This window comes from Nocardioides sp. NPDC127514, assembly GCF_040302125.1.
Classification (GTDB): Bacteria; Actinomycetota; Actinomycetes; order Propionibacteriales; family Nocardioidaceae; genus Nocardioides.
This window is the reverse complement of the sequence record NZ_JBEORF010000036.1, coordinates 1-55,238: the sequence shown is the minus strand read 5'-3', so window position 1 is coordinate 55,238 and position 55,238 is coordinate 1. Positions and strand designations below refer to the sequence as shown.

Sequence of the window (55,238 nt, the reverse complement as noted above, 5' to 3'; positions counted from 1 at the left end):
CACGGGTCGCGATATAGGCGGGGAAGTGCTGCGCCGTGACGTCTGCGTGGTGCGGCGCTTCGCTGAGATGCGTCAGGATGAACCCGGCCGCCAGCTGCCCGCCGATCTGCTCGGTCAGCGAGTGGCTGTACTCGATCGGGCCGCTTCCGTAGGCGCGCATCCGGTCGTCCGGCGAGAGGTCGAGCGAGCTGAACGGGAGCCGATGACGCACCACGAGCTCCTGTCGGTCGAGCGCCACCTCGTCGAAGATGTAGACGTCCGGGTTCATGAAGCCGACCATGAGCGTCCCGCCGGGACGCAGGACTCGAAACGTTTCCTCCCAGACCGGCGTCAGGTCGGGACAGAACACGTTCGACACCGGGTTGACGATGACGTCGAAGCTGGCGTCGTCGAAGGCGCCGAGGTCGCGCATGTCACCGAGCACGGTACGAAGGCCCAGCCCGTCACGAGCGGCCACCTCATCGTCACGGGCTAGCTGCTTGGGCGAGTTGTCGAAGACGGTCACCGTGGCGCCCGCTGCGGCGAGGACCGGACCCTGCTGGCCACCGCCGGAGGCAAGGCAGAGCACCCGAGCACCGGGCAGCTCGGACGGGAACCAATCACGTGGAATCGGCTCGTGGCCGATCAGAACCACCGACCAGTCGCCTTGACGTGCCTTCGCGATGACCTCGGGACCCACCGGCCGCGACCATTCGTTGTCGTTGTCGACCAGCTCGTCCCACGCGACGCGGTTGTGCGCGGTCGGATCGAAGTCTTCTGTCACAGCAGCGAACCCTAGCCGCTCGGGCCCTGTTTCAACGGTTGGATAATTCGCCGATAATGCACATTATGTCAAGTCACTCATTTCTGAGCCCTCTCCCGCGACCGCCCCCGTGTACCGGAACTCGATGACGTGGCGTCGCCGGACCGGTTGCCGCCATTGCCGCGGATGACGCTGGCGTCATGACATCCATCAACGAACTTCGCAAACAAGTGTCGCGGGTCATCGCGCCCGACGACCCAGACTACGAAACGGCTCGAGCCGTGTGGAACGGAATGATCGACCGTCGTCCGGCCGCTGTCGTGCCGGCCGCGGACGTCAACGACGTCATCGCCGCGGTGAACTTCGCTCGCGACACCGGCCTGCCGCTGGCCGTACGTGGAGGCGGGCACAGCGCACCCGGTTACGGGACCATCGATGACGGCGTGGTGATCGACCTGTCCCCCATGCGTTCCGTCGAGGTCGACGCCCGAACGGCTCGCGTGGGTGGCGGCGCCACCCTGGGCGACCTCAACGAAGCCACCCACGCGCACGGCCTCGCCACGCCGGGCGGGATCGTCTCGACGACCGGCGTCGGCGGCCTCACGCTCGGCGGCGGCATCGGCTACCTCACCCGTGGCTTCGGTCTCTCGATCGACAACCTCCGATCGGCCGACGTCGTCACCGCGGACGGGCAGCTCCGACACGCGAGCGAGTCCGAGAACGCCGACCTGTTCTGGGCGCTGCGCGGAGGCAGCGGCAACTTCGGGGTGGTCACGAGCTTCGAGTTCGACCTGCATCCGGTGGACCAGGTCGTCGTCGGACTCTTCTTCTACGAGCTGGAGCACGCCGGGGACCTGCTGCGGTTCTTCCGCGGCTGGATCACCGACGCCGACGAGCGCTACGGCGCCTTCCCGGCATTCCAGGTGGCTCCTCCCCTGCCGTTCCTTCCGGAGGACCGGCACGGCGACACGTTCTGCGCGGCCGTCGTCCACTGGAGCGGGCCGGTCGAGGAGGGCGAGGCGGCGATGCAGCCGTTCCGCGACCTCGCGCCGCGCGTCGGCGAGATGGTGTCGCCCATGCCGTATCCGTGGCTCAACAGCGCGTTCGACGACCTGTTCCCCCGTGGCGTACGCAGCTACTGGAAGGGCAACTACGTCACCGAGCTGACCGACGAAGCGATCGAGGCGCACCTGGCCCACGGCCCGAAGGCCCCGAACGCGAGCTCGACGATGCACCTGTACCCGATCAACGGCGCCGCCTCACGTGTCGGCGCGACGGACACCGCGTTCTCCTACCGTCACGCGACGTTCTCGACGGTCATCGTCTCCGCCTGGCCGGACGCCTCCGACGACGCCGCCAACATCGCGTGGGTCCGCGACTACGCTGCCGCGCTCACGCCGCACTCCGAGGCGGGCGGGTACGTGAACTTCATGTCCGGCGACGACCAAGGCCGCGTCACCGACACCTACGGCGACAACTACGCGCGACTCAGGAAGGTCAAGCAGGCCTACGACCCGGAGAACCTGTTCAGCCACAACCAGAACATCACGCCCTGACGACGCCGGTTCGCCGGCGCCAGGTCGTGGCGCGGGACCACGCGAGGCGGTACCGCGCCACGGAGTCGCTACGCGCTCACTTCTTGATGAAGTCGAGGATGTCCTGGATCAGCTCCTGCTGGTACGCGCCGAAGATCCCGTGCGGAGCGCCCGGGTAGACCTTGAGCGTGCCGTCCTTGACCAGCTCGATCGACTTCAGCGCCGCGTTGCCGATCGGCACGATCTGGTCGTCGTCGCCGTGCGCGATGAAGATCGGTACATCGAGGGCCTTCAGGTCCTCGGTGAAGTCGGTCGCCGAGAAGGCCGCGACACACTCGTACGCCGCCTGGATCCCGGCGAGCATCCCCTGGCGCCAGAAGTCGTCGATCGCGCCCTGCGACGTCTCGACGCCGTCACGGTTGAAGCCGAAGAACGACGGCGCCAGCTCACGGTAGAAGTTCGAGCGGTCGGCGAGCACGCCGGCCCGGATCCCGTCGAAGACCTCGATCGGAAGCCCGTCGGGGTACGCCTCGGTCTGGAGCATGATCGGCGGGACCGCACCGATCGTGACGACCTTGGCGACGCGTCCGTTCCCGTGCTGAGCCGCGCAGCGGACGACCTCTCCCCCGCCGGTCGAGTGGCCGACGAAGACCGCGTCGCGCAGGTCGAGGTGTTCGACGAGCTCGGCGAGGTCGCGCGCGTAGGTGTCCATGTCGTTGCCCTGCCAGGGCTGGGCGGACTTCCCGTGGCCGCGGCGGTCGTGGGCGATCACCCGGTAGCCGGCGTCGGCGAGCGTCTTGCGCTCGAGCGACCAGGCGTCCGAGCTGAGGGGCCAGCCGTGGCTGAACACGATCGGCTGACCGGTCCCCCAGTCTGAGTAGTGGATGTCGGTGCCGTCGGACGTGGTGAAGAAGGGCATGGTGCTCCTGTTGGATCGGTTCAGCGAGGACTTCACCATCGTCGCCGTCCTCACCGCCCCGGGTCGCCTGCCGGATCGGCCGCGAATCCCTCGGAATCGGACGCGCGTCAGGCCAGGGCGAGCCGGTCGACGTAGGCGTTCGCCGACTCGCGCAGCTCTCGCCGCGGCGTCGCCGTGGCCCCGGCCTGGATCAGCGCCTGCGAGAAGAGCAGGATCTCGTGCGCGATCGTGCCCGCACCGGTGCCGGTCCCGATGCGGGCCGCGATCCGCTCCTCCATCGCGTCGAGGGTCCGCCTGCAGATGCCGACCACCTCGGGATCGCGGTCGGCGAGCTCTGCCAGCGACCGCACCATGAGGCAGCCGAGCCGCCGCGGATCCGCGGTGCAGTCGTCCGCGATGCGCAGCAGGTAGCGGCGTACGGCTTCACGGGCTCCGTCCTCCCCCGCCAGGGCGTCGGTCGTCAGGGTGATCCGGCCGCCGCAATACGCCTCGAGGGCTGCGAGGAAGAGGCCGCGCTTGCTGCCGAACGCCGCGTAGATGCTGCCGTTGCCCGCGCCGGTGTGCTCGGCGAGGTCATGCATGGAGGTTCGCTCGTAGCCATGCTCACGGAACACGTCGAGCGCTGCGTCACGTACCGCCGTGACTGAGATCTCCCGAGGTCTGGCCATCCCCCGAATCTACCGGTCTTCATGACCACAGTTATGGAATACTCAATCCACAACTACGAGAGGATGTCGATGGCTGGTACGAGGCGACGGATCGGTTTCCTCCTGTTCGACGGCGTGAAGGCGCTGGACTATGTCGGTCCCGCCGAGGTTTTCGTGGAGGCCAACCAGGCGACAGAGGCCTACGAGGTCGTCCTGCTCTCGCCTTCGGGCGCCGCGGTGACCTCGTCGATCGGCGGCGGTATCGCCGTGAGTGCTGCCGCAGCCGACGCCCCGCCGCTCGACACGCTCATCGTCCCGGGCAGCGAGCGTGCGCCGTCGGTCTTCGTGACCGACGAGCTGCTCACCGCTGCGCAGACCCTGGCCGTCCGGGCCAGACGAGTCGTGTCGATCTGCAGCGGGGCGTTCGTCCTGGCCGAGCTCGGCCTGCTGGACGGGCGCAGCGCGACCACCCACTGGAAGTTCACCGACGACCTGGCACGCCGGTTCCCCCTCGTCGACGTACAGCCGGACCGCATCTTCGTACGTGACCGCCACGTCGCGACGTCCGCCGGCGTCGCCGCCGGCATCGACCTTGCGCTGGCCCTGGTCGAGGACGACCTCGGCGTGGCAACCGCCCGGCGGGCCGCGCAGGGGCTCCTCGTCTACCTACGGCGCTCGGGCGGACAGGCCCAGTTCTCGGCTCCGCTGCGCGCTGTCGCGGTGCCCGAGAGCCCGGTGCGCGTCATCACCGAGCTCATCGCCCAGGACCCGTCGTACCGGCACAGCGTCATCTCCCTGGCGCGTCACGTCAACATCAGCCCGCGCCACCTCACGCGCCTCTTCCAGGACGAGGTCGGCATGAGCCCTGCCGAGTACGCCGCGAGCGTACGTTTCGATCTGGCGCGGAGCTGGCTGGAGGCCGGCCGCTCGGTGGCGCAGGCGGCGTCCGATGCCGGGTTCTCGAGCGCCGAGGCCCTCCGCCGCACCTTCGTCGCCCGCCTGGGCGTCTCGCCCTCGGCCTACCGCCGCGGCATCCGCACCCAGATCGATGTCGCCACGTCAGGGCCGACGACTCTCACCTTCGCGCAGGGCAAGGATCGTGCGGGCGTCGGCGGCCGTGGCGACCGCCAGGGCTGATGCCGCGATCTTCGGCCCGATGGTGCCCTCGCTGCGGGCGAGGCTCACGCAGTACGCCGCGATCGCCACGTTGAGCCCGGCGCGAGCAGCCATCCACGGCAGTCTGCGGCGACCCGCCAGCAACCCGGGCACGAGCGCCAGGTCCGCGACACCGATCGCTCGCAGCGCCGTGGGGTGGTCGCCGAGCTTCAGCGCCCGGCCCACCCGCTCCGGCGCGAGGAGGATCGCTGCCCCGATCGGCAGCGTGGCGAGTCCTACGAAGGCGGCCGAGCGCCGTGCACTCTCGTGGTCCATGCGAACCATCTTGTCCGACGACTGGTGATCTCCCGCGCAGGATGTAGAGACGACACGAACGTCTCCGTTCATGGAGTGAATGCGACCAGCCGAGGTCGCCACATCCGAGGAGAAGCAGATGTCGAACACCATGCAGCGCAGCGAGATCGACGAGGTCCTCAGCCGTCCGTTGAGCCAGGAGCTCCTGGCGCGTGACCTGACCCGACTGGCGTACGTCGCCAAGGACGGCACCCCGAGGAACGTCCCGATCGGGTTCACCTGGAACGGCTCAGAGGTCGTCATGTGCACCACGCCCAACTCCCCCAAGCTCATCTCGCTGCGCCACAACCCGGTGGTCGCGCTGACCATCGACACCGAGGCGCACCCGCCCAAGATCCTGCTCATCCGTGGCACGGTCGAGCTCGACCTCGTCGACGGAATCCCCTGGGAGTACCTCCAGATGAACGGCTCCTACGAGATGTCGGCCGAGCAGCGGGTCGCCTGGGAGGCCGAGGTCCGCTCGCTGTACGACAGCATGGTCCGGATCGTCGTCACCCCGACCTGGGCGAAGCTGATCGACTTCGAGACCACACTTCCGACCCAGGTCGAGGAGCTTGTCCAGCAGCGCGCTGAGCGGGAGGCCGCCGGGCGCCCGTTCTGATAGTTTCTGGACATGCTGTCCAGTAACCCCCGATTCGTGTCTCGGGTCATCACGTCCGCCGAGGCGCTCGTTCCCGACCTGGTCGAGCTCCGTCGGAGCATCCATGCCCAGCCAGAACTCGGACTCGACCTGCCGGGCACCCAGCGCCGAGTACTCGAGGCGTTGTCCGGTCTGGATCTGGAGATCACCCAGGGACGATCACTTTCGTCCGTCACCGCCGTGTTGCGCGGCGGGCTGCCCGGCCCGACCGTGCTGCTGCGCGCCGACATGGATGCACTGCCGATCACGGAGGCGGTCGAGGTTCCCTACCGATCTACGAACGGCGCGATGCACGCGTGCGGTCACGATCTGCACGTCGCCGGCCTGGTCGGCGCGGCCCGGCTGCTCGCCGAGAACCGCACTGACCTCACCGGAAACGTCATCCTGATGTTCCAGCCGGGCGAAGAGGGGCACGGCGGTGCGAAGCTGATGATCGATGAAGGCGTGCTCGACGCCACCGGCGACCGGCCAGTGGCTGCGTACGCGATCCATGTCGGCAACGCGCCGCGCGGGATCTTCCTCACCCGGCCGGGCACGGTGACGGCGAGCTCGACGCATCTGACGATCGACCTCGTAGGTCGCGGCGGGCACGGGTCGCGCCCCCACGAGGCTCTCGACCCGGTCCCCGTCGCGGCCGAGATCGTGCTGGCCCTACAGACCTACACCGCGCGCCGCTTCGACTCCTTCGACCCGGTCGTCATCTCGGTGACCAACCTGACCGCGGGCTCCGGAGCGGACAACGTGATCCCCGAGTCGGTCCAGCTCACGGGCACCGTACGCACCGTCGACCCGAACACACTGTCCAGGATCGAGCGAGAGCTCCCTCAGCTCATCGAGGGCATCGGGGCCGCGCACGGACTGGAGGCGACGGTCGTGCTCGAAACCGGCTATCCGAGCGTCATCAACGACGAGGCGGTCACCCGACGTGCGATGGAGACGCTGCGTAACGCCTTCGGGCCGCGTGTCGTCGAGGTGCCGCGACCGACGATGGGGGCCGAGGACTTCTCGTTCGTCAGCCAGCGAGTCCCGACCACGATGGTGCTGCTGGGCGCCGCCCCGAGCGCGGATGCGGCCCCGAACCACTCCCCTGACGCCGCCTTCGACGACAGCATCCTCGGCGACCAGGCGGCGGCACTCGCGCTGCTCACGATCGACACTCTGGCCGCCGGACAACCGTGACGATCCTTCCTGCGGCTGGGTCGATGTGATCACGCCCTTTTGGGTCCATTCGCTTGTCTTTGCTGTCGGCTTAGCCATGATGAGTCGATTGGACTATGGATGCATGCCGAATCGACGTGCCACACTCCACATCATCCGGGCGGCTGCGCCCACGACACGTCATCTACGGGGGACATGAGCATGCGCATCCACAGCATCTTCACCGCGATCGCCGCCGCCGCGTCTGCGACGGTCCTGGCCGCCGCACCGGCCCTCGCGGGCGGCAGCCCGCACTTCATCAAGCACCTGACCAAGGTCACCGACGCGGATCTGTCCTCCGTCACCGTCGCCTTCAAGGAGGCCGGCCTCGAGAGCGGTGCAGTCGAGACGATCACCGTCACCGCTCACCTCGACGCGACCTATCAGTGCGTCAACCGAGGTGGCCACAACCCGGACGACCCGAAGAAGACCGCGATCAGCGGTGACTACTCGAAGTCCGGAGAGTTCAAGGCCGCCAGGAACGGCAACGTGACCGGCTCCCTGACGGTGACCGCACCCGCGCCCAGCACCGTTCTCGACTGCCCCAACGGACAGAAGGCAGTGCACACGGTGTCGACGTGGTCGAACATCTCGGTCACCGACGAGGACACCCTGGCGACCATCACCGTCCCGGGCACGTTCTCCTTCGGTCAACCGGTCGACTGACGATCCGGTTAGCGGCTCGCCTCAGCCCTTGTCGGGACCGTTCGCGCGCACCCGCTCGACGTTGACCAGCGACTGCTGGAGCTCCTCGAGCCACTCGCTCGAGTGCTGCTGGACGAGCTTCACGCACCAGCCGAGCGCGTCGCTGCGACTCCGGGCGACGCCGCCGGAGACGAGCAGGTCGAGGACCGCGCGCTCGGGCTGACGCAGCCGGGTCATCACCGGCGCGGAGACGGTGGTGAACATGTGCCGCTCTCCCCCGACCTCCACGCCCCAGGAGACCTTCCGGTCGAATCGCCGCTCGGCCTGCCGCGCGACGGCCATCCGGTCCTCACGGGTGCGCTCGCGGAACTCGCTCGCCCGCCCTTCGTAGGCGGCAGCCTTCTCCTCGTCCGAAGCGCCCTCGGCCGTCTTCGGCTCCTTGATCCTTCCGACGACGGTGATCTCCTCGCGGTCGACCACGACATCGACGATCTCGTCGTACACACCATCGGGCAGTCGTCCGGTGAACCACCCGCGCAACTCAGTTGTAAGCATGTAATCATGCTTACTCGCTTGCGTCGGGAAATCAAGGGACCTTCAGGACGGGGCGACATTCCGGTTCACCCGGGCCGTCGCGAGCCTCGACCTCACCAGACGATCCCGATCGTCTCGATCACGGCGATCGCGCCCGCGACCGCTGCCGTGACCCCGACCCGGCGGCGACCGATGAGCAGGAAGACGGCCAGTGCGGCCACCAGCGCCGCACTCCCGACCCGTAACCACGGGCTGTCGCCGGTCAGCGGATGGCGGACCACCACGAGCGCGGCGACCACCAGAGCCAGATGCGTACGCCGCCAGGCGAGCTCGGTCCGCTCGGGCTGCAGCCCCGGGTCGCCCACGCCGGCCCCGTTGACGTCGGCCCCGCTCACACCAGCAGGGCCATCGAGACGAGCGCGACCGAGCCGAGTACGCCGAAGACCAGCGGAAGCGGTGCTCGGCGGGTCGGCAGGGCATCCCGCCGGCGGATCGCCCGCTCGCTGCGTACCCAGCTCCACCAGGACCACGCCGCGCACGCGGCCGCGAGGATCGCGAGGCTGAGCGGAGCGAGCACGGCCAGGGCCGTGCCGCCGCCCACCTCGAGAGTGTCGACCGCGACCGCGACGGCGAGGAACGCCAGCGAGGTGCGGATCCAGGCCAGGAACGTACGTTCGTTGGCCAGCGTGAACCTGACGTCGGGCTCCTCGGTCGAGCTGTAGAGCCAGCTGTCCAGCCGGCCTCGGCGTTCGCGGGTCACGAGGCAGGCTGCGTGACGGCACCGGCGTCGGCGTCCGCGTCGGTCCGGGAGTGGCGACCGGTCACGCCGGGAACGAGTGCCGCGGTGATGGTGAACAGCGCCGTCGCGACCCAGGCGATCGTCATCCAGCGCTCCCAGCCGCCCGTCGCCTCGACCACGCGCGGTGCGAAGAGGACCGTCGCCAGGATGAAGGTGCGGTTGAGCAGGTGGTTGAGGCCGAAGGCGCGGCCCTGGATGTCGGGGTGGACCTCCTCGACGTGCTCGGAGAAGCTCGCCATCCACGGGCCGAAGATCGCCGCCAGGGCGACGCCGATACCGACGAAGAGGACGATCACCATGCTCGAGGACGCGCCGCTCCCCTGGCCCATGAGCGCCAGGAAGGCGCCCAGGAAGATCGTCGCGGCGACGCCGCCGCCGACCATGAAGGCCTTGCGCCGCTGCGTACGGTCCGAGAAGCGGGCGAAGACCAGGCTCAGCGCGAGGTTGCTGAGCCAGAAGACCATCGTCATCGCCGAGGCGGCACGGACCGAGACGCCGAACTGCTGGACGAGCATCGTCTGGGCGTAGGCGTTCATGGTGGCGAGCAGGACGTAGAGGAAGGACATCGCGAGCACATGCGTCCAGAAGGCCCGGCGGGTGAGGAGGAAGAGCAGACCGGTTCTCCCCGGTGGCACCTCGACGGTGCGGGCCTCGTCCTCGGTGAGGCGTACGGCGCGGCGGACCTCGGGGCTCAGGTCGCGCAGGGTGAGGGCGACCACGATGGCGCCGACGAGGGCGGCGCCGGCCATGATGAACAGCTGCGAGCGCCACTGGTTGCCGAAGACGCCCAGGGTCGCCGAGGCCACGGCCGCGGCGAAGAAGTTGGCGCCGACCGAGCCCCAGCTCCAGAACGCGAACGCCTGGGCGCGGCCCATCCGCGGGGTGAAGTCACGGATCAGCGGCTGCGTCCCGGCGACGGCGACGCCCTCGACGAAGGCGAGCAGGATCCGGGCCAGGGCGAAGTGGCCGACCGAGTCCGCGGTCGCCATGAACAGGCAGGCGGCGGCCGAGAGGAACATGAACGGGACCAGGATCCGCACTCGGCCGACGCGGTCGGCGAGCTCGCCGCCGAGGTAGCCGGCGAGGGCACCGAAGATCAGGGACGCGGCCGTGATGAGGCCGTACGTCTTGAGCGACATCCCGAGGTCGTCGAGCAGCAACGGCAGGACGGGGGCCAGTTGGCCCTCGAACGCCGAGATGAACAGAGCGAGCACGACGACAGCCAGCAGCACGCGGCGGCGTGCTCCGACTGGGTACTCGGTCAGCAGGGTGCGGTAGGACACGGAGATCCGCCCTTCAAGATATTAGACAGAGCGTCTAGTAACGGTCGTCGCGTCCGACTGTAAGGTCAGTGACCCGCGCCACACAAGACGCCCTGTCCATTTCGCCCCGCACGTCAGCGTGCGTCGGGGTCGAATCCCGTCGCCCAGAAGCGGCCGCGGCGCGAGAGCTCGACGAGCGTCTCGACCACCTGGTCCGTGGCCGGCCGCGGCTCCGGAGCGTCCAGCCACCACAGCAGCACCGCCATCTGTTCGCCGACCCATGCCCGTGCCAGCACCTGGAGGTCCACCCGTGGGCGCACGGCATGGGCCTTCACCCGCGCCGTGAAGGTCTCGTGGGCGGTCGCACTCCAGGCGTCCTCGAAGGCTCGCAGGCCACGGCCGTCCCCTTCGCCCCGCAGGATCATGCGGTACGCATCGGGCTGCTCGGTCGCATGCCGGAAGACCTCGGCCACCGGCTCGCCGGTGAATCCGGCGTCCTCCGGGGCCAGGACGGCAGCCAGTCGCCCCTTCAGGTCCAGGAGGACCGAGGAGACCACGTGATCGTAGAGCGCCTCCTTGTCCTTGAAGTGCGTGTAGAACGTCGCCCGGCCCACGTCGGCCGCGGCGACGATGTCCTCCACCGTCACCGCGGCATAGCCACGCTCGAGCACCAGGGAGACGAGCGCGTCACGGAGCGCTCCTCGCGTTCGCCGGCTGCGCCGGTCCTCAACCACCGTCATGCGCACTGTTCTAGCACTTTCCCGAACGGCTGGACCGTTTCTGGACACTCTGTCTATGATCGTGGTGACCGCGCTCACAGCAGCGACCCCGACCACCAGGAGGGCATCCGTGAATCTCGGCAGCTATCTCACCCGCACCGCGACCTTCACTCCCGACGCCACCGCCCTGGTCTCCGGCACCGACCGATGGACCTACCGCCAGCTCGACGACGACACCAACCGGCTCGCCGCCGCCCTCATCGCCCGCGGCTGCCCGCCCGGCACTCCGGTCGCCACCCTCGCCACCAACCGCGGCGAGCTCGTGGTCGCGGAGATGGCGATCTGCAAGGCCGGCGCCCTCCGGGTCCCGATCAGCGCGCGACTCGCCGCGGCCGAGGTCGAGCACGTGCTGCTCGACGCCGAGGTGAAGGTGATCTTCACCGGCGGCGCCCACCTCGACCTGGTCCGCAAGATCGTCGACGCCCAGGGCCTGGACTGCCTGGTCGTCGATCTCGACAACGGCGCGGCCCCGGACACCGGCACCACGGCGTACGACGTCCTGCTTGCCGAGGGCACCACCGACCCCGTCGCGGTCGACGTCGACGTCGACGAGGACGCGCCGGCGGTCCTCAACTTCACCTCCGGCTCCACGGGCACCCTGAAGGCAGCGGTCCAGACCGTCGGCAACCGGCTGGCCAACATGCGCAAGCTCGCGATGAACCCCTACGGCTCGCTCTCCGCCGAGGCGGTCTACCTCGCGCCAGGACCGATCACCCACGCCAGCGGCATGGTGATCCTCGGCTGCTTCTTCCGCGGCGCGGCCGTGGTCGTGCTGCCGGCCTTCGACACGGAGGCCTACCTCGACACCCTCGAGCGCGAGCGGGTGACGCACACCTTCGTCGTCCCGGTCATGCTCAACCTGATCCTCGCCTCGCCCACCCTGGGCGAGCGCGACCTCTCCGCGCTGCAGAGCATCACGGTCGGTGGCGCACCGGTCAGCCCGGCGCGGCTCCGGGAGGCGGTCGAGGCCTTCGGCCCGGTCGTCAACCAGGGCTACGGGCAGGGTGAGACGACGAGCGCGATCACGTTCCTCAGCTCCGAGGACGTCGTACGCGGCATCGAGTCCGACCCGGAGCTGCTGCTCTCCTGCGGCCGCCCGGTCTACGACACCGAGGTGATCGTGGTCGACGAGGACCACAACCCGCTGCCCGCCGGCGAGATCGGCGAGATCGTGGCCCGCGGCCCGGACTGCGTCCAGGAGTACTTCCACGCACCCGAGGCGACCGCCGAGACCTTCCGCGACGGCTGGGTGCACACCGGCGACCTGGGCCGGATCCGCGAGGACGGGTTCGTCTTCATCGTGGACCGGAAGAAGGACATGATCATCTCCGGCGGCTACAACGTCTACTGCTCCGAGGTCGAGGCGGCGCTCTACGAGCACCCGGCCGTCAGCGAGGCCTGTGTCGTCGGCGTACCCAGCGATAAGTGGGGCGAGACGGTGAAGGCGTACGTCTCCCTCGCCGCCGGCGCCGCAGCGACCGAGGAGGAGCTGCGCGACTTCTGCCGCACCCGTCTCTCGGGGGTGAAGGTGCCCCGGATCATCGAGTTCGCCGACGCACTCCCCCTCAACCGCAACGGCAAGGTCGACCGGCGGGTGCTGCGCGAGCGCGACTGGGCCGGCACCGAGCGGAAGGTCGGCTGAGATGACCTTCTCCCTCACTCCGTCCTACCCCGACAACCCGCGACTCGATGAGCTGGTCGCCCGGCTGCGCGACTACCTCGACGGTGAGCTCGCCGACTACGAGCGCGAGCTCGGCCTGGGCCCGGAGACGCCGTTGGACCGCTCGATGCTGGAGCCGGTCTGGCAGCGCAGCCGGGAGCTCGGCTTCTACGGCATCCACCTGCCCACCTCGCTCGGCGGGCAAGGCCTGAGCTTCACCGAGCTCGCCGCGCTCAAGGAGGAGATCGGCGCGTCCGGTAGGCAGCTCGCCACCAGCGTGCTCGGCGACATGGGCGGACCGCTGCGGGTCGGCGCCATCTTCGAGCACGCCACCGAGCACCAGATCGAGAAGTACCTGATGCCGGTCGTCCGCGGCGAGCGCGCCTGCTGCTTCTCGATGACCGAGGACGACGCTGGTTCCGACGTACGCCGGATGCAGACCACGGCCACCCCGACCTCGGGCGGCTTCCGGATCAGCGGGCGCAAGGTGTTCAGCACCGGCGGCACCTTCGCCGACTTCGCGATCCTGGTCGCCCGGATGGCCGGCGAGGAGGAGTCGTACGCAGCCTTCTTCGTCGACCTCGACTCCCCCGGCTGCCGGGTGCTGCCCGGTGACCTGCCGCTGTCGGGGCAGAACATCGAGAGCGACGTGGTGCTCGAGGACTGCTTCGTGCCGCAGGAGAACCTGCTCGGCGAGGTCGGCCAGGGGCTGCGGATCGCGCTCGGCCGGGTCACCGCCAACCGGTTGCTGCACTGCCCGACCGCGCTCGGTGCGGCCCGCCGCGCGCTCGCGCTGGCGCTCGACTTCGCCGCGCACCGCACCGTCTTCGACGGGCTGCTGTTGGAGAAGCAGGCGATCCAGCACCGGCTCGCCGACATGGCCACCGACTACTACGCCGCCCGGTCGATGACCTATGACGCCCTGGCAGACCTGGATGCCGGCAGGCGACCGCGCATCGAGTCGTTCATGTGCAAGCTGTTCGTGGCCGAGCGGTCCTTCGAGATCGCGGACGCGGCGCTGCAGCTGCACGGCAAGGCCGGCATGGTCCGGGGCGCGGAGATCGAGGTGATCTGGCGGCGGCTGCGGATGTTCCGGGTGCTGACCGGCTCCTCTGAGATCCAGCGCAACGGGGTCATCCGCGATCTGGTGACGTCGCTGGGGGCGTGATGACCGACTTCCACCAGGAGGAGGCCGACGCCCGCCGTGGGTTCGTCGCGGCGCTGAAGCCGGGCGTCGTGACCAGGGCCGATGGCACCGTCGCGTTCGACGCGGACGCCACCGCCTTCCTCGACTCCCCCGTGCCGGCCACCGCGCACGCCGGGCTGTGGCAGCACAGCCGGCTCACCTCGCTGCAGGGCCTCTTCGAGGTCACCGACGGCATCTACCAGGTCCGCGGCCTGGACCTCGCCAACCTCACGATCGTCGAGGGCGACCGCGGGATCATCGTCATCGACACCCTCACCACGGCCGAGACCGCGAGCGCCGCGCTGGGGCTCTACCGCGAGCACCGTGGGGACCGGCCGGTGACCGGGGTGGTGCTGACCCATCCCCATGCCGACCACTTCGGCGGCATCGGCGCCGTGCTCGGGGCAGCCGATGGTGACGTACCTGTCCTGGCGCCGGAGGGGTTCCTCGAGCACGCGGTCTCGGAGAACGTCTACGTCGGTCCGGCGATGGGCCGGCGCTCGGGATTCATGTACGGCAGCCTGCTGCCGGCCGCGCCGAACGGACACGTGGGCTGTGGACTCGGCCCACGGCTGGCGTCCGGGACCATCGGGCTGGCCGAGCCGACCGACTCGATCACCCGCACCGGGGAGACGCGCGTCATAGACGGCGTGGAGATGGAGTTCCAGCTCACCCCGGGCAGCGAGGCGCCGGCGGAGATGAACATCCTCCTCCCCGGCCGCAGAGCGCTCTGCCTGGCCGAGAACGCCGTCCACACGCTGCACAACATCGTCACCCTGCGTGGCGCCGAGGTGCGCGACGCCCGCCTATGGGCGCGCTATCTGACCGAGGCGATCGACCTGTTCGCCTCGCGTTCCGAGGTCGCATTCGCAACCCATCACTGGCCGACCTGGGGTGCGGAGCGGATCGAGGCGTTCCTCGCCGGGCAGCGTGACGTCTACGCCTACCTGCACGACCAGACCGTACGCCTCATCAACCGCGGTCTGACGCCGAAGGAGATCGCCGAGGAGCTGGTCCTGCCGCCGGCCCTCGACGCCCAGCCGTCGACGCGCGGCTACTACGGCTCGCTGAGCCACAACGTGAAGGGCATCTACCAGCGCTATCTGGGCTGGTACGACGCCAACCCGGCCCACCTGTGGGAGCTGCCGCCGAAGGCGGAGGGCGAGCGCTGGGTGCGGCTGCTGGGTGGTGCGGCCGCTGCCGTGGACCACGCTGCGGCGCTCGTCGCCGGCGGAGCGACCGACGACCTGCGGTTCGCTGCGACCCTGCTCAACCATGTGGTCTTCGCCGAGCCGTCGGAGCGCGCGGCGCGGGAGCTGCTGGCCGAGGTCTACACCCGGCTCGGGCACGGCGCCGAGAATGCGACCTGGCGCAACGTCTACCTGACCGGCGCCCGCGAGCTCGTCGACGGCCCGAAGGCTCCGCCGCGCGGTGGTGGGCGCGGGCTGCTGGCCGCCCTCACCGTCTCGCAGCTGCTGGACTCCCTGGCGATCCGCGTGGACGGCCCGAGTTCGTGGGACCTCGATCTGCGCATCGACTGGCATCTCACCGACCACGACGGCACGGCCGAGGGTGGCTGGTGGCATGCCCGGCTGCACAACGGTGTGCTCGTGCACCGGCGTGACAGCGCTGCCGACCCGGCGGCCGGCCTCACCCTGACGCTCACCCGTCCCCAGCTGGCGGGTCTGTTGGGCAGGCGGAGTCTCGACGGGATCGAGCACTCCGGTGACCTCGGCGTGCTCCAGCGGCTGCTGGGGGTGCTCGAGGCACCCGATCCGGCATTCCCTATCGTGACCGCGTGACCGACGACACACCCGCCACTGGACTGACCGAGCTCCACGCCCGCCGCTTCCTGACGACGGATGCGGCGCGACCCGACAAGGTCGCCCGGTGGCACGCCAAGGGGCGGCGTACGGCTCGGGAGAACATCGCCGATCTGGTCGATCCGGGCTCGTTCGTCGAGTACGGGAGGTTCATCACCGCGGCCCAGGAACGCCGCCGTGACCTGGCCGAGCTCGTCGTCGAGACGCCCGCCGACGGGATCGTCGGCGGGACCGCGACCGTCGCCGGGAGGCCGTGCGCGGTGCTCTCATACGACTACCTCGTGATGGCCGGCACCCAAGGCATGCGCGGGCATCGCAAGTCCGACCGGCTGATCGAGGTCATCGGGCGGATGCGGCTGCCGGCGGTCTTCTTCACCGAGGGCGGCGGCGGTCGCCCCGGCGACACGGACATCCCGCTGGTCTCCGCGCTCGACGTCGGCTCGTTCGCGCTCTGGGGTGAGCTCGAGGGCGTCGTACCGCGGATCGCCGTCGTCTCCGGACGGTGCTTCGCCGGCAACGCGGTCCTGGCCGGCTGTGCCGACCTCCGCATCGCCACCCCGGACGCCAACCTCGGCATGGCCGGGCCGGCGATGATCGCCGGCGGCGGGCTCGGCAGCTTCGCACCCGAGGAGATCGGACCGGTCGAGGACCAGACCGCCAACGGCGTCATCGATCTGCTCGTCGAGAACGAGGCGGCAGCAGTCGAGGCGGTACGCAGCATCCTCTCCTACCTCGAGCCGGCCGCCGACGGCGGCGAGGCCGGCGACCAGGCCGATCTGCGGACGCTCCTGCCCCACAACGACCGCGAGGCATTCGACGTACGTCCGGTCGTCGAGGCCCTCGCCGACATCGACTCGGTGACCTGGCTCCGCGAGGGATTCGCACCCGAGCTCGTGACCGCGCTGGCGCGGATCGACGGGATCGCGGTCGGCGTGATCGCCAACCAGTCGACCCACCTTGCCGGAGCGCTCACCAGCGAGGCATCGGTCAAGGCCGCAGACTTCCTCGCACTCAGCGAGCGCTGGGGCCTCCCGGTGGTCTCGCTGGTCGACACGCCGGGGTTCATGGTCGGCCCGGAGGCCGAACGCGGCGGCCTGGTCCGGCACGCGTCCCGGATGGTCGTCGCCGGCGCACAGCTGTCGACCCCGCTGGTCGGCGTGATCCTGCGCCGCGGCTACGGGCTCGGCGCGCAGGCGATGCTCGGCGGCAGCACCCACCGCCCGCTGCTCACCATCGCCTGGCCCGACGCCCACCTCGGCCCGATGGGCCTGGAGGGCGCGGTACGCCTCTCCATGGCCGCCGAGCTCGCCGAGCTGCCCGAGACCGAGCGTGAGCAGCGGGTCGCCGCGCTCACCGAGGAGTACCGCAAGCAGGCCAGCGCGCTCAACGCCGCGCGGATGTTCGAGATCGACGACGTCATCGACCCTGCCGAGACCCGCAGCGTCATCGCCGCGACGCTACGCCGGGCCTAGGACGCTCCGCCGTCGTTGTCCCAGATCTGCTGGCCGATCTGGCTCTGGTCGGGACCATCGAGACCCAGCAGCTGCGCCGGGCGGTAGGTGTTCCGGTCGTCGGCCGCCTGAGCCATGATCTTCTCGGCGCGCTCGGGGGCGGTGTCGTGAGGCACCACCAGCAGCCGCAGCCGGTCGCCGGTGGCCATCGACAGCACGATGAGGTGGGTGTCGTCGGAGGGGAACGAGCCGATCTTCACGATCCCGCGGGCGGCACGGATCTTGCGGACGCTCGGTTCTCCCGGGACCGAGTCCCAGTCGGGCCGGGAGAACAGCAGCCGCGAGATCCGGCCGACGCGGTGGGGAAAGTGATCGATGAGATCGGCGGCCTCGACCTGAAGGTCCCGCGACTGCGGCCACCAGGCTCCGTCAAGCGGCCCTGACGAGAAACTGTTGTCCAGGCGGATCCGAAGATCGACGCGAACCGCGGTGATGAGTTCTACTGTCGGTGACGTCGTCATGACGCCCACCCTTCGTGCAGCCCTGCGGACTCGACGAGTCCGGCTAGCAGCGTGGTTAGAACAAGTGTACTACGTCCGCAGGCTGAATCCGACTTCCTAGATCTCCTTCAACCGGGGCACCAGATCCACGAGCGAGGTGGTCCACGGCACCGGGTCGACGTAGGGCGTCGGCATCAGCCCGACCAGCGTGACGCCCAGGGCGGCGTACTCCTCCATCGACTTCAAGAAGGCGTCCGGGTCCTCGACCGAGGGGCCCTGGAAGAGGATCGTCTTCTCGATCGCGTCGTAGTCGGTGCCGAGGTCGTCGCAGTGGCCGCGGAGCACCTCGAGCTTGTGCCGGACGGACTCGACCGCCTCGGGGCCGGGACCGCCGAAGAGGTTGGTGCCCTGTCCGTACTTGGCGACCAGGCGGAGCGTCTTCTTCTCGCCTCCGCCGCCGATCAGGACCGGGACCGTGCCGTTGACCGGCTGCGGGAGCGAGATCGTCTCTGCGAGCTGGTAGTGCTTACCCTCGTAGGCCCCGTCGTTCTCCGACCACATCTGGCGGCAGATCTCCAGGGTCTCCTCCAGGCGCTCGAACCGCTCGGCCGTCGACGGGTAGGGCACGCCGAGACCCTGGTGCTCACGCTCGTACCACGCCGCCCCGATGCCCAGCAGCGCGCGGCCGCCGGAGAGCCGGTCGAGCGTGGTGACGATCTTGGCGAGCAGTCCGGGGTGGCGGTAGGTCACGCCGGTGACGAGCAGGCTGAGACGTACGTTGTCGGTGATCCCGGCCAGGTAGCCCAGCGTGGTGTAGCCCTCGAGCATCGGTTCGAAGGGGCCGCCGGCCTGCTCCATCTGGAACCAGTGGTCCATGACGGTGAGCAGGTCGACGCCGCCCTCGTCTGCGATCCGGGCCGTCTCGGTCAGCTTGTCGGCGAGCGTGGTCTCCCACTCGGGGTGGGTGAACGTGAAGTAGTGGAGTCCAAGATCCATACTTCAGACGCTATGTCTTCGAGCGCGCTCGAAGACAAGGGTGATTTCGTTCAGACCACTCCTACTGGCCCGCTGTTCACCTACGGCCGCATGCGCCGCTCCTGACGCAGGTCATGCTTGTCTAGCTTGGCGTCGTAGGTGGCCAGCGGCTTCGCCTTCGACGCGTCGGCCTCGACCGCGGCGGTCGCCACGCCTGCCCACTCCAGGATCCGGGCGGTGGCGAGCTCGCGCTCGTCGGCGACCAGGCCGGCCACGTTGGCGCCATGGTTCATGCCCGGCGCCGTGAAGACGTAGGAGTCGTTGGCGAAGATGCCCGGGCGGAAGCGCTCGGCGCCCCACGGGTCGGCCTCGCCGTAGACGAAGAGCATCTGGTTGGCGTGCTTGCGCACCCAGGAGTCGACGTCACGCATCGCGGAAGGGTCGAACCGCATGTCGATCTCGCGCGGGACGAAGCTGCGCGGCGGCTGGTAGCCGTAGCGGATCAGCTCGTCCTCGATGTGGGGGAAGCCGATCGTCGGCGCACCGAGCTCGGTGCCGGCCTGGTAGTAGTAGGGCGTGTAGGGGCTCAGGCCCTGGTCGGTGTAGAAGCCGAAGCCCGAGTAGTAGTCGATCGAGTCCCAGATGGCCTGGTCGGTGGCGGTCGCCGCGTCGGCGGGGATGCTCGCGCACTGGGCGGTGCCGGCGTACTGCCAGAAGGCCCACACGTAGTCGAGCACGACCATCTCGTACGCAGCGTCCAGGCTGCCCACGGTGTCGAAGGTGTAGCCCTCGGCTGCTGCCAGCTCGGCGTACTTCGCCTTGAGCGCCTCGCGGCGGACGAGCGCCTCGCGCTGGACGCCGTTGAGCCGGTCGCGGCAGTCCTCGGTGCCGACGGAGGCGAAGAACTCGTCGTAGGCGGAGTCCTCGCGGTTGACGACGTCGTTCGGCGCGACGTAGGCGACGATGCCGTCCATGTCACGGGGATAGAACCGCTCGAAGTAGGTCGCGGTCATGCCGCCCTTGGAGCCGCCGGTGGCGAGCCAGTTGGCGGAGTAGATCGGCTTCAGCGCCTTGAAGATGGCGTGCTGGTCGCTGGCGGCCTGCCAGATGTCGAGGTCGTCCCAGTCGGCCGGGTCGGGCCGCGACGGGGTGAAGAACCGGTACTCCATCGAGACCTGGTTGCCGTCGATGATGCGGGTCGGCTCGCTGCGGCCCGGGTTGGTCGAGACGTTGTAGCCGCTGGTCTGGAACACCGTCGGGCGGGCGGTGTCCTTGTGCAGCACGGTGAACCGCTGCTGGAAGGTGTCACCGTCGGGCCGGCGGTGGTCGACCGGCTGGGTGAAGTTCAGGACGAAGTAGCGGTAGCCCTGGACGGGCTTCTCCTGGATCAGGCTGACGCCTTCGATGGCGAGCAGGCGGTCGAGGATGTCGTCCTCGGCGGCTGCGACGGGGTTGGCGGGTGTGACGAGGAGCAGGGATGCCAGCCCCATCGCCACCAGAATCCGGCCGATCAATGCACGCATGTGGGGTCTCCTTCGGTGCGGGTCCTCGGCAACCTAGCCGGTCTCCGCGCCGGGCACCTCCAAATTCCGGATGCGTTCTCGGGGAAGCAAGTCGCACGGCGATGCGTTCGGGTCGACATGACGTTCGACGCGCACGAGCTTCTCGCCACGACCCGCCACGGGATCCTGGCCACGATCAAGTCCAACGGGATGCCGCAGCTCTCGCCGGTATGGCAGTTCTACGACCGCGAGCGCGGCGAGATCCTGATCTCGACCCGCGAGGGGCTGGTGAAGACCAAGAACCTCCGCCGCGACCCGCGCGCGGCGATCGAGGTCGACGGCCCCGGAGGGCGGTCCTGGGCGACGGCCGAGGGCACGGTCACGCTGACCGGACCCGGCGCCTCCATCGACAGCCCGGAGATCGACGCGCTCGTCGACTACTACCGGCGCGGCGCCGGCGAGCACCCCGACTGGGACGAGTACCGAGAGGTGATGGTCACCGACCGCCGGGTACTCATCACCATCGCGGTCACGAAGGTCTACGGCGCGGACATCGGGTGACCCAGTCGCCGGAAGGCCGGCCGAGCGCTCCTCGCTCGGCCGGTCGGTGACGGTTCCGCGGGGTCTACCTACGCGGATTGAACAACGTGCCGAACCCGGACGCACCGAGTCCGCACAGCATGATGACGGCTCCGACGATCACGTTGGAGGCGATCATTCCAGCGGTGGTGTCGACGCCGTTCATGAGCCACGGCGAGACGATCGCCCATGCACCCATGAGCGGGACGGTCCAGGCCAGACCGTGTGTGCGGCCGAACGCCGACGCGAACCCGAGCGCCAACAGAGCGACAGCGAGGCCGATGATCAGGTTGCTGACCATCAGTGGTGATGCCGTGGTGTTGAAGCCCACGACCCACGGAGATATGGCCAGATAGAGACCGGCCATCATCGTGACACCGTCGACCACCTGAGCGGTGGCGGAGGAGCCGGTCAGATCGAACCGGTCTCGGAGTGCCGCGATGTCGGGATGTTCCTGAATGGACATGTGTTCAGACGACATTTGTTTTTCACCTCCTCAGCCCCATGCCAAAGGAAGAACGACTGTCCTCGCGATCAATTCTAGGCCCGCTAAGCGGCAATTGACCCGCCCGAAATCGCGGCCCCGGGCAGCCTCCGTCGGTGGCACCATGGTCGCCATGGACGTGACGTCGCTGCAGGCCTACTGCCTCACCAAGCCCGGCGCCTGGCCGGACAACCCGTGGGATCACGAGCACCCGGTGATCAAGGTCGGGCCGGGTGAGCGCAGCAAGATCTTCGCCTTCCTCGGCGACACGAAAGTGGGGCTGAAGTGCGGGCCGTCCCGGGAGATCGCCGACGAGTGGCTGCTGCGCTATCCCGACGACGTGACCGTCACCGGCTACATCGGCCGCTCGGGGTGGAACGACCTCGCCTGGGGTGGCGCGATCCCTGACGAGGAGATCCTGGAGGCGGTCGACGAGTCGTACGCCACGGTCGTCTCGAAGCTCCCGAAGAAGCTCCGTCCGGAGGGCTGGGACGCCTGAGCGCGGCATGCCGGGCTTGAACGAGGCCGATCTGTGAGGAATGGTGGAGCGGGTACTCCGTACCCAACCATGGAAGATCTCGACATGCTTCAGCTGACCGAGAACGCCACCACCATCGTCCGCTCGATCTCCGAGCAGGCCCAGGGCGCCGGCCTCCGGCTCGCCTCCAACACAGAACCGGACGGCGCATTGAGCGCCGCTCTCGTCCCGACCGCCGAGGCGGAGGACCAGGTCATCGAGCAGGAGGGTGCGCGGGTCTTCCTCGACCAGGGCGCTGCCGCCGAGCTCGACGACAAGATCCTCGACGCCGGGATGGATGACTCCGGCAACGTCCAGTTCGGGATCTCCCAGCAGGGCTGATCCCGCGCCACGCCGGGGTGTGCCGCAGTCGCGGTGCGCCCCGGCGTACGTCGTTTTCGACCACATCCGCCTTGTCGCACGCGTAGGGTCGCGGGCATGAGCTCCACTGGCGCACCTGCCTGGTTCCACCTCTTCCTCGACGTGCCACGGGAACGATGGGAGGAGGCGGTCGGATTCTGGTCCGCGGCGACCGGATGGGCGATCTCGCCGCCGAGGGGCGAGGACGGTCAGTTCGTCACGCTCGTACCGCAGACGGGCGATTCCTGGCTGAAGATGCAGGCCCTCGACGACGGCGAACCACGGATCCACGTCGACCTCGATGCCGCCGACCGTGAGGCAGCGGTGGAGCGGTCGGTGTCGCACGGCGCGACTCCGGCCTGGACGTACGACGGGGTTCCGGTGATGCGCTCCCCCGGCGGCATGCTCTTCTGCCACACGCTCGGCGAGGAGTCCCAGCCGCGCTTCGCCCGCTCGGAGCCGGAGCGGGTGGTCGACCAGATCTGCATCGACATCCCTCGCTCCCGCTGGGACGAGGAGGTCGCCTTCTGGGCCGCGGTCACCGGGCGGACTCCCGAGCCTGCCAAGGCCCCCGAGTTCGTACGCCTCGCCGACCCCGATCCGCACGGCGGGCTCCGGATCCTCCTGCAGCGGCTCGACGACGAGGACGGTGAGGTCGGGGCCCACCCCGATGTCGCGGTCGCCAACCGTGCCTCGGAGACCTGCCGTCACGAGGCACTCGGCGCCGACACCGTCGGCGTCTTCGAGTGGTGGACGGTCATGCGCGCGCCGTACGGGCAGATCTACTGCCTCACCGATCGCGACCCGGTGACGGGTCGAGTGGCCTAACCTGAAGAGATGCGGCTCGCATCGTTCAACGTCGAGAACCTCTTCGCCCGGCCGAAGGCGATGGACGCCGACGAGGCCGATGCCACGACGCGGCGAGCGGTCCTGACCGCTCACGCCCGCGTCTCCACGCTTCTCGCCCAGCCCAGCTATCAGGGCGATGAGCAGGAGATCCTCGACAACCTCGAGAAGCTGGGGCTCCTGAAGAGCGACGAGGGCGAGTTCGCGCGGCTGCGGAAGATGCGCGGCTCGCTGCTCAAACGCCCGCGTACGGGACCGGTGCAGCTGGTCGCGAAGGGGCGCAACGACTGGGTCGGGTTCGTCGAGCTCAAGACGACCGCCGTCGACGAGATCGCGACCGAGAACACCGCGCGCGTCTTCGCCGAGCTACGGGCCGAGGTCGCGGTCGTCGTCGAGGCCGACGACCGGCCGGGGCTGCACATGTTCTCCCAGACGCTGCTGCCCGAGGTCGGCGCCGAGGCGTACGAGCAGGTGATGGTCGTGGAGGGCAACGACGAGCGCGGCATCGACGTCGGCGTGATGGTCGGCGACGGCTATCGCCTGGCGCAGCTGCGTACCCACATCTTCGACCGCGACGAGGAGGGTGTGATCTTCTCCCGCGACTGCTGCGAGTATCACCTCGACGCTCCCAGCGGCGCGCGGATCGTGGTCCTCGCCAACCACTTCAAGTCCAAGGGCTACTCGGAGAAGGGCGACCCGCTCGGCGCCAAGCGGCGCGGCCGGCAGGCGAAGCGGGTCGCGGAGATCTATCGGGGGCTGCTCGAGGAGGGCTTCGAGAACGTCTGCGTCGCCGGCGACCTGAACGACTCCCCCGCCGGCGGATCGTTGGAGCCGCTGTTGTCCGTCTCTGGGCTCGTGGATGCCAGCGAGCACGCGAACTGGGACTGGAACCACCGCCGCGGAACGTACGGTTCCGGCAACGAGGACGCCAAGATCGACTATCTGCTCCTCTCCCCCGCGCTGCGCGCGAAGCAGACCGGTGGCGGCGTCTTCCGCAAGGGCGTGTGGCATGGGCCGCGGACCAAGGATCCCTGGGACCTGTTCCCGACGCTGACCGCGGAGCAGCACGCGGCCTCCGACCATGCCTGTCTCTACGCCGACTTCACCGACCTGTGATCTGAAAGCCTCCCGTACGCCGCTGGGATCTGCGTGAAATAGGGGCCATGTGCCTCGGACACGGACAGCAGCACGGGACTCTTCGGTCGATGAGCAGGCCGCTCACGCGGCGCACGGCGCTGGGCGCTGCGGGAGCTGGGCTCCTGCTGGCGTCGATGTCCTCGTCGTTCACGGGTGCGGCGGCGTCGGCGACCGCTCGGGCCGGCGTGGGGGCGAGCCGGCTGTCGCGGCTCTCGTCCGGGACCACGCTGGTCCATGCCGACCTGCACAACCACACGCTGATGTCGGACGGCGACGGCGACCCTGACCTCGCCTTCGACTCGATGCGGAGCGCCGGGCTCGACGTCGCGGCGCTCACCGACCATGCCACGGTCTCCGACCACATCCTCGGTGATGCGCTCGCGGGGCTGCTGCCGGCGGCGTACAAGCAGATCGGCGGCATCACCCGCTCGGACTGGGCCCGGACCCGCGAGCTGGCCGATGCGGCCAACGCCGACGGCACCTTCACCGCGATCCGTGGCTTCGAGTGGTCCGAGCCGTTGTTGGGTCATATCAACGTGTGGGGAAGCGAGCACTTCACCGACATCGTCGACGTCGGCGCGATGCGGCCGTTCTTCGACTGGCTGATGCGCTCGCCCTCCACGCCGCTGATCGATGGCGGGTCGGACGGGATCGCCGGGTTCAACCATCCCGGGCGCGAGCCGTTCCGGTTCCAGGAGTTCCGCTACGACGCGCGGGCGCGGGAGCGGATGGTGTCGCTGGAGATGTTCAACCGGGGCGACGACTATCTGTTCGAAGGCTTTGCCGACGGGAAGACCTCTCCCCTGTGCCAGTGCCTCAACGCCGGCTGGCGCACCGGGATCAGTGGGGTCACCGACGAGCACGGCACCGACTGGGGCCACCCGGAGGGCAAGGGACGTACCGGGCTGTGGGTCGGCTCCCACGACCGCGCCGGCGTCTTCGAGGCGATGCGGGCGCGGCGGTTCTTCGCCACTCGAACCTCGGGACTCCGGGTCGACGCGGTAGCCACCCTGGACGGCGTCGAGCACCGGATGGGCTCGGTGGTCCCCGGCCGTGGTGGCGACATCCGGTTCACGCTCGACCTGGCTCGCGACGAGGAGTGGGTCGGCCGAGAGCTCCATCTGCAGGTGCTGCGTCCGGGTCCGTCGGTGCCCGCCGTGGCCGACGTCGTGGCGTTCCGCGTCGGCGACCCGGTCTCGGTCACGGTGCCGGTCTCCGTCGACGACGGAGACTGGGTGCTGCTGCGGGTCAGCGACCCGACCCAGGCCAACGCGACGCCGGGACCTGAGGCCCACCCCTGCAACGACCTGGGCATCGCCTACACCAGCCCGTGGTGGCTGCAACCCTGACGTATTTCCTGAGAAGGCGGCCTGCAGCCTGAAGATGCGCTGAAGGCGGGCGTCCGGGCGGTGGTTGCGGGCCTCGGCTGTGGCACGCTGGCGATGTGAACGAGGTGTGGTACGTCGTCGGGCTGGTCGCGGTCTCCGTGGCCGTGCTGGCGCTCGGGGTGTGGTTCGTGCGGCGTGAGATCAGGGACGAGGTCTCGCCGGCGCCGTTGCTGTGGGCCGGCTACGCGGTCGTGGCGGCGTTCGTCGTCTTCGGCGTCCTGCGCACCTCCTGGGTGGTGCTCTCATGAGGACTCGCGCTGATCTGTTGGGCTGGATCGGCCTCGCCGGTCGCCTCTACCTCGGCTTCGTGTTCCTCGCCGCCGGGCTCGCCAAGCTGCCCGAGCCGGCGATCACCGAGCAGGCGGTGCGCGGCTACCAGCTGCTGCCGTGGCAGCTGGCTCCTGCGTACGCGATCGCCATGCCGATCGCCGAGATCGTCCTCGGTGCGCTGCTGATCCTCGGGCTGTTCACCCGGACTGCGGCGGTGGCGACGGCGCTCGGTCTGTGCTCGTTCCTCGTCGGGATCACCTCGGCCTGGGCGCGCGGGCTCAACATCGACTGCGGCTGCTTCGGCGGTGGCGGCGCCTCGGCCGACCCCAACTATCTCGCCGACACCCTCCGCGACCTCGGCTGGCTCGCGATCGCGGTCTACCTGATCGTCGTACGCCGCACCAAGCTCGCTCTCGACGACCTGCTGTTCAGGCGCGGCGCTCCGCCGGTCGACGACTACAGCGAGAGCTCGAAGAAGACCGAGTTGGGGTCGAGCACGTAGCTGCCGAAGGGCGGGCACTCGGTGAAGCCGTTGCCCGCATACAGGCGCCGGGCGGGCTCGTAGAAGCCTTCGGTCCCGGTCTCCAGAAGCACCCGGCGACCGCCGCGTGACCTGGCTTCCGCCAGCAGGTGGCGCAGCATTGCTGTCGCGACGCCGCGGCCACGGGCGGCGGCCGTGGTGCGCATCGACTTGAGCTCGTAGTCACCCTCGCCGAGCGACTTCAGCGCGCCGCCGCCGACGAGCTCGGCGCCCTCCCAGGCCGACCAGAACGCGATCTCGGGCACCTTCAGTGCCTCGAGGTCGAGCGCGTGCACCGACTCCGCCGGCGTCACCGAGTACATGTCCTCGAGGTGGTCCTCCAGGAGCCGGATCACCTCGGGCCGGGTCAGGTCGTCGAGCTCGAAACGCAGGGAAAGCACAGGCACGACTGGAGGCTATCCGAGCCCTCCCCTGTCGTGGCCGGTGGGTGCAGTGGGGCTGGTGCAGTATCGCGGCGAACGACCAAGATGTGCGATAGTGCGTTGCCCCAACGCTGGCAGGAGATGCCGCCGGCATCGCCATGCGGGGACCGTCGCGGGATCGTTCGGGCCGCTCCCCTAGCATCTGGGCATGTCTTCTCGTGCGCTCCCGGCCGTTGCCGCCGCTGCCCTGCTCCTGACGCTCTCCGCCTGTGGTTCCGACGATGGCGAGGCCACGGAGAGCAAGGGCCCGAAGTCGAGCGAGTCCAGTGACTGGAAGTCGATCGTGAAGCCCGGCTCGACGAGCTGTGACTACGTCGAGGACCCGATGGGTGCCTCCAAGGAGGTCGAGCAGCCGGAGAAGACCGCGCAGTACACCGGCAAGGTCGCCGCCACCATCAACACCTCCGTCGGCCCGCTCGCGATCACCCTCGACGCCGACAAGGCGCCGTGCACGGTCAACTCGTTCCTCTCGCTGGCCTCGCAGGACTACTACGACGGCACCAGCTGCCACCGCCTCGGCAACAACCCCGGCTTCGCACTGCTGCAGTGCGGCGACCCGACCGGCGAGGGCACCGGCGGCCCGGGCTACACGATCCCCGACGAGTTCGAGGACACCGACACCTTCCCCGCCGGCACCCTCGCGATGGCCAACACCGGCCAGCCAAACTCCGGCGGCAGCCAGTTCTTCATGGTCTTCGGCGACACCCAGCTCCCGCCCGCCTACACCGTCTTCGGCACCCTCGACGACGCCGCCATCAAGACCCTCGAGAAGGTCGGCGAGGCCGGCGTGGCCGAGGCCGGCCCCGACGGCACCGGCGCCCCCAAGACGCCTGTCGAGTTCGAGACGATCACCGTAGGCTGATCACCCTCGCGCCGAATCCGCACGTATGGCGCGCCGAATCGGTAGCTGTGGGCGACGAGACTCCAGTTTCGTCGCCCACAACTGCATTCTCGGCACGCAGCTTCTACCGATTCGGCTGGTCAGGCGCGGCGGCGGGGTGGGTCGCGGCGCAGGACCTTGGGGAGGTACGCGGCGCCGGCACTCTGGGCTGCGGCGGCGTCGTTGGGGTTGGAGATGCCGCAGCGCTGCAGGGAGAGACAGCCGCAGCCGATGCAGGAGTCGAGGTTGTCGCGGAGCCGCTCCAGGGCGTGGATCTGCTCCTCGAGGCGGCGGCGCCAGTGCCTGGACATGCGTGCCCAGTCGGCCTTCGTGGGGGTCCGGTCCCCCGGCAGGCAGTCGAGCTCTGCCTTGATCTCGTCCAGGGAGAGCCCGACGTTGGCGGCGGCCCGGATGAAGGCGAGGCGACGCAGGACGCTGCGCTCGAACGTACGCTGTCCCCCGGCCGATCGCTCGGCCCGGATCAGGCCCTGGCTCTCGTAGTAGCGCACCGCGGAGGCGGCATAGCCGCTGCGCCGGGTCACCTCGCCCATCGTGAGCAGGTCGTGGGTGTTCATCTCACTCTTTTCTGCCGCAGCCCTTGATCTCAAGTTCACTTTAGGTTGAATCCTAAGGGGCATGAACCGATCAGACAACGAAGTAGCCGTCATCACCGGCGGCTCCGCGGGGCTGGGACTCGCCCTCGCGACCTCCCTCATCGACAAGGGCTGGAGCATCGTCACCGACGCCCGGAACGCCGGCCGCCTCCATGCCGCCCTGCCGGACAGCCCTCGGGTGACGACGCTGAGCGGCGACGTACGCGATCTCGACCATCAGGACGCGATCGCCGCCGCGGTCGCCCGGCACGGGCGTCTCGACCTGCTCTTGCACAACGCCAGCGAGCTCGGCCCCATGCTTCCCCTGGCCGAGGTCCCGGAGAGCCTCTTCTCCCGCGTGCTCGAGACCAACCTGCTTGCCCCGCTCACACTGACCCAGCGGCTCCTCCCCTATCTGATCGCCTCGCGCGGCACCCTCGTGGGCATCTCCAGCGACGCGGCGGTCGAGCACTACCCGACCTGGGGAACGTACGCAGCCAGCAAGGCCGCGCTCGATCACCTGATCCTCACCCTCGGCGAGGAGAACGGCATCCATGCGTACGCCGTCGACCCCGGCGACATGCGCACCGCGATGCACCAGGCCGCCTTCCCCGGTGAGGACATCTCCGACCGACCACTGCCGGAATCGGTCGTTCCGCACCTGCTCGCGCTGCTCTCCGGCGACCAGCCGTCCGGGCGCTACCGCGCCACCGAACTCGCATCAGTAGGAGCAACCCGATGACCATGCTCGCCGAACGACCGACCACCACGTTCCCCTTCCCTGAGGAGACCACCGCCCCCGCGCCTGCGGAGTGGCGCGGCATCGAACGCGACGGGGTGCGCCTGCTGGTGGCGTCGCCGGGCGGCGTACGACATTCCCGGTTCCGCAACCTTGCCGATCACCTCTCCCCCGGCGACCTGGTCGTGGTCAACGACTCGGTGACCGAGGCGCGCCAGCTCGACGCCGACATGATCGGGCGCGGCCGGGTCGTACTCCACCTCGCCCAGCGTCTCGACACCGGCTGGGCAGTGGAGATCCGCTCCGCCCCGGACGCCTCCCGGTCCGTGCTCGACGCCGCCGAGGGCGACGTGATCGTGACCGCCAGTCTTCGGGTCACCCTGCGCGAGCCCTACCCCGACGGCCGCGCCTCCTCCCCTACCGGCGAGGGCAACCGGCTGTGGCGCGCCCGCGTCACCGGCGACGTGAGCGCCGAGCTCGAGCGGGCGGGCCGCCCGATCGCGTACGGCTATCTCGACCGCCGCTACCCGCTCTCCGCCTACCAGACCGTCTTCGGGCACCGCCCCGGAAGCGCGGAGATGCCCTCGGCGGCGCGACCGTTCACCCACCCGCTGGTCACCGAGCTGGTCACCCGCGGCATCCAGATCGCGCCCGTCACCCTGCACACCGGCGTCTCTTCCCAGGAGGCAGGCGAAGCCCCCGGGGCGGAGTGGTTCGAGGTCTCCGAGACCACGGCACGGCTGGTGGAGCAGACCAGGTACGCCGGTGGCCGCGTCGTCGCGGCCGGCACCACCGTCACCCGAGCCCTCGAGTCGGCGGTCATCCCCGCGACCGGTGCGGTCAAGGCGGCGAGCGGCTGGACCGACCGGGTCATCACACCGGCCAACCCGCCGTACGTCGTCAACGGGCTCATCACCGGCTGGCACGATCCGCAGGCCAGCCATCTGCTGCTGGTCGAGGCCGTCGCCGGCCCCGAGCTCACCCAGGCGGCCTACGACGCCGCCGTCGCCGAGGGCTACCTGTGGCACGAGTTCGGCGACTCCGCGCTCCTGCTCCCCTGAGACGCCGAGGCGTCACGTACGTCGGCCGAAGCGTCGACCCCGTCGGCCGAGAGGGCACCCCCGGTGCCATCTCGGCCGACGCGAGTGACGTCTCGGCGGTTAGGAGAGGGCGCCCTCGCCGTAGGTCACGGGGGTGCCGACGGCGACGGTGCGGCCGACGGTGCACAGGCGGGTCTCGGACTTCTTGATCGCGTCCGGGAGGACCTTGCGGGCGGCGTCGCCGGCCTCACCCTCCGGGAAGGTGATGTCGAAGGTGACCGACAGGTCGACGAGGCGGTTGCCCTGCTCGTCGCGGATCTTGGTGCCCGCGGCGAGCGCCTCGAAGGTCTCCATCGGGGACCGCTTGCCGGTGATGAAGTCGACGTCCAGAGCGCTGCAGCCGGCCAGGGCAGCGAGGAGCAGCTCGACCGGGGTGAAGTCGGGGTCGTCGCCGTGGCCGATCACCACGGTGCCGCCGCGCGCGTTGGTCGCACGGAAGCGGTGCTCGCCGATCTTCTCCAGAGATACCGAGCGCTGGTCTGCCGCATCAGAAGTCATGGGGTAAGAGTGCCATCTGCCCGTTAGCCTGTGCGACGTGAGCACCCAGAGCCTGCCCCTGCGCCGAGACGAGGCCACCGCCCGTGCCGGTCTGCTGAAGATCGAGGACTACGACGTACGTCTCGACCTGGCCTCCCACGAGGAGACCTTCCACTCGGTGACGACGATCCGGTTCACATCGAAGGGCGGGCCGACGTTCGTCGACCTGAAGCCGGTCTCGGTCGCGCGGATCACACTCAACGGCGGCGCCGTCGACCCGGCGACGCTCGCCAAGGGGCGCCTCCCGATCAACACCGACGAAGGCCCGAACGAGCTCGTCGTCGAGGCCACCATGCCGTTCCGCAACGACGGCGAGGGGCTCCACCGCAGCGTCGACCCGGCCGACGGACGGGCCTACGTCTACGGGATGTGCTTCATGGACGCCGCCCCGACGATCTTCGCCTGCTTCGACCAGCCCGACCTGAAGGCGCCCTACACCTTCCACGTGACCGCGCCGCGCGACTGGACGGTGATCGGCAACGCGCCGGGCACCCAGACCGAGCCCGGGACCTGGGAGTTCGAGCGGAGCCAGCCGCTCTCGACGTACTTCGTCACGCTCGTCGCGGGCCCGTGGCACATGATCCACGACGAGCACGACGGGATCCCGCTGTCGCTGAGCTCGCGGCAGAGCATCGCCGCCGACCTCGACAAGGACGCCGAGGAGCTCTTCACGATCACCAAGCAGTGCTTCGACGAGTTCCACCGGCTCTTCGGCATCCGCTACCCGTTCGGCAACTACCACCAGGCGTTCGTGCCGGAGTTCAACGCGGGCGCGATGGAGAACCCGGGCTGCGTGACCTTCCGCGACCCGCTCGTCTTCACCTCTCGCGTGACCCGCGGCATGCGGATCCAGCGGGCCACCACCGTCGCCCACGAGATGGCTCACCAGTGGTTCGGCGACCTGGTCACGCCGCAGTGGTGGGACGACCTGTGGCTCAACGAGTCCTTTGCCGAGTACATGGGCAACCGGGTGACCGCCGAGGTGACGGAGTACGCCGACGCCTGGGCCGACATGTCCTACGCCCGCCGCCAGTGGGGCTTGACCGCCGACCAGCGCGGATCGACGCACTCGGTCGCCGGCAACGGTGCCGAGGACGCCGTCTCCGCGCTGCAGAACTTCGACGGGATCTCCTACTCCAAGGGCTCCGCGATCCTGCGTCAGCTCGCCGCGTCCCTGGGCGACGACGTCTTCTTCGCGGGCGCGATCGACCACTTCAACCGGCACCGGTTCGGCAACGCGACGATGCACGACCTGTTCGGCTCCTGGGATGCCGCCGCGGCCGAGGCGGGGGTCGAGTTCGACCTCGACACCTTCACCTCACAGTGGCTGCTCAAGGCCGGCCCGGACACGCTCTCGTGGGACCCGGCCAAGATGGTCGTCAACCGCACCGCTCCGTCGCTGCACCCCGCCGATCGCTCCCACACCTTCCGCGCGGCGATCCTCAACGGCACCCGGTGGACCACCGAGGAGATCACGGTGAGCGGTGACCAGACGCCGCTCCAGGTCGCCGCCAACGCCGTCGTGCTCGACCCCTACGACGACACCTGGGCCGCCGCCATCCCCGACTGGGAGACGGTGCAGGCGCTCAAGGCCGCCCTCCCGGAGATCGCCGACGACGGTCTGCGCGCGGGCGTGTGGAACAACCTGCGCAGCGCCTGGTTCAACGCCGCGGTCGACCCGGCCGACGTCATCGACATCGCCGAGGCGTCGCTGCCGGTCGAGGACGTCGAGGACACCCCGCGGCGCACCATGCCGTGGCTCTTCGGCTCGGTGGTGCCGCTGGCGCCCGCCGGGGCGCGCGAGCGGCTCCACGAGGCCGCGCTCCGCAAGCTCGCCGAGGTCGCTCCCGGCTCCGAGCTGCAGCTGTCGTCCTACCGCGCGGCGATCCGCTCGGCGTCGTCCGAGTCGCTGCTGCGGGAATGGCTCGCCACTCCCCCGGCTGGGATCGAGACCGACCTCGACCTGCGCTGGCGCATCCTCGCCAAGCTCGCAGAGCAGGGCTTCGCCTCTCGTGAGGAGCTGCACGCCGCCTATGACGCCGAGCCCGCCAACGAGGCCCGCATCCATCTCAACGGCGCCCTGGTCAGCATCCCCGACGCGGAGGCGAAGGCGTACGGCTGGTCGGTGTTCACCGGCGAGACCGACCTGCCCAACTACGACATCCTGGCCGCCGGAAGGGCATTCTGGACCGGGCCGGCCGATCTCACCGCGGGCTACGTCGATCGCTACTTCGCCGAGCTTCCCGCCACCGCCGAGAAGCGGTCGGGCTGGAGCCTGGCCGAGGCCGCCGAGGCGTTCTTCCCGAGCGGCTCGGTGACCGAGGAGACCCTCGCTGCCGCGCGGGCGGTCATCGAGCTGGATCTCGACCCGGGCGTACGCCGCCGCGTGTCCGACGCGGCCGACAACCTGCAGCGGCAGCTGGCGATCAAGGTGACCTATCCCGCGTAGCCGAGGCTCCGGCGGTGAGTCGGGGGCAAGACTGTCCGTGCTCACCGATAGTTTTCGTTTCATGCGGATCCTGCACACCTCCGACTGGCACCTGGGCCGGTCCTTCCACCGGGAGGGCATGCTCGGGCACCAGGCGGCGTACGTCGACCATCTCCTCTCCGTGGTGGAGCAGGGATCCGTCGACGTGGTGTGCGTATCCGGCGATGTCTACGACCGGGCGCTTCCGCAGGTCGATGCGGTGCGGCTGGCCTCGGAGGCGCTCTCCCGGCTCGCGGCCTCGCGGGCGAAGGTCGTCATCACCAGCGGCAACCACGACTCGGCGCAGCGACTCGGCTTCGGCTCCGAGCTGATCGACGCCGCCGGCATCTTCATCCGCACCGACCTGGCCGGAGTCGGCCGCCCGGTGATGCTCCCCGACGAGCACGGCGAGGTGGCCTTCTACGGTCTCCCCTACCTCGATCCCGACGCCGCCAGGGCGTCGTGGGGGCTGGACTCGCGCTCCCACCAGGCGGCGCTCGGCGAGGCGATGAAGCGGGTCCGCGCCGACCTCGACCAGCGGGGTGGTCGCAGCGTGGTGATGGCCCACGCATTCGTCACCGGCGCGGAGCCCTCCGACTCCGAACGCGACATCTCCGTCGGCGGCGTCTCGATGGTGCCCGCCAGCCTCTTCGAGGACATCTCCTACGCCGCCCTCGGCCATCTCCACGGCCGCCACACGATCACCGACACGGTCCGCTACAGCGGCTCCCCGCTGGCCTACTCCTTCTCCGAGGCCAACCACCTCAAGGGGTCCTGGCTCATCGATCTCGACGAGTCCGGTTTCGTCGCCAGCGAGTTCGTGGAGGCGCCGGTCCCGCGCAAGCTGGCCAGGCTGCGCGGCACGCTCGAGGAGCTGCTGAGCGACCCCCGCCACGAGGTCCACGAGCAGTCGTGGCTGCAGGTCACCCTGACCGACCGGATCCGCCCGGCCCAGGCCATGGAGCGGCTGCGGAGACGGTTCCCGCACACCCTCGTGCTGGGCTTCGAGTCGACCGCGCCGGTCCTGGGTGCGCTCTCGCAGCCCGACCCGTCCCGGCCGCGGCGCGACATCGACCTGGTCACCGAGTTCGTGGCCGAGCTCCGCGGCGAGCCGGCGGCCAAGGCCGAGCTGGCGCTGCTGCAGACCGCCGTGGACGCCTGCTGTGAGGATCCCGAGGTCGACTCGCTCGACTCGCGCTCCGGCGTCGCCGAGGAAGAGGAGTGGCTCGAGGTGCTCTTCTGATGCGCCTTCACCACCTGGAGGTCGCCGCGTTCGGCCCGTTTACGGGCACGGTGAGCGTCGACTTCGACCAGCTCTCCGAGGCGGGGCTCTTCCTGCTCTCCGGCGCCACCGGCGCCGGGAAGACCAGCGTCCTGGACGCGGTCTGCTTCGCGCTCTACGGAGACGTCCCCGGTGACCGTTCGGTCGCCAAGCGGCTGCGCAGCGACCGGGCCCCGGCCGAGGTCGCCACCCGGGTCGTCCTGGAGGCGACGCTCGCCCAGCGACGCTTCCGGATCACCCGCTCCCCCTCCTGGGAGCGCCCCAAGCGGCGCGGCGCCGGCACGACGACCCAGCAGGCCTCCGTCGTGCTCATGGAGCAGGTCGGCGAGGAGTGGCGCACCCTCACCACCCGCCTCGACGAGGCCGGCCACCTGGTCTCGAACCTCCTCGGCATGACGCTGACCCAGTTCGTGCAGGTCGCGATGCTTCCCCAGGGCCGCTTCCAGGCCTTCCTCCGCTCCAGCGCCGAGGAGCGCAAACGGCTGCTCGAGCGGCTCTTCCGCACCGAGCGTTTCGCCGATGTCGAGCGCTGGCTGCGGGAGCGCCGCGTCGAGCTCCGGCGGCGCTCCGAGGAGCTCAACGCCGGCGTCGCCGAGGTGGTCAGCCGGATCAGCGAGACCGCGGCCGTCACGCTCCCCGACGACTGGGACGTCCACGATCTCGGCCTCCCCGCCGGCGACGGCGCGATCGCCACCTGGGCCCGCGCGCTGGCCGAAGAGGCCACCGAGTCACAGGCCGTCACCTCCGGCGCCGCCATGGAGGCCCTGGCGGCGGAGTCGGAGACCCTCGCAGCGCTCGACGCCGCCCGGGCGATGGCCGAGAAGCAGCGCGGCCTCCGGGCAGCGGCCGCCGCCGAGAGCCGCCTCGTCGCCGCGGCCGAGGAGCAGGAGGAGCGCGTACGCCGCGTCGAGGCCGCCCAGCGGGCCGAGGCGGTGGCCGGGGTCAGCGAGCTCGCCGACCAGGCGCGGCGCGAGCACGCCCGAGCGACCTCGCTCGCCCCGAGCGACCTGACCCTGACCGACGCCAAGGCGGCGGTGGACCGGATCTCGGCCCGTCTCGCCCAGGCACGTGCCCTGGTGCCGGTCCAGCAGCGCCTGAGCGAGGTCACCCGCGAGCTCGCGGCCACCGGCGCCCAGCAGGATCGGCTCGTCACCCAGACCCGCGATCAGGCCCGGCTCGCCGAGGAGCTGCCGCAGCAGGCCGAGGCCCTCACCGCGGACCTGGCGGCGGCCACCGAGGCCGCTGCGGCGATCCCGGTGCTGCGTGCACAGGTCGCGGCGGTCACCGAGGTCGGCCGGCTGACCAGGGAGCTCGTCGACGCCCGCTCGAGGCACGAGGCGGCCAGGACGGCCGCCATGGAGGCGCGCACCCGCTATCTCGACGTACGCCAGGCCCGGCTGGACGGCATCGCGGCCGAGCTCGCCGGGGCGCTCGCGGTCGGCGCGGACTGCCCGGTGTGCGGCTCCCACGAGCACCCCCACAAGGCCTCGCCCGCCGACGGCGCCCCCGACGCGGCTGCCGAGAAGGCCGCCCAGGCGACCTACGACAACGCCAGCGCCGAGGAGCACGCCCGCGACCAGCACGTGCGCGACCTCACCACCCGGCTGCAGCTCGCCCAGGAGGCTGCCGGGGAGACCGACGAGCCGGCCGCGTCGATGGCCGAGCGCCTGGCCGGTCTGGAGCGCACCGCTGCTCGCGAGCCGAGCCTGCGCGCCGAGCTCACCGCCGTCGAGGAGGCTCGGGCCCGCTCGGCGACGCTCCGTGCCGAGCTCGAGACCCGCGCCGCCGAGCTAGAGACGACCCTGCGTCACCTCACCGAGGAACGCGAGCGTCTCGAGGAGCAGCTGACCGACGTCCGCGGGGACCACACAGATCTCGACGCCCTCCTCACCGCGCTCGAACGCGACCACCGCGCGGCGACCACGAGCCTCGAGCGCCTGGAGGCCGCCACCCGCACCGCCGAGGCGCTCGCCGGGGCCGAGCGCACCCTCACCGCCACCGCGGTCCGGGCCGGCTTCGACACCCCCGAGAGCGCCCTCGCCGCGGCGCTACCACCGGAGCGGGTCGCGGCGCTGAACAGCCAGATCAAGACGTACGCCGACAGCCTGGCGGCCGCCCGGGCGACCCTCGACTCCCCCGGCGCCGCCGAGATCCTGGCCACCGAGGAGCCGGACCTGCCGGCGCTCGCCACCGCCCATCGCACGGCCGCCGATGCCGCTGATGCGGCCCGCTCGGCGGCCGACACCGCCGCCAACCGGGCCGCCCGCCTCGACTCCCTGCAGCGCGACCTGACCGGCGCGCTCTCGGCCTGGGCGCCCGTACGCGACGACCTCGAGGTCGCCGCACGGATCGCCTCCTTCTCCGAGGGCAAGAGCAGCGACAACCAGCTCCAGATGAGTCTGTCGGCCTACGTCGTCGCCTACCGCCTCACCCAGGTCGTCGCCGCCGCCAACGAGCGGCTGGCGAAGATGAGCGACCAGCGCTACGCCCTTGAGCACTCCGCGGCCAAGGGCGCCGGCGACCGCCGCGGCGGCCTGGCCCTGATGGTCCGCGACGACTGGTCCGGCGAGTCCAGGGACCCGGCCACCCTGTCCGGCGGCGAGACCTTCGTGGTCTCCCTCGCGCTGGCCGTGGGCCTTGCCGACGTGATCATGAACGAGGCCGGCGGCCAGATGCTCGACACCCTCTTCGTCGACGAGGGCTTCGGCTCCCTCGACGCCGACACCCTCGATGACGTACTCGACGTCCTCGACACCCTCCGCGAGGGCGGCCGCATCATCGGCGTGGTCAGCCACGTCACCGAGATGCGCGAGCGGATCCCCACCCAGCTGGCCGTGGCCAAGGGCCGCGACGGCTCCACCCTCCACGTCGTCGGCGTCTGAGCGAAGAATTTACCCTCGGAACGAGAGTTATTACCCGCCAGTAGTTCCCCGGGAGTGACGTACGTCACTAGCCTGAGGCGGCTCCGCACCGCGGAAGCCGTCCCAGACCACCCGGAGGTTTCCGTGCCACGTCTCAGCACCCGTGTCGCCCAGGTCGCCGCGACCCTTCTCCTACCAGCGTCGCTGCTCTCCGCGACGACGTTGATGGCCTCACCCGCCCACGCCGACGGCCCCGGAAGCGGCGCCCCGTGGATCGTGACCGTGGGTGACAGCTACGTCTCCGGCGAGGCCGGCCGCTGGGCCGGCAACAGCAACTCCGGCGAGTCGCTCGTCGATGCGGGTGGCAGCGCGACCTACTTCGACAACGCCGGCCACACCGCCGAGACGATCAACCGCTGCCACCGCAGCACGGCCGCCGAGGCGTACGTCGGCGGTGGCGTGAACGGGCTCAACCTGGCCTGCTCCGGCGCGAAGGTCGCCACGACCACGACCAGCGAGGGCTACTTCAAGCCCGGCATCGACTTCTACTCCAGCGGCGGCAACCAGGGTCAGGCCCTCATGCTGCAGAGCTTCGCGGCGAGCCACAACGTCAAGGCGGTGACGATCGGCATCGGCGGCAACGACTTCAACTTCGCCGCGATCGTCACCCAGTGCGTGCAGAACTTCCTGCTCTCGCCGTCCTGGAGCAAGGACTACTGCAAGGACGACGCGGTCGTCACCAGCGCCATGGCGGCCGGCAATGTCGCCGCGGTACGCGCCAGGATCGCCACCGCGTTCCAGAACGTGCGCACCGCCATGCGCAACGCGGGCTACGCGGACGGCGCATGGACCCTGATCGTCCAGAACGTGCCCTCGCCGCTCGCGACCTCCTCGGTCTACCGCTACAGCGAGTCCGGCTACACCCGTCAGAACACCGGCGGCTGCGGCTTCTGGAACGCGGATGCCGACTACGCGTACACCACGATCCTGCCGACGATCAACAACGCGATCTCAGGTGCGGCGAGCGACTCCGGGCTGACCAACATCAAGAAGATCGACGTCACCGGCGCCTTCGCGGGCCGCCGGCTGTGCGAGAACACCGTGGGCCTTCTCGAGGAGAAGGGGCTGTCGAGCTGGCGGGCCTCCGGCGCGGTCGACCGCACCGAGTGGGTCAACCAGATCCGCACCGTCTCCACCGCGAGCGGCAACTACTACATCCAGGAGAGCCTGCACCCCAACTACTGGGGACAGCTCGCCCTGCGCAACTGCCTACGCCAGGCCTACAACGGCGGCGCGCCGAGGTCCGGCACGTGCACCCACGGCACCGGGCTCAACGCCAACGGCGAGCCGATCATGACCCTGAGCTGACCAAGACCTCGCCGAGTCGGCGCGTCATGACGCGCCGACTCGGCGATAACGTCACTCGGCGAAGGACTCCACCGGCGGGCAGGAGCAGACCAGGTTGCGGTCGCCGTAGGTGTTGTCGATGCGGGCCACCGGCGGCCAGTACTTGTCCGGGTCGATGCCGCGCGGGAAGACGGCCTCCTCGCGGGAGTAGGCGCGGTCCCAGTCGCCGACGAGGGCACGAGAGGTGTGCGGGGCACCGCGCAGGACCGAGGTCTCGGCGGTCCACTCGCCCGAGGCGACCCGGTCGATCTCGCCCTTGATCGCGATCATCGCGTCGATGAACCGGTCCAGCTCGCCGAGGTCCTCGGACTCGGTGGGCTCGACCATGAGCGTGCCGGCGACCGGGAAGGACATCGTCGGGGCGTGGAAGCCGTAGTCGATGAGCCGCTTGGCGACGTCGTCGACGGTGACACCGGTCTCCTTGGTGATCGGCCGCAGGTCGAGGATGCACTCGTGCGCGACCAGGCCGGTCTCGCCGCGGTAGAGCACCGGGAAGTGCTCGTTGAGGCGCGAGGCCACGTAGTTGGCCGACAGCACCGCGGCCGACGTCGCCCGGGTCAGACCCTCGGCGCCCATGAGCCGGACGTACGCCCACGAGATCGGCAGGATGCCGGCCGAGCCGTACGGAGCCGCCGAGATCGCGCCGATGCCCGAGCGCTTCGAGGTGTCCGGGTGCAGGGAGTGCGAGGGCAGGTAGGGCGCCAGGTGGGAGCGGACCGCGACCGGGCCGACGCCCGGACCGCCACCGCCGTGCGGGATGCAGAAGGTCTTGTGCAGGTTCAGGTGGGAGACGTCGCCACCGAACTCGCCGGGCTTGGCGTAGCCCAGGAGCGCGTTGAAGTTGGCGCCGTCGATGTAGACCTGACCGCCGGCCTCGTGCACCAGCGAGCAGACCTCGGTGATGCCCTCCTCGTAGACCCCGTGGGTCGAGGGGTAGGTCACCATGATCGCGGCGACGTTCTCGCCGTGGGCGTCCAGCTTCGCCCGCAGGTCGTCGAGGTCGACGGTGCCGTCCTCGGACGACTTCACGACCTCGACCTTCATCCCGGCCATCACGGCCGAGGCGGCGTTGGTGCCGTGCGCGGAGGACGGCATCAGGCAGATCTTGCGGTGACCCTGGCCCTGCGCGTCCAGGTAGCCGCGGATCGCCATCAGGCCGGCGAACTCACCCTGCGAGCCGGCGTTCGGCTGGATGGAGACCTCGTCGTAGCCGGTGACCTCTGCCAGCCAGCCCTCCAGCTCACCGACCAGACGCGTGTAGCCGGCGGCGTCCTCGGCGGGCACGAACGGGTGCAGGTCGGCGAAGCCGGGCAGCGAGATCGGCTCCATCTCGGTGGTCGCGTTGAGCTTCATGGTGCACGAGCCGAGCGGGATCATGCCCTTGTGCAGCGCGTAGTCGCGCGCCGCCAGCTTGTGCAGGTAGCGCAGCATCTGGGTCTCGCTGTGGTGCGCGTTGAAGACCTCATGGGTCAGGTAGTCGGTGGTGCGCAGCAGGCCGTCAGGCAGCGCGCTGGCCGTGGTGCGGTCGATCTCGTCCAGGTCCGCACCCGCGACGCCGAAGGCGTTGAGCACGGCCGACAGGGTCGAGCGAGTGGTCGCCTCCGAGGTCGAGATACCGACGGTGTCGGCGTCCACGAGACGAAGATGTACGCCGAAACGGCGCGCCGCGGTGACGACGTCTGCCGCCCGGCCGGGGACGGTGACACCCAGCGTGTCGAAGAACGTCTCCGAGACCAGCGGGAGCCCGGCCGACTTGAGCGCGGCGGCCAGGACGGCGGCGTAGCGGTGGGTCCGGGTCGCGATCGTCCGCAGCCCGTCGGGGCCGTGGTAGACGGCGTACATCGAAGCGCCGACGGCCAGCAGCACCTGCGCGGTGCAGATGTTGGAGGTCGCCTTCTCGCGGCGGATGTGCTGCTCGCGGGTCTGCAGAGCGAGACGGTACGCGGGCCGCCCCTCGGCATCGACGGAGACGCCGACGAGACGACCCGGCAGGTGCCGCTCGATCCCCTCGTGGACGGCCATGTAGCCGGCGTGCGGGCCGCCGTAGAAGAGCGGGATGCCGAAGCGCTGGGTGGAGCCGACGACGACGTCGGCGCCGAGGGTGCCGGGCGCCTCCAGGACGGTGAGCGCGAGCAGGTCGGCGGCGACGACGGCGAGCGCACCCCGCTCGTGGGCGGCGTCGATGATCGGCTTGAGGTCGGGGACGCGACCGGAGGCGCCGGGGTACTGCACCAGCACGCCGATCACGTCGCCCTCGGGCAGACCCTGCGAGAGGTCGGCCACGACGACCTCGAGGCCCATCGCCTCGGCACGCACCTTCACGACCTCGATCGACTGCGGCAGGGCGTCGGCGTCGATGACGAACGGACCGGAGCCCTTGCGGTTGGCCCGGTGGACCAGCGCCAGCGCCTCGGCGGCCGCGGTGCCCTCGTCCAGGAGCGAGGAGTTGGCCACCGGGAGGCCGGTCAGGTCGCCGACCATGGTCTGGAAGTTGATGAGCGCCTCGAGGCGGCCCTGGGAGATCTCGGGCTGGTAGGGCGTGTAGGCGGTGTACCAGCTGGGGTCCTCGAGCACGTTGCGACGGATCACCGGCGGCGTCACGGTGGCGTGGTAGCCGAGCCCGATCATCGCCTCGCCGGGCTTGTTGGAGGCTGCGATCTCCCGCGCCAGCGACGCGACCTGCGCCTCGCTCAGCGCGGCCGGCAGGTCCAGCGACTCGACCGAGCGGATCCCGGCCGGGACGGCGGCGTCCATCATCGCTGCTACCGAGTCGTACCCGAGCCGCGCGAGCATGGTCGCCTCGTCGGCGGCCGAGAGTCCGACGTGGCGCGCCACGAACGGGGAGGCGGCGTCGAGCTCGGACAGAGTGGGCGTGTCGGACACAGTGGCTCCTGAGGGCATCTAAGACAACTCGTACGCCCTCCCCCTCTGTCACCGCACCTGCGCCGCTTCAGAGTTGCCTGGTCCGCACAGTCGTGGATGCCTGAGAGTTTCCGGGGAGGAATTGCCCCTTCGGCGCCCCTTCGAGAGGAGCTCTCCCGTGCGGGATGGTCAGCACCTCCAGCATAAACGACACGACCCCGAGGCCCCGCCTCTGCGGGGACCTCGGGGTCTAGTGTTACGTGACGTTTACTAGCCTGCGTTGCGCGCCGCGCGGCGGGCGGAGAGCTCGTCGGACATCGAGGCGACCTGCTCGCCGTCGTCGGTCGTACGCTCGCTGGGGAGCTCGGAGAGCGTGCCCTCGATCTCGCGCCAGACGCCACCGATGGCGATCCCGAAGACGCCCTGCCCGCCCTGGAGCAGGTCGATGACCTCGTCGTTGCTGGTGCACTCGTAGACCGAGGCGCCGTCGCTCATCAGGGTGACGCGGGTCAGGTCGTCGGTGCCTCGCTCACGCAGGTGCTGCACGGCAGCGCGGATCTGCTGCAGCGAGATGCCGGCGTCGAGGAGCCGCTTGATGACCTTGAGGATCAGGATGTCGCGGAAGGAGTAGAGCCGCTGGGTGCCGGAGCCGGTCGCCCCGCGCACGCTCGGCTCGACGAGACCGGTGCGCGCCCAGTAGTCGAGCTGGCGGTAGCTGATCCCCGCAGCGTTGCAGGCCGTCGGCCCGCGGTAACCGGTGTCGCTCGGCAGGGGCGAGACATCGTCGGTGAAGAGAAGGCCCTGCTCGTCAGCCTGCTCCGCCGCGCGTTGCGCGTCGTCGGCGCCGTGCCCGGGCTTCTGCTCGTGGTCGAACACGATGTCCTCCATCGTCTACTCCGTTGTGCGTAACTCCACTCGGGGAATGAACGGCTGCGGCGGGGGGACCACATCGTTGGAGTTACAACAGAGACAACTACAAGGTAAGCGCCGCAAGGGCCCTGGTCAAAGAACCCCCTCCGGCGTGTCGTCCGGGCTAACCCTCAAGTAGAGCCTGAGGCTTTCGACGCCTGGCGGTCGCCACGAGCGCGGTCAGCACCAGGACGCCGGCCCCGACGAGGAGAGATGCCTGCATCCCCGGGAGCGTGAGGATCCCGGACGCACCGGCCCCCAGACCACCGAAGACGGCGACCGCGATCGCGCCGCCCGTCTGCCGGAACGTGCTCAGCGCACCGGTCGCGACACCCACGCGGGCGGGCTCGACGGCGTCGATCAGGTCGGCGGTGACGAGGGTGATCGCCAGTGCGCCGCCGGTGGCGAGCGGGACGAGCAGCACCAGGACCAGCCAGACCGGCGTCGTCGTCGTCAGCAGGAGCAGGGCGAGCATTCCGACCGCGAGGATCAGCTGGCCGCCGACGATCAGCGGGCGCCGGCCCACGACGTACGCCAGGCGCGGCGCCACGACGTTCGCGCAGGTGGTCATGGCCGCCGGAATGACGAACATCAGCCCGGCCTCAGCACCGCTCCAGCCCCGCACCTGCTGGTAGTAGAGGCCGAGCAGGAAGATGCCGCCGTAGAACCCGAAGTTGATGCCGAACCCGGAGACCAGCGCGACCGCGACCCTCCCCTGAGCCACCAGCCCGAGCGGGAGCACCGGCGCGGCCGAGCGACGCTCCACCACGACGAAGGCGACGGCCGCCGAGACGGCTACCGCTGCCGCGAGCAGGGTGGGCGCGTGCCAGCCGGTGTGACCGGCCTCGATGACGGCGTACGTCAGCGCCGACAGCGCGAGCACGGCGAGCGCCTGGCCAGGGAGGTCGAGCGGTGCTCGGCGCCGCACCGCCCGGATCCGCAGACCGGCCAGCAGGGCGACGATGAGGATCCCGACCGGAACGTTGACCAGGAACACCCAGCGCCAGCCGGCGTACTCGCTCAGCAGGCCTCCGGCCACCGGCCCCAGCGCCATCGCCGCCGATCCGCCGATCGTCCACACGGCGATAGCCTGCCCTCGGGCCCGCGCGTCGTCGTACGCCACCCGGACCAGCGCCAGCGACGCCGGCATGACCAGCGCGGCGGCAGCACCCTGCAGCACCCGGGCCGCGATGAGCGCCGGCATCACCGGAGCGGCCGCGCAGGCCACGGAGGCGACGGTGAACAGCACCACCCCCAGCGCATAGGCCCGGACCGGTCCGACCCGGTCGGTCACCGCGCCCGCCGAGAGCATCAGGGCAGCGAACATCAGCGTGTAGGCGTCCACGACCCACTGCAGCCCGGCCATCCCGCCACCCAGGTCCCGGTGCAGGTAGGGCAGCGCGATGTTGACCGCGGAGACGTCGACGGTGATCACCGTGAAGCCCAGGAGTGCGGCGAGCAGCGCTCGAACGCTTCCCGCGGGCGCGGCTGCCGGACCTCTGCTCGGCACCTCATGGGCTACTGCGGTCATCGTGCTCCTCCTCCGAGTCGTTGTCCCCGAAAGTCTGGTCGCGTCGCGCGCGCAGAGGCAGACCGCGCGATGCCGGGGTGTCACCAGGGGTGGGTGTGACACGGCCCCTCACGCGAGCCGGACCTGCGGCACACTGGTAGGGATGAGCGACATGGCTGCGACCGAGCTGGGGCGCTACCTGCGTGCCCGCCGGGCCCGGGTGACCCCGGAGGAGGCAGGCCTGCCCGCCGGGACCGGCGTGCGGCGTACGCCTGGGCTGCGGCGCGAGGAGCTCGCGGCGCTCGCCGGCGTCTCGGTGGACTACTACACCCGGCTGGAGCGCGGACGGGAGACCAACCCGTCGACGGCCGTGCTGGACTCGCTGGCCCGCACACTGCGCCTCACCGGCGATGCCCATCAGCGCCTGCACGAGCTGGCAGAGGTCGCCTCGGGACGGTTCAGCGAGCCTCAGGCGACGACCGACACGACCGTACGTCCCTCGGTGCTCGCCATGATCGAGAGGCTACGACCGCTGCCGGCCTTCGTGTTCAGCAGGCACAACGATGCACTCGCCGCCAACCGGCCGGGGCGACGGCTCTACCCAGGACTGTGGGAGGGGCCGCGGGAGCATCGGAACCTGACCCGCTACCACTTCCTCGACCCGGTGGGTCGACGCCTGCTCGACCCCTGGTACCAGACGGTGGCCAGCTCGGTCGCCCACCTGCGCGCCATCGGTGGCACCGACCTCGACTCGCCCCGCCTGGCCGCGCTCGTCGGCGAGCTGCTGCTCAAGTCGCCGGAGTTCGCCGAGATGTGGGAGCGCTACGACGTCTGCGAGCGCAGCGGTGGCACCAAGACGTTCGAGCATCCGCACGTCGGCCGGATGACGCTCACCTACGAGGTGATGCAGTTGGCCCGCACCGGCGGTCAGCGCCTCGTCGTCTACCAGGCGGAGGCCGACACGATCGATGAGAAGGCGATGCTCGCACTCAGCGAGTGATCCCGCCTCAGTGGGACTCGAAGTCCTCCGGCGTGATCTCGTCGAGGAACTCGCGGAACTTCTCGATCTCGTCCTCCTGCTCGGCCGGGACGGCGAGCCCCGCCTCGTCGAGGACCTCGTCGGAGACCACGATCTTGGTCCCCGTACGCAGCGCCAGCGCGATCGAGTCCGAGGGCCGCGCGCTCACCTCGACGCCCGAGGCGAAGACCAGGTTGGCGTAGAAGACGCGGTCGGTGACCGAGGTGATCTGCACCTCGGTGAGCTCGTTGCCGGTCGCCTCCAGCACGTCCTTGAGCAGGTCGTGGGTCAGCGGCCGCGGCGGGACCACGCCCTGCTGGGCGAAGGCGATCGCGGTCGCCTCCACCGCGCCGATCCAGATGGGCAGGTATCGCTCACCCGCCACCTCGCGCAACAGCACGATCGGCTGGTTGGAGGGCATCTCCACTCGGACTCCGAGCACATCGACCTCGCGCATGTCATCCACCCTACCCGTCTCCGGGTCGCGACAGCAGCCCGGTTGACCGCCGACATCAACCGAGTCAGCGGTCGCGCAGTCCAGACTTCACCAAGGTGGCGTGCAGACGGACCGCCAGGGAGGCGATCTCGCTGCCGATCTCCTCGGCCCGGCCCTGCGCTCCGGCGTTCCCGGGGCGCCGCAGCGGCGCCACGATCTGCTCGATGAGACCGACCTCGCGGTCGGCGGCGGCCTTCATACCGCGCAGGTGACGGGGCTCGATGCCGAACTCGGCCAGCTCCTTGGCTGTGCGCGCGATCGCAAGGGCATCGGTGTCGTAGTGACCGCTGCGCAGCGGCACCACCAGCGCCATCTTCTCCAGCTCGGTCAGCAGCGCGTCGTCGACCTCGGCCACCTTGAGGAGCTCGCGTCGCGAGATCCGCATGTTGTCCGTACGCCGGAACGACTCCGCGCCCGGCGCGCCGCTCGGCGTCAGGGCCACCGTCGGGACCGTGGGCACGGTCGGCTCGATCGCCGGCGGCTCGAGGCCCCGGTCGATCGCATCCAGGTGCTCACCGATGACCTTGAGCGGCAGGTAGTGGTCGCGCTGCATCCTCAGGACATAGCGCAGCCGCTCGACATCGCGGCGGGAGAACTTGCGGTAGCCCGCGGGCGTACGCTCCGGCTTGATCAGTCCCTTGTCCTCGAGAAAGCGGATCTTGGGGATCGTCACCGTGGGAAAGTCCGGACGCAGCTGATCCAGGACCTGCCCGATGTTGAGCCGCTCCCCCGAGTCGCTAGCCGGCCGTTGAGGGTCAGGCATCGCGGCGGCGGCCATCGGCTACGCCCCTTCGTGCCCGGCGTAGAAGACGAGCCGGAACTTGCCGACCTGGACCTCGTCGCCGTCCTTGAGGACGACCTTCTCGATCCGGTCGCGGTTCACGTAGGTGCCGTTGAGGCTGCCGACGTCGGAGACCTCGAAGGTGTCGCCGGTGCGCGCGAACTCCGCGTGGCGACGCGAGACGGTGACGTCGTCGAGGAAGATGTCGCTGTCCGGGTGACGACCCGCGACCACGGTGTCCTGGTCGAGCAGGAAGCGGCTTCCGGCACCGGGACCACGCTGCACGACGAGCATGCCGTTGCCCCGCGGCAGGGCCTCGACGGTGGCCGCCTCGACCGGGCTGAGCACCCGGTCAGAGGTGTCGGCGTCAGCCCCGAGCTGAATCGTCGAGGTCTGGTCGGTCCCGGTCAGGCTTACGCCACACTGCGAGCAGAACCGCGCTTCGTCGGGGTTCTGGCTGCCGCAAGCGGGGCACACGGACATTTTTGAGCTCCAGGTTCATCGAGGGCCGGGCACCTACCCTCAAGTGAACGTTGAGGGATGGTATCCGCAACCTATCAGGTCGGCCCAGGTGTTCGGTTGGGCTGCGCCAATTCTTAGCGCACGGCCTTAGGCGTCGAGCGATGCCTCGTACGCCGCGGCGTCGAGGAGGCTCTCCAGCTCGGCAGGATCGGACGGAGTGACCTCGAACAGCCAGCCCCCGCCGTAGGGGTCGTCGTTGACCAGCTCGGGCGTGGCGTCGAGCGATCCGTTGATCGCGACGACCTCGCCGGAGATCGGCGCGTAGATGTCGCTGACCGACTTGGTCGACTCGAGCTCGCCGCAGCTCTCGCCCGACTTGATCGTGTCGCCGACGGCCGGCATCGACACGTAGACGATGTCGCCGAGGGCGTCCTGGGCGTAGTTGGTGATCCCGATCCGTACGGAGCCCTCGGTCTCGCCAGGGTTGCGCAGCCACTCGTGCTCGCTGGTGTACTTCAGGTCCTCGGGGTACACGGCCATCTCCTCATCAGGCGTACTGGTCTGGCTGCGGAAGATCGTCCCGCGAGCTGTTGTCGAAACCCTACTGCGACCCACCGACGAAACGGTCAGCGGGACACGGTGTGAATCGACTCGATGTCGATCTTCTCCTCCGACTCCACCTTGACCTCCGCGCCCTGCTCCTCGAGCTGGTCCTGCGGGCCCTGGTAGAAGTCGATCGCGCCGGCCAGCGTGTCGGGCGGGCCGATCACCTGGAGGCGGTAGGGCGGGCTGATCAGCTCGCCGCCCACGTTGAGACCCGCGCCGGGCTGGCTGACCTCGATCGAGGACGATGCGACCAGGCGTACAGCCTCGCCGTCGGCCCCCTCGATCTCCATCGCCTCGGCACCGCTCGTGCGCAGCTCCTCGATCAGGTCGAGAAGCGCGGTCAGCCTCAGCGGGTCGGCGCCGGGGTCGATCTCGATCGTGATGCCCGGACCGCTGACCGGCACCGTCCCGGCGATCACCCGGAGCGTGTCGACCTGCTCCTCGGCACGCTGCAGTGCGGTCTGCTGCTGGAGGGTCTGGTCCTCGAGCTCGTCGCGGGTCGCCTCGAGCTCCTCGATCTGCTCCTGGGCCTTCTGCGTCGTGCCGGCCAGGCCGGAGAGGATGTCGATCAGCTCCTGCTCGCGCAGACCGGCGTACGTCGAGTCCTCGGTGTTCGTCTGGACCTGCACCACGGCGGCATAGCCGAGTACGCAGAGCAGAACCGCCACGGCCACCTGGCCGCGCCGGAAGTGGGTGAGCGCGTCGAAGAGTCGCGCCCGGCCGACCAGCGGCGCCGGCTCCTCCTCGGGCTCGTCAGACTCATCCGCCTCATCGGTCTTCTGGGTCTTCGGCGGCGCCTCGGCCTCATCGGGCTCATCGGCCTGTTCGGTCTGCTCGTCGACCGCCGTGTCCTCGACCTCGTCGGGCTCAGTGACCTCAGCGGGCTCGTCGCTCTTCTCGGCCTCCTCGGCGGCCGGCTCCTCGGCCGCAGCCGACTCGACAGGCTCAGCGGGCTCAGTGACCTCAGCGGGCTCGACGAAATCGACGGGCTCGACCGGCTCGACGTCATCCGCCTTGTCGGCCACCGGCTCCGCGACCGCCGGCTCCTCAGGCTCATCGACAGCCTCGTCGGACGAAGATTCATCGGACGCCGCCTCGTCGGGCGCGTCCGTCTCCGTCGGCTCCTCGGCCTCGGCCTCGGCGGCGTCGGTCGTCTCGACAGACTCCGCGCGCGCCTGCTCAGCAGGCGGCGTACCTTCGTCCGAGGCTTCGGGGATGGCGCCGTCGTCGGTCACAGGCTCGACGGCGGTCTCCTCCGGAGGCGTGGCGGGCTTCTTCGCCGGCGCCTTCTTCGCGGGGGTCCGCTTGGCCGCGGTCCGCTTCACCGGTGGCCTCCTCTTCCGGTCAGGCATGGAAGATGTGCCTCCGGATGGCTGCGACGTTGGTGAAGATGCGGATGCCGAGGACGACGATGACGCCGGTGGACAGCTGGCCGCCGACGCCGAGACGGTCACCGAGGTAGACGATGCCGGCGGCGATTACGACGTTGCTGATGAACGAGACGACGAAGACCTTGTCGTCGAAGATGCCGTCCATGAACGCGCGCAGCGCACCGAAGACGGCGTCCAGTGCGGCGACGACGGCGATCGGCAGGTAAGGCGCCAGGCCGACAGGTACCTCGGGCTGGAAGAACAGTCCCAGCACGATGCCGATCACTAGGCCGATGACGGCGATCATTCTTCGCGGTCCCCTTCGCTGTTCTCTTCAGAGTCTTCGTCGGTGTTGTCGTTGGGCTTCTGGGTGCCCTTGTCCTTGGACTTGGCCCCGAGGTGGGTCAACTCCAGCAGATCAGCCGGCGCCGCGGGAAGGGTCAGTCGGTCGATGTTCTCGACGTCGTAGGGCATCCCGTAGTCCTGCGTCGTGGTGTGGATCATCGCGCCGGAGACCGTCTCGGCGAAGCGTGCGGCCAGCGTACGCGTGTCGCCGATGGCCGACACCTCATAGGGCGGCGAGAGCGAGACGTCGTTCATCCGGAGGGTGGCGCCGGAGGTGATCACGCCGCTGCGCGGGGTGACCCGCTGGCCGTCGACGGCGACGGCGGTCGCGCCCGCCTGCCACAGTCCGTTGACGATCACGGCGAGATCGTAGTCGCGGACGGTGCCGCCCTCGCTGCCGTCGGCGGCGTTGTCGATGGTGATCCTGATCCCCGAACCGGTCACCGGAGCGAACCCGGTCTCCTCCGCGGTCGACGCGGCGGACGAGGACGCCGACTCGGCCCGCAGCCCGAGCGAGTTCAGCGCCGCTTCGCTTCGCTGGTTGTCCTCCCTGAGGGCGGAGATCTGACGGTGCAGATCAGCGATCCGGTCCTGACGCTGCTCGATGCGGTCGACCAGCACCTGCCTGCTGGTCTGTCGGATGTCCTCGTTGCGCGAGGTCTGCACCGCGGCAGTCGTGGCCAGCAGCGCGAAGAGCCCGACGACCACCATCGCCCACAGGCCTGGACGGCGACGCCGCGTCTGCTCCTCCCCCGTGGGCTCGCGCCGCTCGGCGGCGGCCATGTAGTCGGAGTCGATCGCCTGGTCGGTGATGCGGTCGAGAAGTGGCTTGGTGACGTAGGCCCGCAGGTCCTCGGAACCGGGGATCTGGTCAGGCACGGGTCGCCCCGCCCTTCTCCAGCGGTGGCGTGGTGGCCATCAGGCGACGCACCTCCTGAGCGTAGAGGACCAGGCTCCACCACAGCAGCAGGATCCCCCACAGCGCGAAGGCCCAGCCGAAGGCCTGCGCCACCTGGATGGGCAGGCTCGGCTCCAGGCCGAGGTCGAGGGTCTCGGGGATGTCGTGGCTGAGGTAGAGCAACGGGAAGGAGGCCAGCATGCAGAAGGCGGCCACCTTGCCGAGAAGATGGATGGGCAGCGTACGCACCCCACGGCTGCGCAGCGCCGGGATCATCGCCAGCAGGCCGACGAACCGCAGCGGCACCAGCAGCGCGATCGGCCACGGGATCACGTCGATCTGCCAGAGCGCGAGCGTCGCGGCCAGGACGAAGACGGTGTTGGCCACGACGTCGAGCAGCTCGCCCGAGCGGCGGCGGCCCAGCTGCTTGCGGTTGAGCCAGCTGTCGAGCAGATCGGTGACCACCGCGAGACCGAACGCGGACAGTGCGATCGTGTCGTCCTCGGCGATCATCACCGCCCACAGCACCACCGGCGCGTAGACGAGCCGCAGGATGCTGAGCAGCTTGCCGAGCACGGGCTGGTTGCGGTCGGCCGTGCCTCGCGGTCGCCGCATGTCCCGGCCATGTTGCAGGCGGGGATCACCGGATCGACGGTTGGGCATCTGCGGGCTCTCCTCTGTCACCAGACGCGGCACGAGCCAACCCTAGTCGGTAGCCGTTGAGTCGTCGGCGTGGGCAGCGTCGCGGATCTCGCCGACCAGCTCCTCGATGACATCCTCCAGCGTCGCCAGGCCGATGGTGCTGCCGTCCTCACGGACGACCCGGGCCATGTGGGCGCCGCGGCGCTGCAGGGTCTCGAGCGTCTCGTGGAGCGCGTCGTCGGGAGTGACCGTCGCGAACGGGCGGATCCACTTGTTCTGGACGGGCTGCCGGCGGCGTACGTCATCGGGCTCGAGTACGTCCTTGATGTGCAGGTAGCCGACCAGGTCACCGCTCTCGCCGGCGACCGGGAACCGGCTGTAGCCGGTGGAGGCGCACACCGACTCGATGTCGGCACCTGAAGCACCGCGCGGCACGATCGTCCAGTCGGAGATCGGGATGGTGACCTTGGCGACGGTCTTCTCGGTGAAGCCGAGCGCGCCGGCCAGTCGGCCGTACTCGTCCTCCTCCAGGAGTCCTTCGCCGCGGGACTCCTCGACCATCGCGGCCACCTCCGCGCGGGTGAACGCGGAGCTCACCTCGTCCTTGGGCTCGATGCCGAGCGCGCGGACGCAGACGTTGGCGGCGTAGTTGAAGGCGACGATGATCGGGCGCAGCACGTAGACGACGGCGTAGATCGCGGGGCCCAGGACGAGAGCGGCCTTGTCGGGGCCGGCGAGGGCGATGTTCTTCGGCACCATCTCGCCGACCACCACGTGCAGATAGGTGACCACGAGCATCGCGATCACGAAGGCGACCGGGTGGTGGAACGCCTCGGGCAGCCCGATCAGGTCGAATCCCGGCTCGAGCAGATGGGCCAGCGCCGGCTCGGTGATCGCCAGCAGCAGCACCGAGCAGACCGTGATGCCCAGCTGGGCACCGGCCATCATCAGGCTGATGTTCTCCATCGCACGCAGGGTGATCCTGGCCATCTGCGAGCCGGCCTGGGCGGCGGGCTCGATCTGGCTGCGCCGGGCCGAGACCAGGGCGAACTCCGAGCCGACGAAGAAGGCGTTGGCGAGCAGCAGCACCAGGCCGAGCACGAGTCCCATGGTGGTGCTCATCAGCCGATCACCTGCATCGAGATCCGGTCGATCCTGCGCCCGTCCATGACCTCCACGGTGAGCTTCACGTACCTCGCGTAGACGTCGTCATCGTCGGAGTCGGGCGGCGGGTTGCCGGGCACCGTCAGCTCGGCGCTGGCGCCCGGCTCGGGGATGCGGCCCAGCAGGCTCAGCATCAGACCGGCGACGGTGTCGTAGTCCTCGCTCTCGGGCAGGGCGACACCGGTGATGTCCTCGACCTCGTCGGGACGCAGCAGCCCCGACAGCGACCAGCCGCCGTCCCGGCGCAGCCGGGCGCGGGCGCTGAGCGGGTCGTGCTCGTCTGCGATATCGCCGACGATCTCCTCGATCACGTCCTCGAGGGTGACGATGCCGGCCTGGTCGCCGTACTCGTCGAGCACCACGGCCAGCTGGAACCCCTCGGCGCGCAGCAGCGCCATCAGCGGGTCCAGGCGCAGCGAGTCGGGCACGACCACCGGCGGCACCATCAGGTGCTTGACCTTCGCCGTGGGCCGCTCGTGCACCGGCAGCGCCACGGCCGCCTTGACGTGCACCGTGCCGACCACGGCCTCGTTGTCGTCGAGCACCGGGAAGCGGGAGTTGCCCGTACGCCGGGTGAGCTCGATCAGCGCCTCGGCGCGGTCGTTGTGGTCGAGGCTGTGGACGCGTACGCGCGGGGTCATGATCTCCCCCGCCGTGCGGGTGCCGAACTCGACCGAGCGCTCCATCAGCTCGGCGGTGTCGGCGTCGAGGGTGCCCTCATGGGCGCTGCGCTGGATCAGCGAGGAGAGCTCGGCGGAGCTTCGCGCCGAGCGCAGCTCCTCCTGCGGCTCCATGCCCAGGCGGCGCACGATGGCGTTGGCGGTGCCGTTGAGCACCTTGATCGGGCCGCGCATCAGCCGGGTGAAGGCCCGCATCGGTCCCTGGGTGACGCGCGCCGTCTCCAGGGGAAGGGCGAGCGCGAGGTTCTTGGGAACCAGCTCACCGAAGAGCATCGTCACGATCGTGGAGAGGATCAGCGCGATCGCCACCGCGATCCCGGCCACCGCGCCCTCGGGCAGGCCGGTGGCGAGCAGCGGCGCGTCGATCAGCTCGGCGATCGCCGGCTCCGACATCCAGCCGATGCCGAGGTTGGTCACCGTGATGCCGACCTGGGCGCCGGAAAGGTTGCTGGAGAGCTCCTTCATCGCGCGGAGCACGCCCTGGGCGCCCTTGTCGCCCTGCTCGGCAGCCATCTCCACCTGGGCGTGGTCGACCGTGACCAGGGAGAACTCGGCGGCCACGAAGACACCACAGGCGGCGACCAGCAGCAGCGCCAGGAAGATGAACAGAACCTCGGTCATCACGCCAACCTCGACGGGTGCGGCCGCGAATCACTCAGCGGGCATGGATATTGGCCGGGTTGCGGTCCGTCCATCGGGGTTCAGATCGTCCTTAGCTGTTGGAAGTGCGGTCAGCCTACATGGCTGTGGTTGCGCCTTCTGCGTTGCTGTACCGGGCTCTCCGGGACGTGTCGCGTTCCGGACACTGTTGTCCAGAACAGGGCTGTGAACCTTGACACACCTCGCCCGTTCGTCAACTCTTACGCGGCAGTAGCCGACGATTCACGAGCCGAGGGAGTCCCCTTGACCATGTCCTCAGCCTCACGACGTACGTTCCTGGCCGGTGCTGCCGGCGCCGCCGGCGCAGCGGCGTCCGGCCTGCTCGGCGGTCCGGCCGCAGCCACCTCGCCCCGCCGCGTACGACTGGTGCGGGAGGAGCACCGCGCGGTCGTCATCGGGTCCGGGTTCGGTGGTGGCGTGGCCGCGCTGCGGTTGGCCGAGGCCGGCGTACCGGTCACGGTGCTCGAGCGTGGCCGTCGCTGGCCGACCGGGCCGGACGCGCAGACCTTCCCGACGGTGCGCTCGCTCGACAAGCGGGTGCTGTTCCACACCACTGCGCCCGAGGCACTCAAGCCGCTGCAGAAGCTGCTCGGCACTCCCCTGAACTTCGGGCCGTACGTCGGTCTGCTCGAGCCCGTCCTCGGCCAGAACATGCTGGCCATGTGCGCGGCCGGTGTCGGCGGTGGCTCGCTGGTCTACCAGGGCATGACGCTTCAGCCGTCCGCAGAGGTCTTCAACACCTGGTTCCCGAACGAGCTCGACTACGAGCTCATGGACCGAGTGCACTACCCACGCGTGGCCAAGATGCTCGGCGCCGCAACCGCGCCCGACGAGCTGATCGCCTCGGACAACTACCGGGTCTCACGTACGTTCGGCGAGCGGGTCGAGGCCGCCGGCTATGACCTGCAGAAGATCCCGATGCCGATCGACTGGTCCTACGCCCTCGCGGAGCTGCGCGGCGAGATGGCTCCCTCCTATACCAACGGCGACTGCGCGCTCGGTGTCAACAACGGCGGCAAGCACTCCGTCGACGTCACCTACATCGAGCAGGCCGAGGCCACCGGCCTGGTGCACGTCGCCACTCGCCACAACGTGACGAGCGTGGCCCGTGCCGCCGACGGCCGCTGGGAGGTCCATGTCGACCGCACCAACGACGCCGGCGACGTCGTGGAGCAGAAGATCCTGACCACCCGCGCACTGGTGATGGCGGCCGGCTCGCTCAACACCAGCAAGCTCCTGGTCCGCGCAGCGGCGACCGACACCATCCCGGACCTTCCCGACAAGCTCGGCCAGGACTGGGGCACCAACGGCGACCGGATCTACATGTGGCGCCCCTTCGACGAGAACCTCACCGGTACGCAGGGTGGGCCCGTCGTCTACCAGAGCCAGGACTGGTCCGACCCGACCACGGCCAACACCGTCATCCAGGCATCGGTGCCGCCACTCCCCCTCGGCCTCGACCTGGGCGCCACGATGCTGGTCGGCTTCGGCGTCAGCGCCGATCGCGGCAGCTTCCGCTACAGCTCGCTGACCGACTCGGTGAGCCTCCGCTTCCCCTACGGCGGCGACTCGGCAAGCTATCGCGCCATCCACGAGCGGGTCTCGAAGATCAGCGGCGGCTTCGGTGCCCTGATCGACACCAACACCATCGTCAACAGCACCTGGCACCCCCTCGGCGGCGCCAACATGGGCACCGTGTGCGATCTCGACGGCCGGGTACAGGGCCAGGACGGCCTCTACGTCCTCGATGGAGCGCTCATCCCCGGCACCACAGGAGCGTGCAACCCGTCGATGACCATCGCCGCCGTCGCCGAGCGCGCGATGGACAACATCGTCGCCAAGGACGTCGGGACGGTCATCTGACGGGTGCCACCTGGAGTCGTTTCGGGCCCACCAGGATCCTGCAATGCAAAATTCTGCAGATTTTGCCGAAAGGGGGTGACAACCCCTTAGGTGATGCGGCAACATTGTTCTTGCCCCGCTGGTGACCCGAGACGCCAGCGGGGCTCTTACGTTTTCCCGCCACCTCATGCCAGCTTCTGGGCGACCTCGTTGAGGTTGGCGCGGAGCTTGGCGCGGTAGGCGTCGTGCTGCACGGGCAGCCGGGCGTCGCAGAAGGCGGCCAGGTCGGGTCCGGTGACCTCGATGACCGGGCGTCC

The 55,238-nt window shown here is 69.9% G+C and carries 55 protein-coding genes and 1 riboswitch (1 of these 56 running past the window's edge); of the genes, 26 read left to right on the top strand and 29 right to left on the bottom strand.

The window, feature by feature from the left end:
• Window positions 1-763, bottom strand: the 5' portion of a protein-coding gene (locus tag ABTX24_RS25205) for a class I SAM-dependent methyltransferase (protein ID WP_350843490.1). 20 nt of this gene lie to the left of the window's left edge; 763 of the gene's 783 nt are visible here — the first part of the coding sequence; it begins with the start codon at window positions 761-763; its stop codon lies beyond the left edge, outside the window.
• A gap of 272 nt (window positions 764-1,035) precedes the next feature.
• Between ABTX24_RS25205 and ABTX24_RS25200 the strand changes: the two genes are divergently transcribed.
• Complete coding sequence (locus ABTX24_RS25200) at window positions 1,036-2,298, top strand: FAD-binding oxidoreductase (protein ID WP_350843488.1); 1,263 nt, start codon at window positions 1,036-1,038, stop codon at window positions 2,296-2,298.
• Between the two features lie 76 nt (window positions 2,299-2,374).
• Here ABTX24_RS25200 and ABTX24_RS25195 read toward each other — a convergent pair whose 3' ends face one another.
• Window positions 2,375-3,196: an alpha/beta fold hydrolase gene (locus tag ABTX24_RS25195; protein WP_350843486.1), complete on the bottom strand. Its 822-nt coding sequence runs from the start codon at window positions 3,194-3,196 to the stop codon at window positions 2,375-2,377.
• 107 nt (window positions 3,197-3,303) lie between these two features.
• Window positions 3,304-3,864, bottom strand: coding sequence for a TetR/AcrR family transcriptional regulator (locus ABTX24_RS25190; RefSeq protein WP_350843484.1), 561 nt, complete (start codon window positions 3,862-3,864; stop codon window positions 3,304-3,306).
• A gap of 69 nt (window positions 3,865-3,933) precedes the next feature.
• Between ABTX24_RS25190 and ABTX24_RS25185 the strand changes: the two genes are divergently transcribed.
• Window positions 3,934-4,980: a GlxA family transcriptional regulator gene (locus ABTX24_RS25185; RefSeq protein WP_350843483.1), complete on the top strand. Its 1,047-nt coding sequence runs from the start codon at window positions 3,934-3,936 to the stop codon at window positions 4,978-4,980.
• Here the strand turns inward: ABTX24_RS25185 and ABTX24_RS25180 are convergent.
• Window positions 4,903-5,274, bottom strand: coding sequence for a hypothetical protein (locus tag ABTX24_RS25180; protein ID WP_350714000.1), 372 nt, complete (start codon window positions 5,272-5,274; stop codon window positions 4,903-4,905). The genes ABTX24_RS25185 and ABTX24_RS25180 overlap by 78 nt on opposite strands.
• Before the next feature lie 118 nt (window positions 5,275-5,392).
• Between ABTX24_RS25180 and ABTX24_RS25175 the strand changes: the two genes are divergently transcribed.
• The 3 genes from ABTX24_RS25175 (at window position 5,393) to ABTX24_RS25165 (ending at window position 7,816) form a co-directional block, all read left to right on the top strand.
• A complete protein-coding gene (locus ABTX24_RS25175; protein ID WP_350843481.1) occupies window positions 5,393-5,914 on the top strand; it encodes a pyridoxamine 5'-phosphate oxidase family protein in 522 nt (173 codons plus the stop codon).
• A gap of 36 nt (window positions 5,915-5,950) precedes the next feature.
• Entirely contained in the window at window positions 5,951-7,132 is a 1,182-nt protein-coding gene (locus ABTX24_RS25170) for a M20 metallopeptidase family protein (protein ID WP_350843479.1), read from the top strand.
• A gap of 180 nt (window positions 7,133-7,312) precedes the next feature.
• A complete protein-coding gene (locus ABTX24_RS25165; protein ID WP_350843478.1) occupies window positions 7,313-7,816 on the top strand; it encodes a hypothetical protein in 504 nt (167 codons plus the stop codon).
• Between the two features lie 21 nt (window positions 7,817-7,837).
• Here ABTX24_RS25165 and abmR read toward each other — a convergent pair whose 3' ends face one another.
• The 5 genes from abmR to ABTX24_RS25140 form a co-directional block, all read right to left on the bottom strand.
• Window positions 7,838-8,350, bottom strand: coding sequence for an ATP-binding transcription factor AbmR (gene abmR, locus ABTX24_RS25160; RefSeq protein ID WP_160023580.1), 513 nt, complete (start codon window positions 8,348-8,350; stop codon window positions 7,838-7,840).
• A 92-nt stretch (window positions 8,351-8,442) separates the two neighbouring features.
• Window positions 8,443-8,724, bottom strand: a complete 282-nt coding sequence (locus tag ABTX24_RS25155; protein ID WP_160023582.1) for a DUF202 domain-containing protein — start codon at window positions 8,722-8,724, stop codon at window positions 8,443-8,445.
• Window positions 8,721-9,089 carry a YidH family protein gene (locus tag ABTX24_RS25150; protein ID WP_350843476.1) on the bottom strand — a complete coding sequence of 123 codons (369 nt, stop codon included), beginning with the start codon at window positions 9,087-9,089 and terminating at the stop codon, window positions 8,721-8,723. The genes ABTX24_RS25155 and ABTX24_RS25150 overlap by 4 nt, the downstream gene beginning before the upstream one ends.
• Window positions 9,086-10,411, bottom strand: coding sequence for an MFS transporter (locus ABTX24_RS25145; RefSeq protein WP_350843474.1), 1,326 nt, complete (start codon window positions 10,409-10,411; stop codon window positions 9,086-9,088). The genes ABTX24_RS25150 and ABTX24_RS25145 overlap by 4 nt, the downstream gene beginning before the upstream one ends.
• A gap of 113 nt (window positions 10,412-10,524) precedes the next feature.
• A complete protein-coding gene (locus ABTX24_RS25140) occupies window positions 10,525-11,130 on the bottom strand; it encodes a TetR/AcrR family transcriptional regulator (protein ID WP_350843472.1) in 606 nt (201 codons plus the stop codon).
• Window positions 11,131-11,185: 55 nt separating this feature from the next.
• Here ABTX24_RS25140 and ABTX24_RS25135 point away from each other — a divergent pair, with 55 nt between their 5' ends.
• The 4 genes from ABTX24_RS25135 to ABTX24_RS25120 are packed head-to-tail and all read left to right on the top strand — an operon-like array spanning window position 11,186 to window position 17,310.
• On the top strand, window positions 11,186-12,811 hold the full coding sequence (locus tag ABTX24_RS25135; RefSeq protein WP_350843470.1) for a class I adenylate-forming enzyme family protein: 1,626 nt from the start codon (window positions 11,186-11,188) through the stop codon (window positions 12,809-12,811).
• Between the two features lies 1 nt (window position 12,812).
• Window positions 12,813-13,997 (top strand): acyl-CoA dehydrogenase family protein, encoded by a 1,185-nt coding sequence (locus tag ABTX24_RS25130; RefSeq protein WP_350843468.1) that lies wholly within the window; start codon window positions 12,813-12,815, stop codon window positions 13,995-13,997.
• On the top strand, window positions 13,997-15,817 hold the full coding sequence (locus tag ABTX24_RS25125) for an alkyl/aryl-sulfatase (protein ID WP_350843466.1): 1,821 nt from the start codon (window positions 13,997-13,999) through the stop codon (window positions 15,815-15,817). Before ABTX24_RS25130 ends, ABTX24_RS25125 begins: the two co-directional genes overlap by 1 nt.
• Entirely contained in the window at window positions 15,814-17,310 is a 1,497-nt protein-coding gene (locus ABTX24_RS25120; RefSeq protein WP_350843465.1) for an acyl-CoA carboxylase subunit beta, read from the top strand. Before ABTX24_RS25125 ends, ABTX24_RS25120 begins: the two co-directional genes overlap by 4 nt.
• Here ABTX24_RS25120 and ABTX24_RS25115 read toward each other — a convergent pair.
• From ABTX24_RS25115 to ABTX24_RS25105, 3 genes are all read right to left on the bottom strand, one after another.
• Entirely contained in the window at window positions 17,307-17,810 is a 504-nt protein-coding gene (locus ABTX24_RS25115; RefSeq protein ID WP_350843463.1) for a DUF5994 family protein, read from the bottom strand. The two genes, ABTX24_RS25120 and ABTX24_RS25115, sit on opposite strands and share 4 nt — an antisense overlap.
• Before the next feature lie 96 nt (window positions 17,811-17,906).
• Complete coding sequence (locus ABTX24_RS25110; protein WP_160023600.1) at window positions 17,907-18,785, bottom strand: LLM class F420-dependent oxidoreductase; 879 nt, start codon at window positions 18,783-18,785, stop codon at window positions 17,907-17,909.
• 80 nt (window positions 18,786-18,865) lie between these two features.
• Window positions 18,866-20,287, bottom strand: coding sequence for a serine protease (locus ABTX24_RS25105; protein WP_350843461.1), 1,422 nt, complete (start codon window positions 20,285-20,287; stop codon window positions 18,866-18,868).
• Between the two features lie 117 nt (window positions 20,288-20,404).
• On the opposite strand from ABTX24_RS25105, the gene ABTX24_RS25100 reads away from it, so the two are divergent.
• Window positions 20,405-20,827, top strand: a complete 423-nt coding sequence (locus ABTX24_RS25100) for a PPOX class F420-dependent oxidoreductase (protein WP_350843459.1) — start codon at window positions 20,405-20,407, stop codon at window positions 20,825-20,827.
• 64 nt (window positions 20,828-20,891) lie between these two features.
• Here the strand turns inward: ABTX24_RS25100 and ABTX24_RS25095 are convergent, their stop codons facing one another.
• Window positions 20,892-21,311 carry an SPW repeat protein gene (locus ABTX24_RS25095; RefSeq protein ID WP_350713980.1) on the bottom strand — a complete coding sequence of 140 codons (420 nt, stop codon included), beginning with the start codon at window positions 21,309-21,311 and terminating at the stop codon, window positions 20,892-20,894.
• Window positions 21,312-21,462: 151 nt separating this feature from the next.
• On the opposite strand from ABTX24_RS25095, the gene ABTX24_RS25090 reads away from it, so the two are divergent.
• The 7 genes from ABTX24_RS25090 to ABTX24_RS25060 all read left to right on the top strand — a co-directional run bounded on the left by ABTX24_RS25090 (window position 21,463) and on the right by ABTX24_RS25060 (window position 26,349).
• The gene (locus ABTX24_RS25090) at window positions 21,463-21,828 is read left to right on the top strand and encodes an MmcQ/YjbR family DNA-binding protein (RefSeq protein ID WP_350843457.1); all 366 of its coding nucleotides are present in this window, start codon (window positions 21,463-21,465) and stop codon (window positions 21,826-21,828) included.
• 84 nt (window positions 21,829-21,912) lie between these two features.
• Window positions 21,913-22,188 carry a Fe-S cluster assembly protein HesB gene (locus ABTX24_RS25085; RefSeq protein WP_350843455.1) on the top strand — a complete coding sequence of 92 codons (276 nt, stop codon included), beginning with the start codon at window positions 21,913-21,915 and terminating at the stop codon, window positions 22,186-22,188.
• A gap of 96 nt (window positions 22,189-22,284) precedes the next feature.
• On the top strand, window positions 22,285-23,034 hold the full coding sequence (locus ABTX24_RS25080; protein ID WP_350843453.1) for a VOC family protein: 750 nt from the start codon (window positions 22,285-22,287) through the stop codon (window positions 23,032-23,034).
• A 9-nt stretch (window positions 23,035-23,043) separates the two neighbouring features.
• Window positions 23,044-24,168: an endonuclease/exonuclease/phosphatase family protein gene (locus ABTX24_RS25075; RefSeq protein WP_350843451.1), complete on the top strand. Its 1,125-nt coding sequence runs from the start codon at window positions 23,044-23,046 to the stop codon at window positions 24,166-24,168.
• Window positions 24,169-24,257: 89 nt separating this feature from the next.
• Complete coding sequence (locus ABTX24_RS25070) at window positions 24,258-25,538, top strand: CehA/McbA family metallohydrolase (protein ID WP_350843449.1); 1,281 nt, start codon at window positions 24,258-24,260, stop codon at window positions 25,536-25,538.
• Between the two features lie 95 nt (window positions 25,539-25,633).
• Window positions 25,634-25,825: a hypothetical protein gene (locus ABTX24_RS25065; protein ID WP_160023619.1), complete on the top strand. Its 192-nt coding sequence runs from the start codon at window positions 25,634-25,636 to the stop codon at window positions 25,823-25,825.
• Window positions 25,822-26,349 (top strand): DoxX family protein, encoded by a 528-nt coding sequence (locus ABTX24_RS25060; protein WP_350843447.1) that lies wholly within the window; start codon window positions 25,822-25,824, stop codon window positions 26,347-26,349. The genes ABTX24_RS25065 and ABTX24_RS25060 overlap by 4 nt, the downstream gene beginning before the upstream one ends.
• Here ABTX24_RS25060 and ABTX24_RS25055 read toward each other — a convergent pair.
• On the bottom strand, window positions 26,304-26,774 hold the full coding sequence (locus ABTX24_RS25055) for a GNAT family N-acetyltransferase (RefSeq protein WP_350843445.1): 471 nt from the start codon (window positions 26,772-26,774) through the stop codon (window positions 26,304-26,306). The genes ABTX24_RS25060 and ABTX24_RS25055 overlap by 46 nt on opposite strands.
• Window positions 26,775-26,958: 184 nt before the next feature.
• Here ABTX24_RS25055 and ABTX24_RS25050 point away from each other — a divergent pair, with 184 nt between their 5' ends.
• Complete coding sequence (locus ABTX24_RS25050; protein ID WP_350843443.1) at window positions 26,959-27,672, top strand: peptidylprolyl isomerase; 714 nt, start codon at window positions 26,959-26,961, stop codon at window positions 27,670-27,672.
• Window positions 27,673-27,791: 119 nt separating this feature from the next.
• Here ABTX24_RS25050 and soxR read toward each other — a convergent pair whose 3' ends face one another.
• Window positions 27,792-28,265: a redox-sensitive transcriptional activator SoxR gene (gene soxR, locus ABTX24_RS25045; RefSeq protein WP_350713968.1), complete on the bottom strand. Its 474-nt coding sequence runs from the start codon at window positions 28,263-28,265 to the stop codon at window positions 27,792-27,794.
• Window positions 28,266-28,326: 61 nt separating this feature from the next.
• Between soxR and ABTX24_RS25040 the strand changes: the two genes are divergently transcribed.
• Entirely contained in the window at window positions 28,327-29,025 is a 699-nt protein-coding gene (locus ABTX24_RS25040; protein WP_350843441.1) for an SDR family NAD(P)-dependent oxidoreductase, read from the top strand.
• Window positions 29,022-30,083: an S-adenosylmethionine:tRNA ribosyltransferase-isomerase gene (locus tag ABTX24_RS25035; protein WP_350843439.1), complete on the top strand. Its 1,062-nt coding sequence runs from the start codon at window positions 29,022-29,024 to the stop codon at window positions 30,081-30,083. The genes ABTX24_RS25040 and ABTX24_RS25035 overlap by 4 nt, the downstream gene beginning before the upstream one ends.
• 99 nt (window positions 30,084-30,182) lie before the next feature.
• On the opposite strand, the gene ABTX24_RS25030 is transcribed toward ABTX24_RS25035, so the two are convergent.
• Window positions 30,183-30,620 (bottom strand): OsmC family protein, encoded by a 438-nt coding sequence (locus ABTX24_RS25030; protein ID WP_160023632.1) that lies wholly within the window; start codon window positions 30,618-30,620, stop codon window positions 30,183-30,185.
• A gap of 37 nt (window positions 30,621-30,657) precedes the next feature.
• Between ABTX24_RS25030 and pepN the strand changes: the two genes are divergently transcribed.
• The 4 genes from pepN (at window position 30,658) to ABTX24_RS25010 (ending at window position 38,637) form a co-directional block, all read left to right on the top strand.
• Complete coding sequence (pepN, locus tag ABTX24_RS25025) at window positions 30,658-33,108, top strand: aminopeptidase N (RefSeq protein WP_350843437.1); 2,451 nt, start codon at window positions 30,658-30,660, stop codon at window positions 33,106-33,108.
• Window positions 33,109-33,169: 61 nt separating this feature from the next.
• On the top strand, window positions 33,170-34,369 hold the full coding sequence (locus ABTX24_RS25020; protein ID WP_350843436.1) for an exonuclease SbcCD subunit D: 1,200 nt from the start codon (window positions 33,170-33,172) through the stop codon (window positions 34,367-34,369).
• On the top strand, window positions 34,369-37,290 hold the full coding sequence (locus ABTX24_RS25015) for an AAA family ATPase (RefSeq protein ID WP_350843434.1): 2,922 nt from the start codon (window positions 34,369-34,371) through the stop codon (window positions 37,288-37,290). The genes ABTX24_RS25020 and ABTX24_RS25015 overlap by 1 nt, the downstream gene beginning before the upstream one ends.
• A 123-nt stretch (window positions 37,291-37,413) precedes the next feature.
• Window positions 37,414-38,637 (top strand): SGNH/GDSL hydrolase family protein, encoded by a 1,224-nt coding sequence (locus tag ABTX24_RS25010; protein WP_350843432.1) that lies wholly within the window; start codon window positions 37,414-37,416, stop codon window positions 38,635-38,637.
• A 51-nt stretch (window positions 38,638-38,688) separates the two neighbouring features.
• Here ABTX24_RS25010 and gcvP read toward each other — a convergent pair whose 3' ends face one another.
• The 3 genes from gcvP to ABTX24_RS24995 all read right to left on the bottom strand — a co-directional run bounded on the left by gcvP (window position 38,689) and on the right by ABTX24_RS24995 (window position 43,978).
• On the bottom strand, window positions 38,689-41,577 hold the full coding sequence (gene gcvP, locus ABTX24_RS25005; protein WP_350843430.1) for an aminomethyl-transferring glycine dehydrogenase: 2,889 nt from the start codon (window positions 41,575-41,577) through the stop codon (window positions 38,689-38,691).
• Window positions 41,578-41,636: 59 nt separating this feature from the next.
• Window positions 41,637-41,727: riboswitch (glycine riboswitch) on the bottom strand.
• An 81-nt stretch (window positions 41,728-41,808) separates the two neighbouring features.
• Window positions 41,809-42,426: a MerR family transcriptional regulator gene (locus tag ABTX24_RS25000; RefSeq protein ID WP_201451022.1), complete on the bottom strand. Its 618-nt coding sequence runs from the start codon at window positions 42,424-42,426 to the stop codon at window positions 41,809-41,811.
• A gap of 145 nt (window positions 42,427-42,571) precedes the next feature.
• A complete protein-coding gene (locus ABTX24_RS24995; protein ID WP_350843428.1) occupies window positions 42,572-43,978 on the bottom strand; it encodes an MFS transporter in 1,407 nt (468 codons plus the stop codon).
• Window positions 43,979-44,120: 142 nt separating this feature from the next.
• Between ABTX24_RS24995 and ABTX24_RS24990 the strand changes: the two genes are divergently transcribed.
• A complete protein-coding gene (locus ABTX24_RS24990; RefSeq protein ID WP_160023646.1) occupies window positions 44,121-44,957 on the top strand; it encodes a helix-turn-helix transcriptional regulator in 837 nt (278 codons plus the stop codon).
• Between the two features lie 7 nt (window positions 44,958-44,964).
• On the opposite strand, the gene ABTX24_RS24985 is transcribed toward ABTX24_RS24990, so the two are convergent.
• The 10 genes from ABTX24_RS24985 to ABTX24_RS24940 all read right to left on the bottom strand — a co-directional run bounded on the left by ABTX24_RS24985 (window position 44,965) and on the right by ABTX24_RS24940 (window position 53,040).
• The gene (locus ABTX24_RS24985; protein ID WP_091042032.1) at window positions 44,965-45,432 is read right to left on the bottom strand and encodes a bifunctional nuclease family protein; all 468 of its coding nucleotides are present in this window, start codon (window positions 45,430-45,432) and stop codon (window positions 44,965-44,967) included.
• Window positions 45,433-45,496: 64 nt separating this feature from the next.
• Window positions 45,497-46,234 (bottom strand): transcriptional regulator FtsR, encoded by a 738-nt coding sequence (gene ftsR, locus ABTX24_RS24980; protein WP_350843426.1) that lies wholly within the window; start codon window positions 46,232-46,234, stop codon window positions 45,497-45,499.
• Window positions 46,235-46,252: 18 nt separating this feature from the next.
• Window positions 46,253-46,735 carry an FHA domain-containing protein gene (locus ABTX24_RS24975; RefSeq protein WP_160023650.1) on the bottom strand — a complete coding sequence of 161 codons (483 nt, stop codon included), beginning with the start codon at window positions 46,733-46,735 and terminating at the stop codon, window positions 46,253-46,255.
• Window positions 46,736-46,861: 126 nt separating this feature from the next.
• A complete protein-coding gene (gene gcvH / locus ABTX24_RS24970; protein WP_350713950.1) occupies window positions 46,862-47,248 on the bottom strand; it encodes a glycine cleavage system protein GcvH in 387 nt (128 codons plus the stop codon).
• A gap of 92 nt (window positions 47,249-47,340) precedes the next feature.
• The gene (locus ABTX24_RS24965) at window positions 47,341-48,645 is read right to left on the bottom strand and encodes a DUF881 domain-containing protein (protein ID WP_350843425.1); all 1,305 of its coding nucleotides are present in this window, start codon (window positions 48,643-48,645) and stop codon (window positions 47,341-47,343) included.
• Between the two features lie 19 nt (window positions 48,646-48,664).
• Complete coding sequence (locus tag ABTX24_RS24960) at window positions 48,665-48,997, bottom strand: small basic family protein (protein WP_008359542.1); 333 nt, start codon at window positions 48,995-48,997, stop codon at window positions 48,665-48,667.
• A complete protein-coding gene (locus ABTX24_RS24955; protein ID WP_350843423.1) occupies window positions 48,994-49,914 on the bottom strand; it encodes a DUF881 domain-containing protein in 921 nt (306 codons plus the stop codon). Before ABTX24_RS24955 ends, ABTX24_RS24960 begins: the two co-directional genes overlap by 4 nt.
• Window positions 49,907-50,548: a CDP-alcohol phosphatidyltransferase family protein gene (locus ABTX24_RS24950; RefSeq protein ID WP_350843421.1), complete on the bottom strand. Its 642-nt coding sequence runs from the start codon at window positions 50,546-50,548 to the stop codon at window positions 49,907-49,909. The genes ABTX24_RS24955 and ABTX24_RS24950 overlap by 8 nt, the downstream gene beginning before the upstream one ends.
• A 90-nt stretch (window positions 50,549-50,638) precedes the next feature.
• Entirely contained in the window at window positions 50,639-51,697 is a 1,059-nt protein-coding gene (locus ABTX24_RS24945; protein WP_350843419.1) for a hemolysin family protein, read from the bottom strand.
• Entirely contained in the window at window positions 51,697-53,040 is a 1,344-nt protein-coding gene (locus tag ABTX24_RS24940; protein WP_350843417.1) for a hemolysin family protein, read from the bottom strand. Before ABTX24_RS24940 ends, ABTX24_RS24945 begins: the two co-directional genes overlap by 1 nt.
• Before the next feature lie 288 nt (window positions 53,041-53,328).
• On the opposite strand from ABTX24_RS24940, the gene ABTX24_RS24935 reads away from it, so the two are divergent.
• Window positions 53,329-54,942 (top strand): GMC oxidoreductase, encoded by a 1,614-nt coding sequence (locus ABTX24_RS24935; protein ID WP_350843529.1) that lies wholly within the window; start codon window positions 53,329-53,331, stop codon window positions 54,940-54,942.
• Window positions 54,943-55,238 lie beyond the last annotated feature (296 nt).

Bases quoted from the DNA above. Each gene is read 5' to 3' on its own strand.
- ABTX24_RS24950 (WP_350843421.1), bottom strand. From the start codon at position 50,548: ATGCGGCGACCGCGAGGCACGGCCGACCGCAACCAGCCCGTGCTCGGC.
- ABTX24_RS25090 (WP_350843457.1), top strand. From the start codon at position 21,463: ATGGACGTGACGTCGCTGCAGGCCTACTGCCTCACCAAGCCCGGCGCC.
- ABTX24_RS25040 (WP_350843441.1), top strand. From the start codon at position 28,327: ATGAACCGATCAGACAACGAAGTAGCCGTCATCACCGGCGGCTCCGCG.
- ABTX24_RS24985 (WP_091042032.1), bottom strand. From the start codon at position 45,432: ATGCGCGAGGTCGATGTGCTCGGAGTCCGAGTGGAGATGCCCTCCAAC.
- ABTX24_RS24935 (WP_350843529.1), top strand. From the start codon at position 53,329: ATGTCCTCAGCCTCACGACGTACGTTCCTGGCCGGTGCTGCCGGCGCC.
- ABTX24_RS25080 (WP_350843453.1), top strand. From the start codon at position 22,285: ATGAGCTCCACTGGCGCACCTGCCTGGTTCCACCTCTTCCTCGACGTG.
- ABTX24_RS25175 (WP_350843481.1), top strand. From the start codon at position 5,393: ATGTCGAACACCATGCAGCGCAGCGAGATCGACGAGGTCCTCAGCCGT.
- ABTX24_RS25110 (WP_160023600.1), bottom strand. From the start codon at position 18,785: ATGGATCTTGGACTCCACTACTTCACGTTCACCCACCCCGAGTGGGAG.
- ABTX24_RS25115 (WP_350843463.1), bottom strand. From the start codon at position 17,810: ATGACGACGTCACCGACAGTAGAACTCATCACCGCGGTTCGCGTCGAT.
- ABTX24_RS25165 (WP_350843478.1), top strand. From the start codon at position 7,313: ATGCGCATCCACAGCATCTTCACCGCGATCGCCGCCGCCGCGTCTGCG.
- ABTX24_RS25185 (WP_350843483.1), top strand. From the start codon at position 3,934: ATGGCTGGTACGAGGCGACGGATCGGTTTCCTCCTGTTCGACGGCGTG.
- ABTX24_RS25060 (WP_350843447.1), top strand. From the start codon at position 25,822: ATGAGGACTCGCGCTGATCTGTTGGGCTGGATCGGCCTCGCCGGTCGC.
- ABTX24_RS25100 (WP_350843459.1), top strand. From the start codon at position 20,405: ATGACGTTCGACGCGCACGAGCTTCTCGCCACGACCCGCCACGGGATC.
- ABTX24_RS25095 (WP_350713980.1), bottom strand. From the start codon at position 21,311: ATGTCCATTCAGGAACATCCCGACATCGCGGCACTCCGAGACCGGTTC.
- ABTX24_RS24995 (WP_350843428.1), bottom strand. From the start codon at position 43,978: ATGACCGCAGTAGCCCATGAGGTGCCGAGCAGAGGTCCGGCAGCCGCG.
- ABTX24_RS24945 (WP_350843419.1), bottom strand. From the start codon at position 51,697: ATGAGCACCACCATGGGACTCGTGCTCGGCCTGGTGCTGCTGCTCGCC.
- ABTX24_RS25015 (WP_350843434.1), top strand. From the start codon at position 34,369: ATGCGCCTTCACCACCTGGAGGTCGCCGCGTTCGGCCCGTTTACGGGC.
- abmR (WP_160023580.1), bottom strand. From the start codon at position 8,350: ATGCTTACAACTGAGTTGCGCGGGTGGTTCACCGGACGACTGCCCGAT.
- ABTX24_RS24940 (WP_350843417.1), bottom strand. From the start codon at position 53,040: ATGACCGAGGTTCTGTTCATCTTCCTGGCGCTGCTGCTGGTCGCCGCC.
- ABTX24_RS25000 (WP_201451022.1), bottom strand. From the start codon at position 42,426: ATGGAGGACATCGTGTTCGACCACGAGCAGAAGCCCGGGCACGGCGCC.
- ABTX24_RS25035 (WP_350843439.1), top strand. From the start codon at position 29,022: ATGACCATGCTCGCCGAACGACCGACCACCACGTTCCCCTTCCCTGAG.
- ABTX24_RS25200 (WP_350843488.1), top strand. From the start codon at position 1,036: ATGATCGACCGTCGTCCGGCCGCTGTCGTGCCGGCCGCGGACGTCAAC.
- ABTX24_RS25085 (WP_350843455.1), top strand. From the start codon at position 21,913: ATGCTTCAGCTGACCGAGAACGCCACCACCATCGTCCGCTCGATCTCC.
- ABTX24_RS25140 (WP_350843472.1), bottom strand. From the start codon at position 11,130: ATGACGGTGGTTGAGGACCGGCGCAGCCGGCGAACGCGAGGAGCGCTC.
- ABTX24_RS25030 (WP_160023632.1), bottom strand. From the start codon at position 30,620: ATGACTTCTGATGCGGCAGACCAGCGCTCGGTATCTCTGGAGAAGATC.
- ABTX24_RS25125 (WP_350843466.1), top strand. From the start codon at position 13,997: ATGACCGACTTCCACCAGGAGGAGGCCGACGCCCGCCGTGGGTTCGTC.
- ABTX24_RS25195 (WP_350843486.1), bottom strand. From the start codon at position 3,196: ATGCCCTTCTTCACCACGTCCGACGGCACCGACATCCACTACTCAGAC.
- ABTX24_RS24960 (WP_008359542.1), bottom strand. From the start codon at position 48,997: ATGATCGCCGTCATCGGCCTAGTGATCGGCATCGTGCTGGGACTGTTC.
- ABTX24_RS24990 (WP_160023646.1), top strand. From the start codon at position 44,121: ATGAGCGACATGGCTGCGACCGAGCTGGGGCGCTACCTGCGTGCCCGC.
- ABTX24_RS25190 (WP_350843484.1), bottom strand. From the start codon at position 3,864: ATGGCCAGACCTCGGGAGATCTCAGTCACGGCGGTACGTGACGCAGCG.
- ABTX24_RS24975 (WP_160023650.1), bottom strand. From the start codon at position 46,735: ATGTCCGTGTGCCCCGCTTGCGGCAGCCAGAACCCCGACGAAGCGCGG.
- ABTX24_RS25050 (WP_350843443.1), top strand. From the start codon at position 26,959: ATGTCTTCTCGTGCGCTCCCGGCCGTTGCCGCCGCTGCCCTGCTCCTG.
- ABTX24_RS25135 (WP_350843470.1), top strand. From the start codon at position 11,186: ATGATCGTGGTGACCGCGCTCACAGCAGCGACCCCGACCACCAGGAGG.
- ftsR (WP_350843426.1), bottom strand. From the start codon at position 46,234: ATGCCTGACCCTCAACGGCCGGCTAGCGACTCGGGGGAGCGGCTCAAC.
- ABTX24_RS25075 (WP_350843451.1), top strand. From the start codon at position 23,044: ATGCGGCTCGCATCGTTCAACGTCGAGAACCTCTTCGCCCGGCCGAAG.
- soxR (WP_350713968.1), bottom strand. From the start codon at position 28,265: ATGAACACCCACGACCTGCTCACGATGGGCGAGGTGACCCGGCGCAGC.
- ABTX24_RS25105 (WP_350843461.1), bottom strand. From the start codon at position 20,287: ATGCGTGCATTGATCGGCCGGATTCTGGTGGCGATGGGGCTGGCATCC.
- ABTX24_RS25180 (WP_350714000.1), bottom strand. From the start codon at position 5,274: ATGGACCACGAGAGTGCACGGCGCTCGGCCGCCTTCGTAGGACTCGCC.
- gcvP (WP_350843430.1), bottom strand. From the start codon at position 41,577: ATGCCCTCAGGAGCCACTGTGTCCGACACGCCCACTCTGTCCGAGCTC.
- ABTX24_RS25020 (WP_350843436.1), top strand. From the start codon at position 33,170: ATGCGGATCCTGCACACCTCCGACTGGCACCTGGGCCGGTCCTTCCAC.
- ABTX24_RS25130 (WP_350843468.1), top strand. From the start codon at position 12,813: ATGACCTTCTCCCTCACTCCGTCCTACCCCGACAACCCGCGACTCGAT.
- ABTX24_RS25070 (WP_350843449.1), top strand. From the start codon at position 24,258: ATGAGCAGGCCGCTCACGCGGCGCACGGCGCTGGGCGCTGCGGGAGCT.